This window comes from Bacteroides sp. f07 (assembly GCF_042854785.1).
Taxonomy (GTDB): Bacteria; Bacteroidota; Bacteroidia; order Bacteroidales; family Bacteroidaceae; genus Bacteroides.
This window is the reverse complement of the sequence record NZ_BAABXI010000002.1, coordinates 1-57,671: the sequence shown is the minus strand read 5'-3', so window position 1 is coordinate 57,671 and position 57,671 is coordinate 1. Positions and strand designations below refer to the sequence as shown.

Annotated in this window: 42 protein-coding genes; 27 read left to right on the top strand and 15 right to left on the bottom strand. The window is 43.9% G+C overall.

The annotated features are described in order from the left end of the window. Positions 1-16: 16 nt before the first annotated feature. The 5 genes from ACGHVY_RS15380 to ACGHVY_RS15360 form a co-directional block, all read right to left on the bottom strand. Positions 17-1,540: a RagB/SusD family nutrient uptake outer membrane protein gene (locus ACGHVY_RS15380; protein WP_308747172.1), complete on the bottom strand. Its 1,524-nt coding sequence runs from the start codon at positions 1,538-1,540 to the stop codon at positions 17-19. Positions 1,541-1,552: 12 nt separating this feature from the next. Further along, positions 1,553-4,909, bottom strand: a complete 3,357-nt coding sequence (locus tag ACGHVY_RS15375; protein WP_390599726.1) for a SusC/RagA family TonB-linked outer membrane protein — start codon at positions 4,907-4,909, stop codon at positions 1,553-1,555. 59 nt (positions 4,910-4,968) lie between these two features. Continuing rightward, a complete protein-coding gene (locus tag ACGHVY_RS15370) occupies positions 4,969-6,174 on the bottom strand; it encodes a FecR family protein (protein ID WP_390599724.1) in 1,206 nt (401 codons plus the stop codon). Between the two features lie 247 nt (positions 6,175-6,421). Continuing rightward, positions 6,422-6,991, bottom strand: coding sequence for an RNA polymerase sigma-70 factor (locus ACGHVY_RS15365; RefSeq protein WP_390599723.1), 570 nt, complete (start codon positions 6,989-6,991; stop codon positions 6,422-6,424). A 287-nt stretch (positions 6,992-7,278) separates the two neighbouring features. Further along, positions 7,279-7,782, bottom strand: coding sequence for a hypothetical protein (locus ACGHVY_RS15360; RefSeq protein WP_390599722.1), 504 nt, complete (start codon positions 7,780-7,782; stop codon positions 7,279-7,281). A 793-nt stretch (positions 7,783-8,575) separates the two neighbouring features. Between ACGHVY_RS15360 and ACGHVY_RS15355 the strand changes: the two genes are divergently transcribed. The 12 genes from ACGHVY_RS15355 to ACGHVY_RS15300 all read left to right on the top strand — a co-directional run bounded on the left by ACGHVY_RS15355 (position 8,576) and on the right by ACGHVY_RS15300 (position 24,836). Beyond that, a complete protein-coding gene (locus tag ACGHVY_RS15355) occupies positions 8,576-9,151 on the top strand; it encodes an RNA polymerase sigma factor (protein ID WP_022138046.1) in 576 nt (191 codons plus the stop codon). 80 nt (positions 9,152-9,231) lie between these two features. Further along, positions 9,232-10,335, top strand: coding sequence for a FecR family protein (locus tag ACGHVY_RS15350; RefSeq protein ID WP_390599720.1), 1,104 nt, complete (start codon positions 9,232-9,234; stop codon positions 10,333-10,335). A gap of 156 nt (positions 10,336-10,491) precedes the next feature. Next, positions 10,492-13,941, top strand: coding sequence for a SusC/RagA family TonB-linked outer membrane protein (locus ACGHVY_RS15345; protein ID WP_390599719.1), 3,450 nt, complete (start codon positions 10,492-10,494; stop codon positions 13,939-13,941). A gap of 11 nt (positions 13,942-13,952) precedes the next feature. After that, entirely contained in the window at positions 13,953-15,515 is a 1,563-nt protein-coding gene (locus tag ACGHVY_RS15340) for a RagB/SusD family nutrient uptake outer membrane protein (protein ID WP_390599718.1), read from the top strand. A 42-nt stretch (positions 15,516-15,557) separates the two neighbouring features. Then, entirely contained in the window at positions 15,558-16,634 is a 1,077-nt protein-coding gene (locus ACGHVY_RS15335) for an AhpC/TSA family protein (RefSeq protein WP_308747238.1), read from the top strand. A 753-nt stretch (positions 16,635-17,387) separates the two neighbouring features. Further along, the gene (gene mnmG, locus ACGHVY_RS15330; protein ID WP_390599717.1) at positions 17,388-19,274 is read left to right on the top strand and encodes a tRNA uridine-5-carboxymethylaminomethyl(34) synthesis enzyme MnmG; all 1,887 of its coding nucleotides are present in this window, start codon (positions 17,388-17,390) and stop codon (positions 19,272-19,274) included. 50 nt (positions 19,275-19,324) lie between these two features. Continuing rightward, positions 19,325-19,855, top strand: a complete 531-nt coding sequence (locus tag ACGHVY_RS15325; protein WP_242357730.1) for an adenine phosphoribosyltransferase — start codon at positions 19,325-19,327, stop codon at positions 19,853-19,855. Positions 19,856-19,931: 76 nt separating this feature from the next. After that, positions 19,932-21,776, top strand: a complete 1,845-nt coding sequence (uvrC, locus tag ACGHVY_RS15320) for an excinuclease ABC subunit UvrC (protein ID WP_308747044.1) — start codon at positions 19,932-19,934, stop codon at positions 21,774-21,776. Positions 21,777-22,013: 237 nt separating this feature from the next. Then, positions 22,014-22,466, top strand: a complete 453-nt coding sequence (gene dtd / locus ACGHVY_RS15315; protein WP_308747045.1) for a D-aminoacyl-tRNA deacylase — start codon at positions 22,014-22,016, stop codon at positions 22,464-22,466. A gap of 55 nt (positions 22,467-22,521) precedes the next feature. Continuing rightward, a complete protein-coding gene (locus ACGHVY_RS15310; RefSeq protein WP_308747046.1) occupies positions 22,522-22,860 on the top strand; it encodes a nucleotide pyrophosphohydrolase in 339 nt (112 codons plus the stop codon). After that, positions 22,847-23,749, top strand: a complete 903-nt coding sequence (deoC, locus tag ACGHVY_RS15305) for a deoxyribose-phosphate aldolase (protein ID WP_308747047.1) — start codon at positions 22,847-22,849, stop codon at positions 23,747-23,749. Before ACGHVY_RS15310 ends, deoC begins: the two co-directional genes overlap by 14 nt. A gap of 406 nt (positions 23,750-24,155) precedes the next feature. After that, complete coding sequence (locus tag ACGHVY_RS15300; RefSeq protein ID WP_390600942.1) at positions 24,156-24,836, top strand: DUF1266 domain-containing protein; 681 nt, start codon at positions 24,156-24,158, stop codon at positions 24,834-24,836. Here ACGHVY_RS15300 and ACGHVY_RS15295 read toward each other — a convergent pair whose 3' ends face one another. Beyond that, positions 24,837-25,811 (bottom strand): polyprenyl synthetase family protein, encoded by a 975-nt coding sequence (locus ACGHVY_RS15295; protein ID WP_390599715.1) that lies wholly within the window; start codon positions 25,809-25,811, stop codon positions 24,837-24,839. It abuts the gene before it with no gap. Between the two features lie 87 nt (positions 25,812-25,898). On the opposite strand from ACGHVY_RS15295, the gene polA reads away from it, so the two are divergent. Together polA and ACGHVY_RS15285 are read left to right on the top strand one after the other, a co-directional pair. Then, positions 25,899-28,748 (top strand): DNA polymerase I, encoded by a 2,850-nt coding sequence (gene polA, locus ACGHVY_RS15290; protein WP_390599713.1) that lies wholly within the window; start codon positions 25,899-25,901, stop codon positions 28,746-28,748. Between the two features lie 334 nt (positions 28,749-29,082). Beyond that, entirely contained in the window at positions 29,083-29,478 is a 396-nt protein-coding gene (locus ACGHVY_RS15285; RefSeq protein ID WP_308747050.1) for a DUF3836 domain-containing protein, read from the top strand. Positions 29,479-29,575: 97 nt separating this feature from the next. Here the strand turns inward: ACGHVY_RS15285 and ACGHVY_RS15280 are convergent, their stop codons facing one another. Then, positions 29,576-30,355: a LytR/AlgR family response regulator transcription factor gene (locus ACGHVY_RS15280; RefSeq protein ID WP_390599711.1), complete on the bottom strand. Its 780-nt coding sequence runs from the start codon at positions 30,353-30,355 to the stop codon at positions 29,576-29,578. Further along, positions 30,352-32,385 (bottom strand): histidine kinase, encoded by a 2,034-nt coding sequence (locus ACGHVY_RS15275; protein ID WP_390599709.1) that lies wholly within the window; start codon positions 32,383-32,385, stop codon positions 30,352-30,354. Before ACGHVY_RS15275 ends, ACGHVY_RS15280 begins: the two co-directional genes overlap by 4 nt. Before the next feature lie 120 nt (positions 32,386-32,505). Between ACGHVY_RS15275 and ACGHVY_RS15270 the strand changes: the two genes are divergently transcribed. The 13 genes from ACGHVY_RS15270 (at position 32,506) to ACGHVY_RS15210 (ending at position 48,518) form a co-directional block, all read left to right on the top strand. Then, positions 32,506-33,411, top strand: coding sequence for a serine O-acetyltransferase (locus tag ACGHVY_RS15270; RefSeq protein WP_390599707.1), 906 nt, complete (start codon positions 32,506-32,508; stop codon positions 33,409-33,411). 16 nt (positions 33,412-33,427) lie between these two features. Next, positions 33,428-34,867 (top strand): THUMP domain-containing protein, encoded by a 1,440-nt coding sequence (locus tag ACGHVY_RS15265; RefSeq protein ID WP_390599706.1) that lies wholly within the window; start codon positions 33,428-33,430, stop codon positions 34,865-34,867. Between the two features lie 150 nt (positions 34,868-35,017). After that, positions 35,018-35,581 carry an ORF6N domain-containing protein gene (locus ACGHVY_RS15260; RefSeq protein WP_390599705.1) on the top strand — a complete coding sequence of 188 codons (564 nt, stop codon included), beginning with the start codon at positions 35,018-35,020 and terminating at the stop codon, positions 35,579-35,581. Positions 35,582-35,595: 14 nt separating this feature from the next. Next, complete coding sequence (locus ACGHVY_RS15255) at positions 35,596-37,794, top strand: DPP IV N-terminal domain-containing protein (RefSeq protein ID WP_143256626.1); 2,199 nt, start codon at positions 35,596-35,598, stop codon at positions 37,792-37,794. 66 nt (positions 37,795-37,860) lie between these two features. Continuing rightward, a complete protein-coding gene (purD, locus tag ACGHVY_RS15250) occupies positions 37,861-39,135 on the top strand; it encodes a phosphoribosylamine--glycine ligase (protein WP_390599704.1) in 1,275 nt (424 codons plus the stop codon). A 110-nt stretch (positions 39,136-39,245) separates the two neighbouring features. Continuing rightward, positions 39,246-40,256, top strand: a complete 1,011-nt coding sequence (locus tag ACGHVY_RS15245; protein ID WP_390599703.1) for a hypothetical protein — start codon at positions 39,246-39,248, stop codon at positions 40,254-40,256. Then, positions 40,241-40,720, top strand: a complete 480-nt coding sequence (locus ACGHVY_RS15240) for a YqaA family protein (protein ID WP_308745321.1) — start codon at positions 40,241-40,243, stop codon at positions 40,718-40,720. The genes ACGHVY_RS15245 and ACGHVY_RS15240 overlap by 16 nt, the downstream gene beginning before the upstream one ends. Positions 40,721-40,787: 67 nt before the next feature. Beyond that, positions 40,788-41,543: a tRNA (5-methylaminomethyl-2-thiouridine)(34)-methyltransferase MnmD gene (gene mnmD / locus ACGHVY_RS15235; RefSeq protein ID WP_390599702.1), complete on the top strand. Its 756-nt coding sequence runs from the start codon at positions 40,788-40,790 to the stop codon at positions 41,541-41,543. 46 nt (positions 41,544-41,589) lie between these two features. After that, on the top strand, positions 41,590-42,519 hold the full coding sequence (locus ACGHVY_RS15230) for a metal ABC transporter solute-binding protein, Zn/Mn family (protein WP_308745323.1): 930 nt from the start codon (positions 41,590-41,592) through the stop codon (positions 42,517-42,519). A gap of 31 nt (positions 42,520-42,550) precedes the next feature. Next, positions 42,551-43,312 (top strand): metal ABC transporter ATP-binding protein, encoded by a 762-nt coding sequence (locus ACGHVY_RS15225; protein ID WP_390599701.1) that lies wholly within the window; start codon positions 42,551-42,553, stop codon positions 43,310-43,312. 160 nt (positions 43,313-43,472) lie between these two features. Further along, the gene (locus ACGHVY_RS15220) at positions 43,473-46,889 is read left to right on the top strand and encodes a protein O-mannosyl-transferase family (protein WP_390599700.1); all 3,417 of its coding nucleotides are present in this window, start codon (positions 43,473-43,475) and stop codon (positions 46,887-46,889) included. Between the two features lie 26 nt (positions 46,890-46,915). Then, positions 46,916-47,530: a polysaccharide deacetylase family protein gene (locus tag ACGHVY_RS15215; RefSeq protein WP_390599699.1), complete on the top strand. Its 615-nt coding sequence runs from the start codon at positions 46,916-46,918 to the stop codon at positions 47,528-47,530. A gap of 523 nt (positions 47,531-48,053) precedes the next feature. Beyond that, entirely contained in the window at positions 48,054-48,518 is a 465-nt protein-coding gene (locus ACGHVY_RS15210; protein ID WP_308745329.1) for a lipocalin family protein, read from the top strand. A 63-nt stretch (positions 48,519-48,581) separates the two neighbouring features. On the opposite strand, the gene ACGHVY_RS15205 is transcribed toward ACGHVY_RS15210, so the two are convergent. The 7 genes from ACGHVY_RS15205 to ACGHVY_RS15175 form a co-directional block, all read right to left on the bottom strand. Further along, positions 48,582-49,328 carry a DUF4143 domain-containing protein gene (locus tag ACGHVY_RS15205; protein WP_390600939.1) on the bottom strand — a complete coding sequence of 249 codons (747 nt, stop codon included), beginning with the start codon at positions 49,326-49,328 and terminating at the stop codon, positions 48,582-48,584. 12 nt (positions 49,329-49,340) lie between these two features. Continuing rightward, positions 49,341-49,502, bottom strand: coding sequence for a hypothetical protein (locus ACGHVY_RS15200; protein ID WP_308745330.1), 162 nt, complete (start codon positions 49,500-49,502; stop codon positions 49,341-49,343). 258 nt (positions 49,503-49,760) lie between these two features. After that, a complete protein-coding gene (locus ACGHVY_RS15195; RefSeq protein WP_390599698.1) occupies positions 49,761-50,810 on the bottom strand; it encodes a BACON domain-containing protein in 1,050 nt (349 codons plus the stop codon). Positions 50,811-50,832: 22 nt separating this feature from the next. Next, entirely contained in the window at positions 50,833-52,089 is a 1,257-nt protein-coding gene (locus ACGHVY_RS15190; protein ID WP_308745332.1) for a DUF4302 domain-containing protein, read from the bottom strand. 26 nt (positions 52,090-52,115) lie between these two features. Continuing rightward, the gene (locus ACGHVY_RS15185; protein WP_308745333.1) at positions 52,116-52,997 is read right to left on the bottom strand and encodes a putative zinc-binding metallopeptidase; all 882 of its coding nucleotides are present in this window, start codon (positions 52,995-52,997) and stop codon (positions 52,116-52,118) included. Positions 52,998-53,026: 29 nt separating this feature from the next. Further along, complete coding sequence (locus tag ACGHVY_RS15180) at positions 53,027-54,532, bottom strand: RagB/SusD family nutrient uptake outer membrane protein (protein WP_390599697.1); 1,506 nt, start codon at positions 54,530-54,532, stop codon at positions 53,027-53,029. 19 nt (positions 54,533-54,551) lie between these two features. Further along, positions 54,552-57,671: SusC/RagA family TonB-linked outer membrane protein (locus ACGHVY_RS15175; protein ID WP_390599696.1), on the bottom strand; the 3,120-nt coding region annotated here is incomplete at its 5' end.

The window sequence follows — 57,671 nt, the reverse complement described above, 5'->3', positions numbered from 1 at the left end:
TTCAATCTTTCAAAATTTAAATATTGCTTTCCGAATCAGGCAATGGCATCACCAAATTTTCTTCAATCGCCGGATATTCTACGAACTGCTTTTTATCCGATCCTTCCAAGTTCCGCTTCAGGCGCTTGTATAAAAAGAAGGTCTGTCCTTCGCCAATAAATTCACGACGAGCATCATCAACAATCAAATTAATGAAATCCTGCTTTGTTCCCGATTTGCTAAGATCAGGAGAGCTAATACCTCTTCCTTGCTTCACAGTTTTAAGATATGTCTTGGCCAATTCCTTATCCGTATCATAAATAGCCTCTGCAGCTATATAATATACTTCAGACATACGGATCATAGGCACCATTGTACTATTCACTTTACCAAAACCAGAACCTTCATCTTGTTTTTTATACTTCAATGAACGATAAAAAGAAGAAGTATTCGGTCCTAACTGATACTTAAGACGCCAATCTTTGCCGCTCTCGTTACCGAAGAATTTCGTTACCACAGCATCACTCAAAGCCAAATACCTTTCATCATCCGGTTTCGTAGCATTATCACTTGCATGATTAATCTCCAAATCCCAATCAGTCTGATCTGTAGAGTATAATGCAAATATGATGTCTTCATACATCTTTATATTCCCATTCTCTATATTCATTGGTCCACTATAACTGCTTGTTACTGCCTTGTAATAGCCTTTGTCAGCATTAATATCTATTAATAACTTCGCTGCCTCATATGCCTTTTCCGGTTGTCCTGCATACAAGTAGACACGAGCCAACTCCGCAGTTACAGCATGATAATTAAGATGGAATCCTCTGTACCAAACAAAACGTTCCTCTCCGGAAGGAGACTTAGTAAAACGATTGCCTGAAGTAAACTCAGATGACTTATCTACATCCTTCAGAATCTTTTGTGCTTCTATCAAATCAGCGATGATGCGTTCCAAACAGTAACTGACTGTTTGCCGGTCGGCCAGATAAGATGGATATTTGTCCACATAAGGAATAAAAAGCCTGTCCCCCGGGTTCATAGCCAAAGACGGCGCATATATACGTAACAAATCAAAGTGCATATATGCCCGTAAAGCAATAGCTTCTCCTAAAATCATATTTTTCTCCTGCGTACGTTTGTAGAACAGCATTGTATCTTCCTCTGCCACTTGCTGTGCAAGGTTATTGCAATTGGCTATTATATTCCACGCAGCACTCCACATAGCATCTGTTGTAGGAGTCAGTTCAGAGTTCTTATACAAGAACTGAGATAATTTCTTCATAGCTTTACCACCACCGCTGTCGGGAGCCTTGTCCAAGTCATATACCTGTCCCCAGCCATCTATCAACCCCCAACTCAGATTACTACCGTATAAATCGAAAGTTGCCAACTTCCGGTATATACCGTTCAGAGCTGTACGATAACCGTTTCCTGTTTCAAACAAATATTCTTCCTTTATCTCATCTGCAGGTCTCACATCCAGCCAATCACTACAAGAGCTGAGCAAGATAGCTGCTAGACATGACGCAAATATTAGAGTATATATCTTTTTCATTTTTCTTCTTTTTTAGAACTGTGCTTTTAATGAGAATTCCACTTTCCAAGATCTCGGATAGCTCAATCCGCGTTCCTGTTTAATAGAGGACCAATTTATCAAGTCGCTCGTAGAAGCTTCCAGACGAAGCAGATTCATGCGGAGATGTTTTTTTATCCAGTCACGGTTAAAATCATAGCTGACATTCAATGAATTCAATCGAACCAATGCTTTATCCTGCACGAAACGTGATGTTGGCAAAGTAGTCATCCCCCGGTCTTTAATATCTTTAAACTGAGCTATGTCACCCGGTTTTTTCCATCTGTCCGTCAATACGCGTAAATCGACATTCTTGTTCACTAAGTCCGCATTCTCCACATTGTTGACCAATGTTTGATTGTATTCCTGTCCACCCCACTCATAAAGGAATGAAGCAAACAGAGTCCAATTCTTATACGACAGGTTCAACCCGAAAGCACCACTACATTTAGGTTCTGTATTTCCAACTACAACCTCCTGCGCAGCATTCCACTTATCAGCTATAGAGCCATCACGGTTCAAAAAGATCTCTTTACCCGTAGTAGGATCAATGCCCAATGAACGTACAGCCCAAATTGAAGTCAGAGAAGCTCCCTCCGCATACTGTGGCAGTGGTACCGAATACTCCGCACCATGAGACAGCCCTAATGTTTCCTGATAAAGTGCTTCATTTTTATAATAAGCGGCCACTCTCTCATTATATGCTTTCTGAGAATCGGAAATCTTCAGAATCTCATTCTTATTGTGTGCCATATTTCCCCATAACGCCACATTCCAATTCCTGTCACGATAAATATCCGCACGAAGTTTTAATTCTACACCTTTGTTGGCAACTTGTCCCATATTATCTTTGTAAGTAGAGAAACCAGAAGTTTGGGAAAGGGTGACATCATTCACCAAGTCGATTGTCTTATTATAGTAATACTCGAAATCAATGGTCAAACGGTCGTGCAATGTTTTTGTTTCAATACCGACACTCAGCTTATCCGTCTTTTCCCAAGTCAAATCTTTATTACCTAAGGCTTTCAATACAGCTCCATAACCTGTTATATACCATTCATCAAATAAAGTTTCATACATCGTCGTTGCAGCATAAGCCGGAAAATTGACCTTACCGGTACGCCCATACGAAGCGCGTAATTTCAACTTATTAATATATCCGTTGCTTTTGAAGAAATCATAATTATGTATATTAACGCCCACACCTCCAGAGAAGAAAGGAGCCCATTTCTGATTTGCCCCAAACTCTGACGAACCGTCGAAACGTACAGAAGCGTCTACCAAATAAATATCATTCCACGTATAATTGGCAGAAGCCAATACGCTGACTCTTCGTGTGGTATTCTCAGTACGGGTAGGTTTCTTATATACTTCCGCCGCATAATTGAGCGAGTGGAACTCACCCGACGGGAATCCACGATAATGTGCATTGGTACTTTCAGTGGTACCAGAAGCAGCTTCCCAACCTGCTGAAACATTCAAGTTGTGCTGCTTGTTAAAACTACGGGTATAGTATAAAAAAGCATTGGAATTCCAATCCAGACTTTCTCCATTCGTCGTATACAAATCACCGGCAAGATTATTATCTTTTGAACCTGTAACACTAGTTTTACTTGAAAGCGGATCAATAAATTTCTCTGATTTGGAATATTTCTTCGTTACACTGAATTGTCCTTTAACCGTCCAGTAATCATTCAGATACCAGTTAAAGCTCAGATTATCGATAACCTCATCATAAGAATTCCAATTATAATTACCCAAAGTCGCTTCATACAGCGGATTATTATTATCACGTCCACTAATTTTCGAATATGTGAGTTTCTCCCGGAGTGTTCCATCATCTTTATAAGGAGAGTCATAAGGCTGTAGTCCGGTAAAATCACTAAACGAACCATACGGAGACTCTTTCGATTTCGTATGTCCGAAAGACACATAGTTTCTTACTTGCAGATTCTTGATACGATAATCCAACGAGAAGCCTGCACTATATCGGTTACGCTCTGTGCCCTTCATCACGCCGTCTGCTATATTAAATGAACCGTCTACACCATAACGCAGATTGGGAGTTCCTCCCTCCAAGTAAACACTATGCTTATGATTGAAAGAGTTTTGAAGTGGAATAGACATCCAATCCGTATCTACTCCTTTTTGAATTAAAGCGTATTTCTTATAATAGTTATTCATTCCTACGGCAGTCGATGGAATGTTAGTTTGTCCTTTATCAAATAATCCTGCGAGACGCTCTATTTCCAGTTTCTCCGATGCGTTTGCCAAATTATAGTCTCTCAAATCGGGCATTTCCAGTGTTCCTGTAAAGTTATAAGAGACACGAACCTCTCCTGCTTTCGGAGCAACAGTAGTAATTACCACCACACCATTAGCAGCACGTGAACCGTACATAGCAGTAGCAGCAGCATCTTTCAAAACCGTCAAGCTCTCAATACGGGTAGGATCCAAATCATATACCTTCTCAATACTTACCTCAAAACCATCCATGATAAAGGTTGGTAGGTTAGGATTATTCTCCAAATTTGATTTTGAAAGCTGATCTTTATCAAGTTCTTTTACACCAAAGCCTGAACGTCCACGGATATACATTTCAGGTAAGGCATTCGGGTCAGAACCAAATTGTACGTTATCTACCAAACGGAAAGAGGGATCGAATGACTGGATCGCTCCGATTACATTTGTTTGCGATACCTTACGCAAATCATCACCCGAAATCTGTGTAGAGCTACCCGTAAAACTGGATTTACGTACATTGCTATATCCAGTCACAACCACATCTTCCAATGTTTTGACATCATCCACTAATGTAATTTCAACCGTTTTCCGGCGGGTAGCGTCTACTTGTACAGTTTGCTTTTTCATACCGATAAAAGAAACCTCCAATGCCACCTTATCACTTTTCACGTCCAAAGTGAATTCACCTTCAATATTGGTAGAAGTACCTGTACGGGTACCTTTAACAATAATACTGGCTCCGGGAATCGGCTCTCCATGTGAGTCTGTCACCATACCACGAACACGGTTTTCACGCTTTTGTTTGCGAATGACAACAATACCGTCTTTCATCACATAGTCAAACCCTTGAGGATTCAATACCAACTTAAGAGCTGCATCCCATCTCTCATTTTTCACATTAATCGACACAGGTGGAACGTCCTTGAACATTTGTGAATTATACAACATATTCACGCCTGTCTGTTTCTTCACTGCATCCAAGACAGTCTCGATAGAGACATTGTGCAGTTTCAAAGTTACCGTCTTGTCTTGTGACGGTAAAGCCCATGCACTAAACGTGCAGCACATTGCCACTAGAAAACATAGCAGCCATCGTTTTTCTCTCATAAATTAATGATTAAACTTTTGTGTACCTAATATTCTAATTATTCTAATATTCTATCCTTCTATTCCTGTTCATCCGCTTTGTCATATATCAATATACTCCTGCCACTGATTTTGTAAGTCAGATCCCCTGTCAATTCCAAAGCATCCAGGAAGGAATTTATTGTTCCGTGGCGTTTCAAGCTGCCACTATATGTAATGTCCCGCAGGTTCGGGGTTTCGTAATAAACCTGTATGTCGTACCAGCGTTCGAATGTCTTCATAATATCACCCAAGGGACGGTCATTAAAAATGTACATGCCATCTACCCAACCAACGTATTCTTCCAAATCCACCTCGCGTTTCGTTGAACTATTAGCAAATACAACAGCCTGTTCACCCGGAGAAAGAGTAATCGTTTCCGCATTTAATGTGGAGAATTTCACTTTCCCATGCACCAGAGTCGTATAGCAGACAGAGGCATCGGCATAAGCATTCACATTGAATTCAGTACCAAGTACGGTTATTTCTCCAAGATGAGTTTGTACCACAAACGGATGTTCCTCATCCGCCACAACATCAAAATAGGCTTCGCCTTCCAAACGTACAATTCTGCGTTTACCGGCAAAACGTACCGGATAAGTCAGTTTGGAACCGGCATTCAAATGAACCGTAGTTCCATCTGCGAGGATTACGGTGTTTTCACCCCCACGCGGTATAACCAGTTCATTTGATTTAGCTGGTTGCTCTTCGACATTTTTTTCCTCGTGTTGTGTTGCAACGGCAGGTTGGTAAGAAAGTACACCTTTCTTATATTTTACTTGAACACCGTCCACTATTACGCTCACTTCTTTCTTATTCACATCAATCACGCTGCCATCGGGCAAAGTCAGTTGTGCCTGTTGAGTTCCCGGTTGAATCAGAACTCTCCCCTCCTCTTCCTGTGAAATATAATTCGACATGTAGAAAGAAAGGGCGACAACTAAAGTAACGACAGCCGCAGCGGTGTACCACCAAATCCGGAGAGAACGACGCTTCTGAACTTTCGGCTCCATCCGCCCGATTTTCTGAAGAAAAGATTGATAAGCCTTCTTTGACGAATAATTCTGATACTCTCCAAAGGCGACTCTCAATGTCTCCCCGTTCTGAAGTTGCCCATATACTTTTCGTAAGTCCGGACATTCCACCAGCCGTTTTTCAAGGTCTTGTTGCTCCACTTCATCGGCTTCTCCCAAAAGAACCTTTCTCATCAAAGCGGCATCTTGATATACATTTTCGAACTTATTCATCTTATTGCGATTTTTTAATTAAACAATTGTTTAATTACTCTTTATTATAAATATACATAACTCATAGAAAGGGGTGACAAAAAGAATATATTTTTTTAAGATAAGAATATGAGCAATAGGATTTTAGAGAGAAATATATAGCATTATGCTATAATTTAAAAGAGAAAGTATGCGTTTTAACAAAGAAACCATTTCCTAATCAATTAATAAAAAGATAAAGAAGTATCAAATTGACTTTTTATTTATTTTAGAGAAATAAACAAAGAATTATGGAATTCATGGAATCTCCCAACCTTTCACGGAGAAATTTATAGCTGCGGGTCTTTTGAGTTTTAACGGTATTGATGCTTATATCCAGACGTTCCGCTATCTCTTCCCATGTATACCCCTCGATTCTCATTAAAATAATCCGGCGTTGTTCGGCAGGAAGCTCTTCAATATGGCAATACAGTTGGCGGATAATTTCTTCTTTTACCGTCAATGCATAAATCATATCTTCATCCTCTACACCTTCTTCTTCGGCTAAAGAACTCAATATGGTATCATGGATTTGATTATTGCGTATATATAATAAGGTGTTATTATAGCAGGCACGATAAAGATAATTGGTAAGTTCTTTAATATCGGAAAAGGTACGCTTGCCCTCCCATACAGAAATAAAGACTTCCTGCACCAAATCTTCCACCGCATCGGGGACTGGCAATATCTTGGAGACATAAACACATAAAGCAGCATAAAAACGATCGTAGAAATCGCCCCACATCTTTTCATCCTTCCGGTTTACTCCCGCTACTATGGTGTCAATTTTATCGTTCATACTGTCACATTACCTGCGAAAAAAGAAAACAGAATTCATAAAAATCACCGTAACTACTTACTTTTGCGATATTTACGAATGCAAATATATTGTTTTTTTCAGAAACGCAGACCTTGCCGGCTTACAAAATAGAAAATAAAAAAAGCTCTCTCACACACATAGAGTTTTTTCACTTTCCTCTTTCACCTATCACCGGGCATCTTGAAACAGTTTATTCATGGCACTTTCAGGTATGGTGATAGGTTGTCGGCAACCTATCACCTTATCTATCACCTATCACCGCCTTTTTATCGCTCTGATTTCTTGTTATTTCTCTTCAATCTTACCGGAAACCTCATTCTGACATGGCTACGAGCTGTTATTTTCCTGATTGTCATACACACCTTCTTCAACCAACATTTATGACAACAAGTTTGCTCCAATGCAAGTTCTGCCGCCAAATCCCGCATTTGGTCGTTCTGTTCCAGCCACATCCTACGCAATGCATCCCGCTGCGTTTTTGCGTCTCTATACATTTCTATTTCCTTGTCGCGTGCACTTAAGAGATAGGCATACGTTGCACAAGCCTCAGATTTGCTGATACAAAATTGCTCCAGCATCCCAACATATGCCAAAGTATCCCCTTGCTCTTTAACTTTCAAAAATGCACGAAGGCATTCATCGTTTACTACAACTGTATTATATTCCTTAAGATAAGCAGTTACCACTTTCATATCCGCCCAAAGTTGGATATACTCTTCATCAAGGTTGTGTCTCTTAGCCGCTTCTTTTATATTAATCCATTCCGACATAGTGTTCGTTTTTTATGTGTTATACAATTAAAAGAGTGAAAGCTCTTTTCTTAATATATTAGTACAACGGGCATCTGCACTTTCTATAATCCGGTGGGTGGGGACTAATTAGGGTATATACAAGGGCGCGAAACAAGCCGTCTGGACACAAGAAAGGCGCAGATGCTGTTGCACCATTATCCTTATCAGAGGCTAGCAACACCCTTGTACCAGATAATGAGAACAACAGACATCCACGCCAATCGTTTATATATAACACATCTCTTACGGATATGTTGATATACAGCCGTCCACGTGGAGTATCTGTTGTATCACCTCTCAGTACATAAAAGTTTGCTATTTTCTGATAAGAGAGACAATACGTTATTTACTCCATAAAGGAAATAAAAAACACTTTCCGCCAGTTTCATCACGCCGATGGGCTGAAAGTGCGTGACAAAGATAGATGTTTTTTTTGAACTATGTTGGAATACGGAAATAAATATAAGAAGTTTTGTATCAACAATGAGTCAGACAAGACGGATGCGGGCAAAGCAACCGTAACCTGTAGGACAACATTCCGTACCTTATAGGACAACAATCAGTTTCATACTTTGAAACAAACAGTTTCACACCGAGAAACAAAGTGTTTCACTAGGTGAAACAAACAGTTTCAAGGCATGAAACAAATAGTTTCAAATAGGGTTGAAACTATTTGTCCGTAAGGATATGCCAATATCTACCATTAATAATTATCAAAATGTTCCTAGAAAGCTTTTTTTTCGTTTCTTTGCAAAACCAAAAGCAGTAAGTAATGCACAGATTTCAAGAGAAACAAAAATATTACGACGAAAAAGACAAGCTCATATTGGAACTGTTTCGCACCAATCCTCAAAGTGCGTTCAAATTGATGTTTGATACGTATTATATGCCTCTTTGTCTTTACGCCGTGCAATTGACAGACTCTTTCAGCATGGCTGAAGACATCGTGCAGGACTTCTTTATCTCTTTTTGGGAGAAAAAAACATATCAGAATATTGCTGTCAAGTTACGCAGTTACCTGTTTTATGCCATACGAAACAACTCTTACTTATCATTAAGGAAGAACAACCTCGTCTCAATGGAAGAACTTTTTGATACGGAAATAGATATCACCGAATCTATCACCGACGAAGAAGAACTGAGAGAAAAAGAGAGGAAAATCATGGAAGAACTGGAAAAGCTGCCCAAACAGGAACTCTCTGCCGTGCAAGCGGTGATTCTCGAAAACAAAAAATACAAAGAAGCGGCAGAAGAACTGAATATATCCGTGAATACCCTGAAAACCCATCTGTCACGTGCATTAAAGCGCTTGCGCAAAGATAACAACCTAATACTTTTATGGCTATAAAATAATTAATTTTATATTTTTCGTTTCTTATGTCACCCATTTTGCAACTTTTATACTCCTTATTATAAAGGATTGATAAAATGAGCAAAGAAATGAAAAACCCTCGCACGCAGTTCAATAACTTGAATGAACACAAGAAGGCGGCAAAGACATGGTTTGAACATCATAGAATCAGACGTTGCCTTGACTTCATCGAACAGTATGACGCTGCACAAGCATGGAAACGCCTTCAGAAAAAGAAAAGCCGGAGACAAATACGTCGCGTGACATATACATCTGTTGCTGTCGCGGCATCTTTCCTGCTCATTTTCACACTGGCTTACACTTCCTTATCTCATAATTTCCCTCATAAGGAAACAGAACTTTCCGCCGCAACGGATTCTTTTCCGGAAATGGGCAGCAAAAAAGCCACTTTAACCCTGGATGACGGGAAAGAAATAGATTTAGGTACAAAAGAAGGAAATATAGAGAGTACGGAAGGCACAATTGCCGTCAGCAAGCCCAATGAGGCGCTTGTTTATCAAGACACGAAAAAGGAGACGCCCAAGACTCTCAAATACAATACGCTAACCGTTCCCCGTGGCGGCGAGTACCTGCTGGTTCTGGCAGACGGGACAAAGGTGTGGTTAAATTCTGAAAGTAGCCTGCGTTATCCGGTCAGTTTCGCGGACAAACGTGAAGTTACTTTGACAGGTGAAGCCTATTTTGAAGTTGCCAAAGACAATAAACGTCCTTTCATAGTCAGTGTTTCCGACAATAAAATAGAGGTACTGGGCACGAAGTTTAATGTCTCAGCATATCCGGAAAATAAAATCTATACGACGCTGGCAGAAGGTAAAGTAAAGATATATAACCAGGAAGCTTCGGTCACTCTACTCCCGAACCAGCAAGCGGCAATGCACGGGACGGGGGATATCGAGGTAGAAAATGTGGATGCAAGCCTCTTCACATCGTGGTCGCAAGGAATGTATGAGTTCCGCAAGACAGAGCTTGGAGACATCGCCGCGCAACTTTCACGCTGGTACAACGTGGATATCCGCTTCAATAATGAAAAACTGAAGCACAAACGCTTTGCCGGAGTTATATTCCGCAACAACGAACTAAGTTTCGCCATCGAAGTAATCGAGAAAGTGTCGAACGTGAAATTTATCAGAGAAAACAATCAAATATATATAACAGAATAGCGGAAAGGGTGGAGCCTTCCCGCTATAAATAAACAATCAAAATCCTGTAAGACAGGAAATTTCACATCATTTAATCAAAACAAAGTTATGGGAAAAAAAGTTTTAAACGAAATTTTTCTTCGTAAGAATTTAATGATTAGATGTTTTATAACTTTTATGCTCTTCTCTTTAACAGTTGGCACACAAGCGTTTGCCCAGGCCGACAAGAAGATTAGCATAAATGTTCAAAACACTCTGGTCAGGGTAGTGTTGGATCAATTGCAAAGAGAGACGAATCTGCATTTTGTGTACGAAGAAACGACCATTCATCCGGGACAGACAGTGACATTGAGTTATCAAAACACCTCTTTGCCCAAAGTTCTTCAGGATTTCTGCAAACAGACTTCGTTGCGTTACGAGATTAAAAGGAATCTGATTCTTCTTTATCCGGAAAAAGAAGTGACAGGCAGTGACAAGAAATATGCTCCTGTAAATATTTCGGGGACTGTCGTAGACGAAAACGGGGACGGGCTGGTAGGCGTAAGCGTCTTTGTCCCCAAAAGCAACAACGGCACCATCACGGATGCCAACGGGCACTTTTCAATCAAAGCCGCACCGGGCGAAGTACTAACTTTTACTTTTGTAGGCATGGCAGACCAAATGGTAAAGGTTACTCCCGCCACCAAAGCTATAAGTGTGAAATTATTGCCTGCCACTTCTGCATTGAGCGAAGTGATAGTGACCGGTTATCAAACCTTATCCAAGGAAAGGGTGACAGGGGCATTCGGGCTTATTTCTTCAAGCAAACTGGAAACCAAACTGCAACCCGACTTGAAATCTTTACTGGAAGGACAGGCTGCCGGTATCGTGATAGACAAGAAAGGAAACATTGAAATCCGGGGCGTTTCTACTTTCAATGCCGAGAAAACCCCGCTGCTTGTAGTCGACGGCTATCCAATCGAAGGTAAACTGGAAGACTTGAACCCTGATAACATCCAGAATATCACAGTGCTCAAGGATGGTGTAGCCGCCTCTATCTACGGTTCGCGGGCAGCCAACGGGGTTATCGTCATCACAACGAAGCGCGGTCAGAAAGGAAAGGCGGTAGTCTCTTACAAAGGTTCGTTCAACGTGACGCTGAAACCTGATTTAAGCAAATTGAACAGGGCATCTTCATCGGATTATATTGATGCCGAGATTGACTTGTTCAATCAGTCACCGGACAGTTATGACCCACTGGATGAGGGTAATATGAGCAGAGTCAGTTATCTGTTGATGCAGGCACACAATAACAAGATAACACAGGATGAAGCGATGGCGGAAATAAACCAGCTCCGCCAGGTAAATGGCTTGAAACAGATTGAGAAGTATATGTTCCGCAACCAGTTGAGCCATCAGCACAATGTTTCCATTTCCGGTGGCGAAGACAACTATATGTACAACGTAGCAGCCAATTATAATTACAAAAGAGGCAGCTTCATCAATACGAATGAGGACAGGCTGATTCTGGATTTCAACAACCAATGGAAACCTTATAAGTTCTTAATCATAGATTTGGGGGCAAATATCTTATACAACCGTACCAACGAACCGAATACGACCTATTCGGCCCTGACCGGATATAGCAGCGGCTCCGATTTGCAGCCTTATACCGCCATTGTAGATGAAAACGGAAAGCCGTGTAATGTATGGGGACTCAGCCAATATAAAGTAAAAACTTACCAGAATACGCCCGGCATGAAAGACTGGACGTATAATCCGATTGAGGATGTTTATAAGGACGCAATAAGCACTACGAACTTCAGCACAAGAATCAGCGGCAAACTGCGCCTGGATATTATGAAAGGACTGAATATCGAAGTCGGCGGAGTGTGGCAAAGGGGCAATTACCAATACAAACAACTGCGCCAGGCGGATTCTTACGCTGTACGCATCGCCTATAACGACGCGACATCCAAGACAAATACCGTAAACCATTATTTGCCCGACGGTGCTGTTATCAACGAAAAAAGAAATGTAAGCGAGGATTGGACAATACGTACCCAAATCAATTACAACCGTTCATTCCTGAACGACAAACACCGCGTCACAATCCTTGCCGGTAACGAAGTGCGCCGTTCTACGTATGATTACAACACTATGGCAACCCGTGCGGGATATAATGAAGTAGCCGGCTCGTTTATCCCGATGAATTTAAAAGATTTTGTCGGCAATGTAAACTATGCGGATATGTTGTTCGGCTCTCCATGGAGTCCCCCGTTATATGATACATTCACAAACGGGGAGTACACCTATCGCGACAACCGTTTCGTGTCCTGGTATGGTAACGGCTCTTATGAGTACAACAACAAGTTTATCGTAAGCGGGAGTGTACGTATGGATTTAACCAACTTCTTCGGCACAGACCCTAAATATCGCCATAAACCGCTTTGGTCTGTAGGTGGAACATATAAGCTTGCCAATGAAGATTTTTTCGATGTACCGTGGATTAACAGGCTGAATATCCGTGCGTCTTACGGTATAAACGGTAATATTGCCTTGGATGAAGGCCCGTTCCTGATTCTGGAAGCGGGAGATTACAATCAGACGACCGGCGGCGTATCCTACAAGGTGGCTTCCCCGCCCAACAACCAGTTAAGATGGGAAAAGACAAAAACTACTAACATCGGTCTGGACCTCTCTTTCCTGAACAGCCGCCTGAACTTTAGTTTTGATTATTATACCAAAAACAGTTCCGACCTGCTGGCGAAAGACGCGATAGACCCTACTACCGGTTTTGCTTCTCTGACAAAGAATGTAGGCAGGATTGTCAATAACGGTATAGAAATAACGGTAGATGCTGACGCTATTGTGACGCGTAATTTCAAATGGAATATCAATTACAATTTCGCATACAATCACAACAAAGTGAAAGAATATAACGTAACCCGTAGTTACGCAAGCAGTTACACGCCGAGCACAGGTTCTGTCACAGTTGCCGGATACCCCGCCAATTCTATCTGGGGATATAAATTCGCAGGTTTGAATGAAGAAGGTGCCACTATGATTTATAATTCAAAAGGAGACAAAATCTTGATTGGTGATGCCGAGATAGAAGATGTTTATTGCCAGGGAAGCTTACGCCCCAAGTTTGATATGTCCATGACTCAGAGTTTTAGTTATAAGAACTGGGATTTATCATTTATGTTAATCGCCAAATTAGGTCATAAATACCGCAAGGATGCCTTTAGCGGCTCTAACTATTCCAACCGCCATGTAGGCGAAAGATGGCAAAAGCCGGGAGACGAAAAGACGGCGATTTATCCGGTACTGAAAAGCTGGAATATGGATTTATTCGATTTTCCGTACTTGGATATATTAGTTGGGAACGCCAGTTATATGAAATTGCGGGATATCACGCTGGCTTATACTTTTGACCGCTCGCTCATCAACAAGATTCATCTGAATAATGCAAGAGTCTATTTTCAGATGCGCAATTTATTCAGGATTACAGCCAAAGGAGTCGACATAGACCCTGAAATCGCAGAAGTCAATGAAACTGGATATTCCGGTCCCACTTACGACCAAGGATACACTTCATTGCCTTTACGTCCTGAGTTTTATATCGGTTTGTCATTCTCATTTTAATTGAATAAATCATGAAACTAAAATACTTATTTTTACTCTCAATCGCTTGTTCGTCTTGCAGTGATTTCCTGGATGTGAAGCCCATTGGAAAATTAATACCGACAGAGATAGAGGAATTTGAAAATCTTTTAAACAATGAAAGTACCATCAAGTACCACTTCATGAATAATAACAATACCTCTTTTTACTCTATGCTGGCAGATAATTTATCCATAAGCGAGAACTTGGATAAATATAAATACATAAGCTCTTATGTCAATAAAGATGTATATGCAGCCTATACGTTTAACGTACCTTACGAAAGCCCTATCAAGCCGCAATACACATGGGAATGGGGAATATACCGGGCAGCCGGATTGTTTAACAACGTCATCGAAGGCATTGAAGGCCTGGACGGAGCTGCCGAAACGGAAAACGGCAAAGCCGTAATCGCACAAGCCAAAGCCGGGCGCGCCTGGTCTTACATGGTCGGCGGATTGGGCTATGGCCCGATGTATAACCCTAATGGGGACAACAGCACAAAAACAATTCCTTACCGCACTTCGGGCGACCCTACTGTGCCTAATCCCGACCTAGCTACAACAGCAGAGTTGATGCAGTTTGTGAAGAAAGATTTGGACGATGCGCTGGATGCTCCCGAAAATGTAGTGAATCCCTGCAGAGCCAATAAAGCGGCTGTGCATGCTTTGCGGGCAGAATATTTCATGTATATGAGGGACTGGACCAATATGCTGAAAGAAGCGTCGGAAGCGTGGAGCCGTTCTGTCGCGCTGAAAGGAAGTGTTGATAATATGATTTATGACTTCAACCAATGTTACTATGACGACGACCCCAATGCCGATCCGGCAGAAGGAACGGATAAAGAGCTGTCACTCGACTTACGCGGACAGGACTTGTTGTTCAACCAAAGCATACACCGGGAAAACCTGTTTTACAGGACAGCACCTGCCGGTTGCGCCACCACGAACGGTCAATCCACTTATTACCCGTCGGATGACTTCCTTGCTCTGTTCGATCCAAATACCGACAGGCGATACCAACTATTTGCCTTGAGAATATTAGGATATTCAACGACTGTAGGCGGCATTAAATATGAGGACGGCATAAAAAGGACGTATTGTCGCAGCTCCAAAATGCTGACCAATCAGGGCATCACATATCCTCAACTTCTATTAATGAAGGCAGAGGCGGAAGCCCGCACTTCCGACAAGACAAATGCGTTGAAAGACCTGAACTTGTTGCGCAAGTATCGTTATTCCGGCGATAACACCGATTTGCCAAATGGCAGTTCTTTAAATGAAGATGAATTACTGTATGAAATACTAAAAGAACGCCGCCGGGAATTGCCTATTTCATCTTATCAGCGTACCTTTGACATCAAGCGTTTTGTATATGACACAGGGAAACCCTGGTGTCAGACAACAATCACGCATAAGATAGGAAGCAAGACCTATTCGGCTCCGGTAAATAACGAATATTACACGCTGCCGAAATCAAACTCTATCATTGAAAAGAATCCGCAATGGGGATTGGAAGTAGATAACCGTCCATATGACCCGCTCGGAAAGAAATAAACGGATAGCTTGAACATACAATAAAACTTTAATATTCGAATTATGAACAGAATTAGTATCACGGCATGTGCATTATGCATGTCACTCGCTGCATCTGCGCAAGTAAACTATACCATAAAAGGTACTGCTACCGGCATGGATGGCCAGACAGTCTATCTCAATGACGCAGAGAACAGCCAGACCAACGCAATGGATAGTGTAATTATCAGCAATAATGCTTTTACATTCAAAGGAACGCAGCCTAAAGTCTGTTTTGCCACCGTATCAGCGGGCAGAGCCAGGACAACTTTGGTTCTTGAGGACGGAACTATCAACGTCTCACTTGATAGTCCGGGAAAAGCGACAGGAACGCCTACAAATGATATTCTCGAAGCTTGCAATGAGAGGATTAATGCGTTCAACAGCGAATATAAGGCATTGAGACAACAGGCTTCTGAATTGAAAGAAGAGGATAAAGCAAAAATGCTTGAATTGGAAAAGAAATGGGAAGACGTAAGCAAGAGACAAACGGCGGTAATAAAAGAATGTATCAACCAAAACCTGAATAATATCGCCGGGGCACAGTTACTCCGTCGGTTTGAAAGCAGCCTGTCAAGCGAAGAAGTTGCAAAAATTCTTGCCGTTGCCTCCCCGGTTATGAAGGAAAACGGATTTACCCAGGCTGTCATCAAGCATCAGATTGCTATGAAACGGGCTGAAGTAGGACAGAAATTTACGGATTTCAAATCGAAAGATATAAATGATAAAGAGGTTGCATTATCCGACTATATTGGAAAAGGGAAATATGTATTGATAGATTTTTGGGCATCATGGTGTGGTCCTTGCCGTGGGGAAATTCCACATCTAAAAGCTGCTTATGAGAAATTTGCATCCAAAGGATTTGAAATCATCGGTGTCTCTCTGGACGACAAGAAAGAAGCATGGTTGAAGGGAATTAAGAGCTTGGGTATCACATGGCCGCAAATATCCGATTTAAAGGGATGGAAGAGTGAAGGCGCTACGGTTTACGGCATAAGAGCCATCCCTACTACCCTGTTGGTAGACCCTAACGGAATGATTATAGGAAAAAACCTCAGAGGCGAGCAAGTTGAAAAGAAGTTGAACGAAATCTTGAAATAAAATAAAAAGAGCATTTGTTCGTTACTACATGAAAGGGTCCCGGAAGTTCTTCTCCGGGGCTTTTTCTTTTCTCAGCCCCCCCCTACTAAAACAAGGAACACCAGATATCCCCCAGCAAGGCACAAAAAAAGAGCGAATCATTCCGCTCCACCTTTAAAGAATCCCCCTTAATGGGATTCTTCTTTTTTTCATCTTTCATTTACTCGTTACCTGAAAACTACTTTCTACTAATACCTAATCAAAACAATCTTTTTCCTAAAAACTAATCTTTAAATCTAATACCTTAATTTTATAAACTAATACCTTTTATTATTACCTTTTTCTAATACCTAAAAATCTTAGTAGTTTCACAACTACACTGCAAAGGTAAAGCTGTTTTGGAAAACGACAAGAACCATTATACAAAAAATTAAATTTCGACTTGTTTTTTTGACTTATGTCAAGAGATAAGGCAAAATTAACACTTCGTGCTCTAGTTTCATCTTGTTTCCGACAGTTTTAGAACTGGCAAAAAGTAAGCATAAGCCAAGATTACTATGCAGGAAATAAACTTTTTGAAAGGGAATGAGTATATACAGGAACAGAACAGTCCTCGTTCTCTGAACAATCTGTATTTTTCCAAGCCGAAATCACGACGATTTTTTCGACGAAGCCGGACAGTTCCCCGAATTTTCGGAAGCAAAAAGAGCATGAGGATATATTTCTCACAACTTTTCCGTAACTTTGCAGCGTTTGATAATAAATAAGATAGGAATGGATTTTAAGTACGACGTAATTGTAATTGGTGCCGGACATGCCGGTTGCGAAGCGGCAGCCGCTGCTGCAAATTTAGGTTCCAAGACTTGTCTCATTACGATGGATATGAACAAGATTGGACAGATGAGCTGCAACCCTGCCGTGGGTGGAATCGCCAAAGGACAAATTGTACGTGAAATAGATGCGCTGGGCGGACAGATGGGATTGGTGACAGACGAAACAGCTATCCAGTTCCGAATACTGAACCGTTCGAAAGGCCCCGCCATGTGGAGTCCCCGTGCCCAATGCGACCGTGCCAAGTTTATCTGGTCGTGGCGGGAAAGACTGGAGAATACCCCCAACCTTCATATCTGGCAAGATACCGTATGCGAACTTCTTGTTGAAGACGGTACAGTGACCGGACTGGTTACCGCATGGGGTGTCACCTTCAAGGCAAAATGCATAGTACTCACTGCAGGAACTTTCCTCAACGGACTGATGCACGTAGGACGCCACCAGTTGCCGGGCGGAAGAATGGCAGAACCGGCCTCCTATAAATTAACCGAATCCATCGCCCGCCACGGTATCACTTACGGAAGGATGAAAACCGGAACCCCGGTACGAATCGACGCGCGCAGCGTTCATTTCGACCAAATGGAAACACAAGACGGAGAATGTGACTTTCACAAATTCTCTTTCATGAATACAAGTGTACGTCACTTGAAGCAACTGCAATGCTGGACCTGCTATACCAATGAAGAGGTGCACCGGATTCTACGTGACGGACTGCCGGATTCTCCCCTATTCAACGGACAGATTCAGAGCATCGGCCCGCGTTATTGTCCGAGCATCGAAACGAAGATTGTGACTTTCCCCGACAAGACCCAACACCAACTGTTCCTCGAACCGGAAGGCGAAACAACACAGGAGTTATATCTCAACGGATTCTCTTCCTCACTTCCGATGGACATACAAATTGCCGCTTTAAAGAAAATTCCGGCTTTCAAGGATTTGGTTATCTATCGTCCGGGGTATGCGATTGAATATGACTATTTCGACCCGACACAACTAAAGCATACGTTGGAATCGAAGATTATCGAAAACCTTTTCTTTGCCGGACAAGTAAACGGTACTACCGGATACGAAGAAGCAGGCGGACAAGGATTGATAGCGGGAATCAATGCGCACATCAACTGCCACGGAGGCGAAGCCTTCACACTGGCACGCGACGAAGCATATATCGGCGTATTAATCGATGATTTGGTAACCAAAGGTGTCGACGAGCCTTACCGTATGTTTACTTCACGCGCAGAATACCGTATCTTGCTCCGTATGGACGATGCTGATATGCGCCTGACCGAACGAGCTTATAAACTCGGATTGGCTAAGGAAGACCGTTATCAATTAATGAAGAGCAAGAAGGAAGCGGTGGAACAAATTGTATCTTTCGCGCACAGCTATTCGATGAAACCGGCATTAATTAATGATGCTCTCGAAAAAATAGGAACAACTCCCCTACGCCAGGGATGCAAACTGATAGAAATTCTGAATCGCCCGCAAGTGACGATTGAAAACATCACCGGATATGTTCCGGCATTTCAACGCGAACTGGAAAAGGCTACCAGTTCTAATCAAGACCGGAAAGAAGAGATTCTCGAAGCTGCCGAAATCCTAATCAAATATCAAGGATATATTGACAGGGAGCGAATGATAGCAGAGAAACTGTCAAGACTGGAAAGCATCAAAATCAAAGGCAAATTCGATTACGCTTCCATTCAGTCCTTATCAACCGAAGCCCGGCAGAAACTAATAAAGATAGACCCGGAAACGATTGCACAGGCGAGCAGAATCCCGGGAGTATCGCCAAGCGACATCAACGTATTACTGGTACTTTCCGGACGGTAGCCGGCAACGTTTCACGTGAAACAAAGCATTTAAAGAAACGATATAAATCAATGATTATGAGCAAAGAAACGCTAATTAAAAGCATCCGGGAAATACCAGATTTCCCTATTCCCGGAATCCTATTCTATGATGTTACCACTTTATTCAAAGATCCATGGTGCCTGCAGGAATTATCGAACGTCATGTACGAAATGTACAAAGATAAAGGCATCACCAAAGTGGTAGGTATAGAATCAAGAGGTTTCATCATGGGACCGATTCTGGCTACCCGGTTGAATGCTGGTTTCATCCCTATCCGCAAGCCCGGCAAACTTCCTGCCGAAACGCTTGAAGAAAGCTATGACAAGGAATACGGAAAAGACACCGTACAAATTCATAAAGACGCATTGGATGAAAATGACGTAGTCTTGTTGCACGACGACCTGCTGGCAACAGGCGGAACCATGAAAGCGGCCTGCGAACTGGTAAGGAAACTGAAACCAAAGAAAGTATATGTGAACTTCATCATCGAGCTGAAAGACCTGAATGGAAAATCTGTATTCGGAGATGATGTAGAAGTAGAATCTGTATTGTCTTTATAAAGGATTTGATTATATTTGCAGGGCGTAGTTGAACTACGCCCTTTTTTATTTTAGCGATCTCTCAGCCCTAACGATTATGAATGCAGAAACGGAAAGCAGAACCAATGAATATTTGAAAGGAATCGTAGCCAACCTTCCTGAGAAGCCAGGCATCTATCAGTACCTGAATACGGAAGGGACGATTATATACGTTGGAAAGGCGAAAAATCTAAAAAAAAGAGTCTACTCCTATTTCAGCAAGGAACACGAGCCGGGAAAGACACGGGTACTTGTCAGCAAGATTGCCGATATCCGTTATATCGTAGTCAATACGGAAGAAGACGCGTTGCTGCTGGAGAATAATCTGATAAAGAAGTATAAGCCGCGCTACAACGTCTTATTAAAGGACGATAAGACGTATCCATCTATCTGCGTACAGAACGAGTATTTTCCCCGGATTTTCAGAACCAGGAAGATTATCAGAAACGGTTCTTCTTATTATGGACCATACAGTCATATCCCGTCTATGTACGCGGTATTGGATTTGATAAAGCATCTGTATCCTTTACGCACTTGCAATCTGAACCTGAGTCCGGAGAATATACGGGCGGGAAAGTTCAACGTATGTCTGGAATATCATATCAAGAACTGCGCAGGCCCCTGTATCGGGTTGCAATCACACGAAGATTATCTCAAAAACATCGATGAAATCAAAGAAATCCTGAAAGGAAACACACAAGAGGTCAGCCGGATGCTATTAGAGAAAATGCAGGTATTGGCGGGCGAGATGAGGTTTGAAGAAGCGCAGAAGGTAAAAGAGAAGTATCTGTTGGTAGAGAATTATCGTTCGAAGTCCGAGGTAGTAAGCTCTGTGCTGCATAATATCGACGTATTTTCTATCGAAGAGGACGAGGCTAATTCAGCTTTCATCAATTATCTGCATATTACGAATGGAGCCATCAATCAGGCATTCACTTTCGAATACAAGAAAAAGCTGAATGAATCGAAAGAGGAGCTTTTGACATTGGGTATTATTGAAATGCGAGAGCGCTACAAAAGCCTGTCGAAGGAGATTATCGTTCCTTTCGAGCTTGATTTGGAATTGAATAATATCGTTTTCACCGTTCCTCAGCGGGGAGATAAGAAGAAGTTATTAGACCTTTCTATCTTAAACGTGAAGCAATACAAGGCTGACCGTCTGAAGCAGGCGGAAAAGCTGAATCCCGAACAGAGGAGCATGCGTCTGATGAAGGAGATACAGCAGGAACTGCACTTGGACAAACCGCCTTTGCAGATTGAATGTTTCGATAACTCGAACATACAGGGGGCTGATGCGGTAGCGGCATGCGTTGTATTCAAAAAGGCGAAACCATCGAAGAAAGATTACCGGAAATACAACATAAAGACGGTTGTGGGGCCGGATGATTACGCTTCGATGAAAGAGGTTGTCAGAAGGCGTTATCAACGCGCTATTGAAGAAAGCTCTCCGCTACCCGACCTTATTATTACCGATGGTGGAAAAGGGCAAATGGAAGTCGTCAGAGAGGTTATTGAAGATGAATTGAACCTTAACATTCCTATTGCAGGATTAGCGAAAGACAATCGCCACCGCACATCAGAGCTGCTTTTCGGGTTTCCGCCACAGACAATCGGCATCAAGCAACATAGTCCGTTGTTCCGTTTGCTGACGCAGATTCAGGATGAGGTACACCGTTTTGCCATCAGTTTCCATCGTGATAAACGCAGCAAACGGCAGGTAGCGTCTGCGCTGGATAGCATCAAGGGAATCGGAGAAAAGACGAAAACCGCCCTTTTGAAAGAGTTTAAGAGCGTAAAACGGATAAAAGAGGCATCTTTAGAAGAGATTAGCGCCATCGTTGGAGAGGCGAAAGCCAAAACCGTAAAAGCGGGATTGAACGATGAACAAGCCGAAAATAAATAACGCCAATTCGATATAAATCCAACAACTCCATCTTCCTCTTTCTGGAAGGTGGGGAAGCCTGCGGACTACTCTTTCATCGAATAGATGTTAAACAAGAAATTGATAGAATAGAATCAGTTATATTTCTACCATTGAAGCTTTCGGCACAGTTCCATAATATTTTTCCTTCAATACATCGTTTTCTCTTCCGAATTTCGTAAATTTGCCTTTCGTAATTACGAAATAAGATAAATAGCAATGCGAATAGTTATACAACGGGTAAGCCGTGCGTCAGTAACCATTGAAGGAAACTGCAAATCAGCTATCGGAAAAGGAATGTTGATATTGGTCGGCATCGAGGAAGCCGACGGACAGGAAGATATCGACTGGCTCTGCAAAAAGATAGTAAACCTGCGTATTTTCGACGATGAAAACGGAGTTATGAATAAGTCTATCTTAGAAGATGGAGGCGAGATTCTCGTCATCAGCCAGTTCACCCTGCACGCTTCTACAAAAAAAGGAAACCGCCCTTCTTATATCAAGGCAGCCAGACCGGAAGTTTCCATCCCACTCTACGAGCGATTTTGCAAAGACCTGAACAGTGCATTGGGAAAAGAAATAGGCACGGGAATCTTCGGGGCAGACATGAAAGTCGAACTTTTGAACGATGGTCCTGTTACTATATGCATAGATACTAAAAACAAAGAATAGACGTTCAAATGCGGGCGTTCACTAATCATTAATCACTAACCCTAATCACTAAAAGATGACTTTGGAAGAAGCTCAAAAACAAGTAGACCAATGGGTCAAGACATACGGTGTCCGCTACTTCAGCGAATTGACAAATATGGCGGTTTTGACGGAAGAAGTGGGCGAACTGGCACGTGTGATGGCACGCAAATATGGCGACCAGTCCTTCAAGGAGGGAGAGAAAGACAACCTCGACGAAGAGATAGCAGATGTGCTATGGGTGCTTCTCTGCATCGCCAACCAGACAGGCGTAGACCTCACCACTGCCCTGCAAAAGAGCATGGAAAAGAAAACGAAACGAGATAATCAAAGACATATCAATAACCCAAAACTGAAAGAGCATGGAAGAGAATAACTCACAGTCCAACAAGTATGATGCCGCGTTGGCAAAGTATAATACCAATCTGAGCGATGCTGATATTCAGGCCCGCGTAGCCGAATTAATCGAGAAAAAAGTGCCGGAAAACAATACGGAAGAAGTTAAGAAATTCCTGTTCAACTGCATTGACCTGACGACTTTGAACAGTACGGACAGTGATGAAAGCGTGATGCACTTTACGGAAAAAGTCAATAAGTTCGACGATGAATACCCCGATTTGAAGAACGTTGCGGCCATCTGCGTTTATCCCAATTTTGCCGCTATCGTGAAGAATACGTTGGAAGTGGACGGCGTCAATATCGCTTGCGTATCAGGCGGATTCCCCTCTTCACAAACCTTTGTTGAAGTAAAGGTAGCAGAGACAGCATTGGCTATTGCAGACGGGGCGGACGAAATAGACATCGTCATCTCCATAGGCAAATTCCTGAGCGGCGACTACGAAGGCATGTGCGAAGAAATACAGGAATTGAAGGAAGTATGCAAGGAACACCATCTCAAAGTAATCCTCGAGACAGGTGCCCTAAAGAGTGCTTCCAACATCAAAAAGGCCTCTATCCTATCCATGTATTCGGGTGCTGATTTTATCAAGACCTCTACAGGAAAGCAGCAGCCTGCCGCTACTCCCGAAGCCGCTTATGTGATGTGCGAAGCCATCAAGGAATATTATCAGAAAACAGGAAACAAGGTAGGTTTCAAGCCGGCAGGCGGAATCAATACAGTCAATGACGCAGTTATTTATTACACCATTGTCAAAGAAGTGCTGGGTGAAGCATGGCTGAACAACCAACTGTTCCGCCTGGGAACCAGCCGCCTCGCCAACCTGTTGCTTTCGGACATCGAAGGCGAAGAAATCAAGTTCTTCTAGGAACTAAGGGCTACATTAGCAATCAAATATGCCTCACCGCGCTGGCTCCCGTCCTTACGGAAGCCGACGCGGTATTTTTTTCTATAAAAAAAATCTAAAGATAGTTATCCGGCAATCAAGAAAATTCCTTATCTTTGTAAATGACTTAGCGAAGAAAGTATAGCTAATTAGTTATATTAGAGAACGTTTCATTTATTACCATCTTCCTGGAATTCGGCAAAATTCAAAGTTATGAGCGGTAATAAGCAAACGGGTCTCACGCACCTTCATGTATATACTTTTGTTATATATCGAACGGAGCGTGGGACTGTTGCTTGTATTATCATAACGGCTTGCCGAAGCCTCAGGAAAATACATGGCAACAGTTCTCACGCTTTTCGTGAATTTTAATGGTATAGCACGAAGGATGGAGACACACATAAAAACCTTACGATCCAACCCTAACCCCTTGAATCTCTTCCTTGGAAGTAAGAGAAAAAAGGGGCTGCGTATCGGTTATATGGAAGCTGCACTGAATGGGTTTTATCTCAACTCCATAGATACCGGTGTGCATCCGCAAAAACTATCCAGCTTCTTGTCTGAAGATTATCATTGTGCCGATACCGAATCTGTCACCGGATTATTTCAGTTTCTCATCAACGAAGGCGACAGGATTTCCTACCAAATCATGCTCCCCTATCTGCTCTCCACAAGCAACATCTGCGAATTTGAGGCAATCATCCGGGAACGCTTTTTCGGAGTGGAACGCTTTATCCAACAAGGAAAGAATCTATACAATTTCGTGAAGTATACAGAGGAAAGAAGAGACCCAATCATATGGATAAATGATTTGGAAAGAGGAATTGCCGGATGGGATATGGGACTGCTGGTAGGATTAGTCCGTGCCGCTTTGGGTAGCGGGTACATTGCGAAAGAAGAAGCCTGGAAGTACATTGAACAAGCGAATGAATTATGCGCTAACGACCTCCTCACAGCGGAAGAGATAGACAAGAGTTACTTACTTGGAAGAGCGATGAAATCAGGGAAAATAGAAGATTGGGATAGGGTGTTGTCTTGTTATTCGCTTCTCGACAAATACCGGAAGTAATTATTTTTCGCGGTCTACCACATAATCCAGATAAGCACGAAGTGCCACGCAAACATCCGAGTCCGGCAGAGAAGCCAACAAGTCGAAAGCCTTCTGTTTATACGCATTCATCGTCTGTATAGCATATTCGATACCGCCATTTTCTTTGACATATTCAATCAAACGGGCTATTTCACCGGGAGTAGCCGTGCCTTCCTTCACTTTGAAAGCAATCTCTCGCACAGCGCTGTCCTTCGTTTTATTCAGCACATACAAGGCGGGCAGAGTCAGCTTTCCTTCAAGCATGTCATTACCTGTCGGCTTACCTATCTCCTTGCTATCAAAGTAGTCGAAAATATCGTCTTTTATCTGAAAGCAGATACCGATATATTCACCCAACAAACGGGCTGATTCCGCTTCTTCCTCTCCCACTCCCACCGAGAAAGCGGCAGCTTTCGTACAGGCAGCGAAAAGGGCGGCGGTTTTCTTACGGATTACATCGAAATAAACTGATTCGGAAAAACTATGATTGCTTACATTGGAAAGTTGGAGCAACTCACCGTCGGCAAGATCCTGCCCCAATGAAGACACCAGTTGGATGATAGGATGGCTGTGTGTCTGCTCGGCGTGAACCAGGCTCGTAGCCAGCAGATAGTCGCCCGTCAGCACAGCTACCTTATTATTAAAGATAGCATTCACCGAAAGTTGTCCGCGACGTTCGGTACTCTCGTCCACAACATCGTCGTGTACCAGGCTGGCCGTGTGAAGCAATTCCAAGGAAACTGCCGCATGAAGCGTGGAAGGGCGGACAACACCGTAAAGGCGCGCTACCAACAAGACAAGAATAGGACGCATCATCTTACCATTCCTCTGCCGTATATGGGATACGACACTGTCGAGCAATGCATTCGAACTGGAAAGAGAACTATCAAAAAGATTCTTGAAGTCCCCCAGTTCCGCTTCAATCGGAGTTCTGATGAGTGAGATACTGTCCATTTATATACAATTTGAGTACAAAAGTAATAATAAAACGCTTAATACGGTATTTTTTTGTACTTTTACCATGAAAAATTAATTAAATCTATGGATTCAGATAATAAATTATTTCTTTTAGACGCTTATGCACTGATATACCGGGCGTATTACGCCTTTATCAAGAACCCAAGAATCAACTCCAAAGGATTCAATACTTCCGCCATCCTAGGATTTGTCAATACCCTCGAGGAAGTGCTGAAAAAAGAGAATCCGACGCATATAGGAGTGGCTTTCGACCCTTCGGGTCCCACCTTCCGCCACGAAGCTTTCGAACAGTATAAAGCACAACGCGAAGAGACTCCCGAAGCAATCCGGCTTTCCGTACCTATTATAAAGGACATTATAAAGGCATACCGTATTCCTATCCTCGAAGTGGCAGGCTACGAAGCCGACGACGTGATAGGAACCCTTGCCACCGAAGCCGGCAGACAGGGTATCACCACGTATATGATGACACCGGACAAGGACTACGGACAGTTGGTGAGCGACAAGGTATTCATGTACCGTCCCAAGCATACGGGTGGTTTTGAAGTAATGGGCATCGAAGAGGTAAAAGCCAAGTTTGATATCCAGTCGCCCGCGCAAGTGATTGACATGCTCGGCCTGATGGGTGATGCTTCGGACAATATCCCCGGCTGCCCCGGTGTAGGAGAAAAGACGGCACAGAAATTGATTGCCGAATTTGGCAGCATCGAAAATCTGTTGGAGCATACCGACCAACTGAAAGGGGCGCTGAAAACGAAAGTGGAAACGAACCGTGAAATGATTATCTTCTCGAAGTTTCTGGCAACTATCAAAATCGACGTACCTATCCAACTAGAGATGGATGCACTCGTCCGCGAAGAGGCAGACGAAAACTCACTCCGCAGTATTTTTGAAGAATTGGAGTTCAGGACTCTCATTGACCGCGTACTCAAAAAAGAGTCCGCCGGAAATGGAGTGACGATGACAAGCGGAAGTAAGACGACAACCGGGAAAGGCACTCCCGCCCCTCTCCCACTTTTTCCCGAAGAAGGGGGAGCTGTACAAGGCGATTTATTTGCAAATTTCACGGCCAGTGAGCCGGGCGAAGCCAAAAAATCAAATCTAGAGACGTTAGATTCGCTCAAATGCAACTACCAACTCATTGATACAGAAGAGAAAAGACGAGAAATTATTCAAAAGTTACTTACATCAAAAATTCTCTCGCTAGACACGGAGACCACCGGAACGGAGCCGATGGACGCAGAACTGGTCGGAATGAGTTTTTCCATTGCTGAAAATGAAGCATTTTATGTGCCGGTTCCCGCCGAACGAGAGGAAGCGTTAAAAATCGTCAATGAGTTCCGCCCGGTATTCGAAAATGAAAACTCGCTGAAAGTCGGACAGAATATCAAATACGACATGATCGTTCTTAAAAATTATGGAGCTGAAGTGAAAGGCCCGCTTTTCGATACAATGATTGCCCACTATGTTCTTCAACCGGAACTTCGTCACGGGATGGATTATCTTGCAGAAATTTATCTGCACTACCAAACAATCCATATCGACGAACTGATTGGACCGAAAGGAAAGAATCAGAAGAATATGCGCGACCTCGACCCGAAAGATGTATATCGTTATGCTTGCGAAGATGCAGACGTAACGCTGAAGTTGAAGAACGTGTTAGAAAAAGAACTGAAAGAGAATGACGCCGAACGGCTGTTCTATGATATAGAGATGCCGCTTGTTCCGGTACTGGTCAATATAGAACGGAACGGAGTGCTGCTGGATACGGAAGCGCTGAAACAATCGTCCGCCCATTTCACCGCACAGATGGAACGCATTGAAAAGGAGATTTATGAGCTGGCAGGCGAAACCTTCAATATCGCCTCGCCCAAGCAAGTCGGCGAAGTCCTGTTTGACAAACTGAAGATTGTAGAGAAAGCGAAAAAGACCAAGACGGGGCAGTATGTCACTTCGGAAGAAGTGCTCGAAAGTCTTCGCCACAAGCATCCGGTGGTAGAGAAGATTCTGGAACACCGCGGATTGAAGAAGTTACTGGGAACGTATATCGACGCCCTTCCCCTGCTTATCAACCCACGCACAGGACGGGTACATACCTCTTTCAATCAGACAGTCACTGCCACGGGACGCCTCAGTTCGAGCAATCCGAACTTGCAGAATATTCCTATCCGCGACGAGAACGGGAAAGAAATCCGCAAAGCATTCATTCCCGACGAAGGCTGCCTTTTCTTCTCTGCGGACTACTCGCAGATTGAATTACGTATCATGGCACATCTCAGCGAGGACAAGAACATGATTGACGCTTTCCTCAGCAATCACGATATTCATGCCGCCACGGCTGCGAAAATCTACAAGATAGACTTGAATGATGTTGATTCCGACATGCGCCGCAAGGCAAAAACCGCTAATTTCGGCATTATATATGGTATATCCGTATTCGGTCTTGCCGAACGGATGAACGTAGACCGGAAAGAAGCCAAAGAACTTATCGACGGATACTTCGAGACTTATCCGGGAGTGAAGGCCTATATGGATAAAAGTATCCGGATAGCCCAGGAAAAAGGCTATGTAGAAACGATTTTCCACCGGAAACGCTTCCTGCCGGACATTAATTCACGAAATGCCGTTGTACGCGGATATGCGGAACGGAATGCGATCAATGCGCCTATCCAGGGAAGCGCTGCGGATATTATCAAAGTAGCCATGGCACGCATTTACCAACGGTTCCAGGCGGAAGGCATACAGGCGAAGATGATTCTGCAAGTACATGATGAATTGAACTTCAGCGTTCCCATCAATGAGAAAGAACGCGTGGAAGAAATCGTTATCGAGGAAATGGAGAAAGCATACCGTATGCACGTCCCCTTGAGAGCAGATTGCGGATGGGGCAAAAACTGGCTCGAAGCACATTAAAGGCAAGTAATGCACACACTACCCACATAGTGCATACCCACAAGACAGGAGCCGGAATAACTAATAACATTATTTAACCCGGTATCCATAAAGCTAGAAAAAGGAACACTTCCCCTACGAAGTGATTCGTTCTATATCCGGCAGATTGACTGCCGGATATTTTTTTGTCACCAATCTTGGCAAAAAGCAAACGACACCGCCTACCCCTTATTGACATTTTGACAATATTTCATCTTTAAAATTGCACAAATACCAAATTAATATGTAAGTTTGCAGCGTAAAACTGATACAGTTATAGAAATATGAAAGTATAACTCAAAAAACTTAAATAGCCATGAAAGCAAAAGTATCTTTAAAAATGTTCGTTTTATCAGCAGTTCTTCTTGTTGTGTCGCTTGCTACTTCTGCACGTAGCTACGATGGTCAGTTGGTTTACAACCCGGTAGAAGAAAATGGTGTAACAGTAGGACAAACCGTTTACAAAATGGACGGAAACACTCTTGCCAACTACATGAAATACAATTATAAGTACGATGACAACAAACGTATGATCGAAAGTGAAGCCCTGAAATGGAACAGCAGTAAGGAAGAATGGCAAAAGGACTTGCGCATCAACTACATTTATGAGGGCAAGACCGTCACTACCAACTATTATAAATGGAACGCCAAGAAACAAGCCTACGTACTGGTTCCCGAAATGACCGTTACGATGGATAATACAAATATGTAACATAACTCTCTCTCATTCTAATATTCTAACAACAAGAGACGCCGCTCCTGATGAAGAAGTGGCGTCTTTCATTTACAATATCCAGCCGGGGCCGGTATCACAACACATAAAAGCGTTCTTGAAGCTCTTTTAGAAAATTCCTGGAAATTATCAGATCATTCTTATCCTGAAAAGGCGGATAAAGCAGGCAACATTTACCATCAATCATAGCCAGAAAATTCACATTTACAATAGCAGACTGACTAATCTGCACGAAAGCTTGTGAATAACTTATAATATCTTCTGCCCTTGTATTCCGTTTCAGGTTCAGGCGCGTTTGGTTAAACAACACCACCTGCCATTGGCGTTTATCTTTCAGATATTCAAAGAAACCGATTTCTTCGAGCCGAAGCAATTTGAATCCTGTCACCGTGCTAATCATAAACATACCATGCTGTGGCATCAAGGCACTGATGGAAGACGCAAAAGAAGGCGGGGGAAGCAAAGTGGAAGTTGAGATAACCTTCCGGTAACGGTCTATAATCACTTTCAAATCGTCCCTTTCGAAAGGTTTCAACAAGAAATCGAAAGCCGACTCACGCAAGGCCTGCAACAGATACTTATCATAAGAAGTATAGAACACGACTTTCATATCCCACAGCACATCATCCCTTATATCACTCAGCAAGTTAAGCCCTAGTATATCAGGAAGTTCCACATCCAGAAACAATAAATCCGGATGCAACTCCATAATCATCTTTTTACCTTTCACACCGTTGCCTGCTACCCCCTTTACCTCAAATTCACGATAGGGCTCCAATTCCCGACGCAAAGCATCAACCGCCGTACGTTCATCGTCAACGATGACCACTTTATACTTTTCTTCCGTCTCCATCATAAATCATAAGAAAAACGGAACGGGATATACACCGATACTTGCGTACCGGCCTTTCCATCATTCCTGTTGGTTATATCAAAACGTATCTTATCATTCTTGTTTTTTGCATTCAGCAGTTGGATAGTCTGATAAAGGACTTTCAGCCCCGTACCGGTTCCATGTGTCGCAGAAGGCACTTGCGAGAGATACCCCCGCCCGTTATCCGTAACCATAATACAGATTCCGTTCTCCTGACAGGAAACATATACAACAAGCTCCTTCGCTCCATCCTTTCCCGCCAACCCGTGCTTAATGGCATTCTCCACAGGAATCTGTACAATCATAGAAGGAACCATGATACGGGTTGCGTCCAATCCGTCCCCAATTGTGACTGTTGAGGTGAAACCTTCCCCGAGACGCCCTTTCTCCAAGTCAATGTAAGAACGTACAAAGTCCAGTTCGTCCTGTAGGGGCACGCTCAGTTTTTCCGTCAGCTCAAGGCTTCGGCGGAGATATCCCACCAGTCCCATCAGATTATTTCTCACTTCTTCCGAACCATTGAACTGGTTAATCTCACGCCCCAACACATTGAAAATAAAATGAGGAGAAATCCGGCTACGCAGGTTCTCCATCCGGATGCGGTTTATCTGCCGAAAAAAACGTTCACGAAGAAATTCCCGTTTCTTACGCATATACCAGATAATGACCAGCGTACCTGCCACAAGCAGCACGCAGACAAGCACCCAAATATAAACATTCAACTTCAAGACCCTTACCTCAGCGGCCTGTTGCTGAATCTGTATCTCCTTACGCAATACAATCGTATCCTGCTGATAACGCATATCCAGTTCGGCGACACGCATTTGTACCCGTTCGCTACGGATGGAATCATCCAAACGGCGATCACATTTCAGATATTCATAGGCGTGGCGGTAATCACCGGTACGTTCAAAATAATGCTGGAGATACCGGTTGCGTATGGTCAGCATATTGGCATCAAGATGCCCCACGGGATTCGTACGGGCAATCATCTTCTGCGCCTGTGCCATATTCCCTTTCTTCAGGGCAAGCTCGATCATTTGGGTTTCGATGTAGTAGACAGCAGAATTATGCTGTATTTTTTGAAAGAAACGATAACTCTCGTCCAGGCATATTTGTGCGGAATCGAGGTTATCAGTCAATACATACAATTCTCCCAGGTTCACTTTGATAAAGTTCTGTTCGAATACCATTTGCGAATGGGCAGATACCAGTTCATTCGCCCTGCGCATGTATTTCAAAGCTTCCTGATAGTCTTTCCTGTAATAATAATAGTTACCGCGGTTATTAAGAAACGTCCATTTCTCCCCTACATTCATGTCATCGAAGAACTGTTCTGCCAGTTCATAATAGTGATTCGACAAGTCGAAGTCACGTAAGTCCATATAGGTTTGTCCCAGTCCATAGTAGACAGGGAACTTCGTATGTTCGGACAAATTCAACGAATCACAGAGAAACAAAGCACGGCGATAATATGAAGCGGTATGCGCCAAGTCGCCACGATGCAGATAAGCATCGGCTATGTTGATGCAAATATCCGGAAGACGCTGCAATTTCTCCCCTTCCAGACAGTACTTATACGCCTGCTTATAGTTCATCATGGCAGAATCAGGGCGGTTCAACTGCATCCACACATTCCCTTCCATATTATAAATTTCGGCCAACACACTATTCCACCGCGGACATCTGACAGCTTTAGGCGAAAATGCCTTCACCCGGCGATGATAATAAAAGACGGAGTCAAAATCGGAAGAAACGAAGAATGTTTTTCCGTACAAGGCGAGAAGGCGGTAATAGTATTGGGAATCCTGTACCTGCGCCAGTGCGTCACGTACCTGTGAGCGGGAATAAAGTACATTGGAGAACAGAGAATCCTGCACGCGGGTTTCCAGAGAATCGACAAAAGTCAGTTCACACAAAGACTTGCTATGATGTTTGTCAGCATATCCGCAACCCAATAACACCAACAGCCCTAACAACCCGAATAGTCTCATAGTAGCCCTTTGATTCATCTGCCCTTATTCATGTCATGTTTTGAATGTGACAAAAATACATTATTTATCCTGAATCCCAACGAATTTTATTATTTTTTTAATACCTTTGTGCCCATATAAATATGAGCAACTGACCTAATGAGTCCACTGAACTTCACCCACATTTTGACACAGGCAGTCGATGAGCTATCGGAAAGCGAATCTTATAAAGGACTGTTTCATCAGCACAAAGATGGCGAACCACTGCCCTCTGCTAAAGTCTTATATGAAATTATTGAGCTTTCACGCTCTATTCTCTTCCCCGGATATTACGGAAATTCTACGATCAACAGCCGGACAATCAATTATCACATTGGTGTAAATATTGAAAAGTTATTCGGTTTGCTCTCCGAGCAAATCCTCGCCGGATTGTGTTTCAGCGTCAGCATAGAAGGGAAATGTAACGTCTGCCCGGATTCCAAACGGGAAGAAGCCGCACGCCTTGCCGCCAAGTTTATCAGCAAGCTGCCTGCCATGAGAAGAATACTGGCAACTGACGTGGAAGCCGCCTACAACGGTGACCCCGCTGCCGAAAGTTATGGCGAGGTAATCTTCTGTTATCCGGCCATCAAGGCCATCAGCAATTACCGTATTGCGCATGAACTGCTGGAGCTGGGTGTTCCTCTGATTCCCCGTATTATCACGGAAATGGCACACAGTGAAACAGGGATTGACATTCATCCGGCAGCGAAAATCGGCAGCCACTTCACCATCGACCACGGTACCGGCGTTGTTATCGGTGCCACAAGTATCATCGGCAATAACGTCAAACTATATCAGGGAGTCACCCTGGGAGCCAAGAGCTTCCCGTTGGATGCCGACGGAAAACCGATCAAAGGTATCCCCCGCCACCCGATTCTGGAGGACAATGTGATTGTCTATTCCAACGCCACTATTTTGGGAAGAATCACCATCGGGCGTGACGCAACCGTAGGCGGTAATATCTGGGTAACGGAGAATGTTCCTGCAGGAGCAAGAATCGTACAAACTAAAGCAAAAAAATAAAATCAAATAACTATATATGAGCGAACAATTCGAGATGATTGCCAAGACCTTCCAAGGACTGGAAGAGATACTTGCAGAAGAACTTACAGCATTAGGAGCCAACGACATTCAAATAGGACGCCGTATGGTTTCATTCACCGGAGATAAACGTATGATGTATAAGGCAAATTTTTGCCTTCGCACCGCCATCCGTATCCTGAAACCAATTAAAAACTTTACAGCCAAAGATGCCGATGAGGTTTATAATCAAATACAGGCTATTCCATGGGAAGAATATCTCGATGTGAACAAGACGTTCGCTATCGATGCAGTAGTATTCAGCGATGAGTTCCGCCATTCGAAATTCGTTTCGTATAAGGTGAAAGATGCGATTGTGGATTATTTCCGTGATAAAACAGGGAAACGTCCGTCGGTACGTATCAACAATCCGGATGTACTTCTGAATATTCATATTGCACAGACTACCTGTACGTTATCTTTGGACTCGTCCGGAGAATCACTTCACCGTCGCGGTTATCGCCAGGAGGCAGTAGAAGCCCCGTTAAATGAGGTATTGGCTGCCGGCATGATTCTAATGACCGGATGGCGCGGAGAATGTGACCTGATCGACCCGATGTGTGGTTCGGGCACTATCCCTATCGAAGCGGCACTGATTGCCAAGAATATCGCTCCGGGAGTATTCCGTAAGGGGTTTGCTTTTGAGAAATGGGTAGATTTCGATGCGGATATGTTCGATGAGATTTACAATGATGACAGTCAGGAGCGTGAATTTGCTCATAAGATTTACGGATACGATAACAATCCGAAAGCTAATGAGATTGCGACTCACAATATAAAAGCTGCCGGTGTATCGAAAGACATCGTGTTGAAGCTGCAACCGTTCCAGCAGTTTGAGCAACCGCAAGAGAAGTCGATTATCATCACTAACCCGCCTTATGGTGAACGTATTTCCACTAATGATTTGCTTGGACTTTATCAGATGATCGGTGAACGTCTGAAACATGCGTTTGTAGGAAACGAGGCATGGGTGCTTTCTTATCGGGAAGAGTGTTTCGACCAAATTGGTCTGAAAGCAAGCCAGAAGGTTCCTTTATTTAATGGACCGTTGGAGTGTGAGTTCCGCAAATATGAGATTTTTGACGGAAAATACAAAGAGTTCAAGAGCCAGGAAGAGGGAGAAGAGAAGAAAGAGGCTGAAGGAGAACAGGCTCCAAGATTCAGAGAAAGAAAAGAATTTAAGCCACGCCGCGAAGGTGAGTTCAAACCGCGTCGGGATGGTGAATCCAAATCTCGCAGAGAGGGAGAATACAAGCCGCGCAGAGAAGGTGGTGAGTTCAAAGGTGGTGACAGAGATAGAAAGCCACGGGGAGAATTCCGCGGAGGAAGAGATTCAAGAGGGCCAAGAGAATTTAGGGGGAACCGGGAGCCGAGGATTCCGAAGAAGGAAGAGGAATAAACAAGCATCAATATTCAATTATACATTGACGCCAAATTGCCTATTAACTAACTGATAGACAATATGAGGTCACAAAATGTGACCTTAAGTTCAAACAACAATAATGTTAAGTAATAGGCGTAGATAGTAAGCCACCAATTAGACTAAGAAATGAATGAATTAGTTGTTATAGAAAATAAGATATATGAAATCAGAGGACAAAAGGTTATGCTTGACTTTGATTTGGCAGAAATGTACGAGATTGAAACAAAGAACCTGAAACGAACAGTAAAAAGAAATATGAACCGCTTTCCCGAAGATTTCATGTTTCAGCTTACGAAAGAAGAGGCTAACTTATTGATAAACAATATAAGGTGCCAAAATGGCACCTTAGAAATAAGTTGGTTTAGATATCAGCCCTATGCCTTTACTGAACAAGGAGTCGCAATGTTATCAGGTCTTTTAAATAGTGAAAAAGCCATCGAAGTCAACATCAACATCATGCGAGCCTTTGTCCACATGCGCCAGTACCTGCTCTCCCATGCTCCGAAACAGGAATTGGAAGAATTGAGGAAAAGGATTGAATACTTGGAAGAGGACATATCCTCCGACAGAGACAGCTACGAAAAGCAATTTGACGAATTATTCTCTGCTTTTGCCAAGTTGAGTGCTGCCATTCAAATCAAGCAGACTCCCTTGGACAGAGTAAAAATAGAAGGATTTAAAAACAAATAATAAAGAAAAGAGCAATGAGTAAAATTGGAAAAAGAGCCATGCTTTTATTGTTGGCACTACCAATCGGATTCAATGTTATGGCACAAGAAACCAAAAAGCCGACACTGGAAGAATTGATTCCGGGTGGCGAGAGTTACCGCTACGCAGACAACCTGTACGGACTGCAATGGTGGGGTGACGAATGTATCAAGCCGGGCGTAGATACCCTTTATTCTATCCAACCCAAAACGGGAAAAGAAACAATGGTTATCACTCGTGAACAGATCAACAAAGTGCTTGAAGAGAACAAGGCAGGAAAGTTATCACACTTGTATTCCGTCCGTTTTCCATGGGCAGACAAAACACAGATGCTATTCACGATAGGAGGAAAGTTCATTGTATATGACTTCAAGAACAATCAAGTTGTCAGCACTCTCAAGCCAAAAGACGGAGCGGCTAATGAAGACTATTGCGCAGCCAGTGGAAACGTGGCTTACACGATAGGCAACAATCTGTATGTGAACGAAAAAGCGGTAACTAATGAACCCGAAGGTATCGTTTGTGGGCAAACGGTGCACCGCAATGAATTCGGTATCAACAAAGGCACTTTCTGGAGCCCGAAAGGCAACCTGCTCGCTTTCTACCGTATGGACGAGAGCATGGTGACACAATATCCGCTTGTAGACATCACTGCACGCGTAGGTGAAGTGAACAATGTACGTTATCCGATGGCAGGAATGACGAGCCATCAGGTAAAAGTAGGCATTTACAACCCTGCTACGGGCAAAAGCATTTATCTGAACGCAGGTGATCCCACAGACCGTTATTTTACCAATATCAGCTGGGCACCGGATGAAAAAAGCCTCTACCTGATTGAAATAAACCGTGATCAGAATCACGCCAAACTTTGCCAGTATAACGCAGAGACAGGAGAGCCGATGGGCGTTCTCTACGAAGAAATGCATCCTAAATACGTGGAACCACAGAACGCAATCGTGTTTTTACCGTGGGATTCTACCAAGTTCATCTATCAAAGCCAGCGTGACGGCTACAACCATCTTTATCTCTTCGATGCCGATGCAGCCAACATGAAAGGTGAAACTTATAGCAGCGCCAACGGTGGTACTTATTTCCAGGCCGGCAAAGCCAAACAATTAACCAAAGGCAACTGGCTAGTCAGCGACGTCCTGGGATTCAACACAAAGCGTAAAGAAATCATCTTCACAGCCGTAGAAGGCTTGAAAAGCGGACATTTCGCTGTAAACGTGAGCAATGGAAAGATAAGCCAACCATTCGAGAACTGCAAGGAGAGCGAACATAGCGGTATGCTTAGCGCTTCCGGCACTTATCTTATCGACCGTTATTCAACAAAAGACCAGCCTCGCGTCATCAACTTGGTAGACACCAGGAACTTCAAAGAAACAGTCAACCTCCTGACAGCTGAAAGCCCTTACAAAGGCTACCAGATGCCAAGCATCGAAACCGGAACAATCAAAGCGGCAGACGGCACGACCGACCTGCATTACCGCCTGATGAAGCCGGCCAACTTTGACCCGAGCAAGAAATATCCCGTCATCATATACGTCTACGGAGGTCCTCACGCACAATGCGTCACCGGAGGATGGCAGAACGGCGCACGTGGATGGGACACATACATGGCAGGCAAAGGCTATATCATGTTCACCATCGACAATCGTGGCAGCAGCAACCGTGGACTGGCATTTGAAAATGCCACTTTCCGCCGCCTCGGCATCGAAGAAGGTAAGGACCAGGTAAAAGGCGTTGAATTCCTGAAATCCCTCCCCTACGTAGACAGTGAGCGCATCGGCGTACACGGATGGAGCTTCGGAGGTCACATGACTACCGCCCTGATGCTTCGTTACCCGGAAATATTCAAAGTAGGCGTTGCCGGAGGTCCGGTAATCGACTGGGGGTATTATGAAGTGATGTACGGCGAACGCTATATGGATACACCGGAAAGCAATCCGGAAGGCTACAAAGAATGTAATCTGAAAAACCTTGCCGGCCAACTGAAAGGCCACCTGCTGATTATTCACGACGACCATGACGACACCTGCGTGCCACAACACACTCTGTCGTTCATGAAAGCCTGTGTAGATGCCCGCACTTATCCTGATCTGTTTATCTACCCGTGCCACAAGCACAACGTAGCAGGACGTGACCGTGTACATCTGCATGAGAAAATTACCCGGTACTTTGAGCAGAACTTATAAAACTAACAAAACCCATCGTATCCATACAAATCATAGATAACAGTATAAATTTATAACAATACAAAGATGAAGATATTATTACTAGGCTCGGGCGGCCGCGAACATGCACTGGCATGGAAAATTGCCCAAAGTCCGAAAGTTGAAAAACTATACATTGCTCCGGGGAATGCCGGAACAACTGCCGTAGGCGAGAATGTCAACATCAAAGCAACCGATTTTGAAGCAATCAGTGCTTTTGCACTGAAAGAGAACATCCAAATGGTAGTGGTAGGCCCCGAAGATCCGTTGGTGAAAGGAATCTACGACTACTTCCAAAACCGTCCGGAGCTAAAGCATATTGCCGTGATCGGTCCTTCGGCTCAAGGAGCACAACTGGAAGGCAGCAAGGAGTTTGCCAAAGGCTTCATGATGCGTCACAACATCCCGACAGCCCGCTACAAAAGCATCACTTCCGAAAACATCGAAGAAGGTCTTGCCTTCCTCGAAACGTTGGAAGCTCCCTACGTATTGAAAGCTGATGGCCTTTGTGCCGGAAAAGGAGTTCTCATCCTTCCTACGCTCGATGAAGCCAAGAAAGAACTGAAAGAAATGCTCGGCGGCATGTTCGGTTCCGCATCGGCAACCGTTGTGATTGAAGAGTTCTTGAGCGGCATCGAATGCTCTGTATTCGTACTGACAGACGGAGAAAACTATAAAGTCCTCCCCGTAGCCAAAGACTACAAACGTATCGGCGAAGGCGACAAAGGCCTCAACACAGGCGGTATGGGTAGCGTGACTCCGGTTCCGTTTGCTGACGAAGTGTTTATGGAGAAAGTACGCACACGCATCATCGAACCGACCATCCATGGTCTGAAAGAAGAAAAGATCACCTACAAAGGTTTCATTTTCCTTGGCCTTATCAAGGTGAAAGGTGAACCGATGGTTATCGAATACAACGTCCGCATGGGCGACCCGGAAACAGAAAGCGTGATGCTCCGCATCCAAAGCGACCTTGTCGAACTGCTTGAAGGCACAGCCGCAGGCAACCTGAACGAGAAAACACTTGTGATGGACCCGCGTTCGGCCGGTTGCGTCATTCTTGTCAGCGGCGGTTATCCCGAAGCCTACGAGAAAGGATTCCCCATCAAGGGACTGGAACAGGCTGCCGCTACGGACAGCATCATCTTCCATGCCGGAACAGCCCTGAAAGACGGTGAGGTAGTCACAAACGGCGGACGTGTCATTGCCGTCTGCTCTTACGGCGCAACGAAAGAAGAAGCGCTGGCACAGAGTTACAAAGTGGCGGACATGATTGATTTCGACAAGAAATACTTCCGTCGTGACATCGGATTCGATTTGTAAGAAGCAAAATAATTAAGCACGGATTACACGGATTTCACGGTTGTTTTATGGCAACCATTGTTCCAACCGGTGTAATCCGTGTAATCCGTGCCTAAATTTAGTATAATTTCATGAGAAATAAAAAGCTGCAAAACCAAGTAACGGCAGGACGGCTCACCCTACCTGTTGTTGTCCTTATCTGCACCCTCTGCTGGGTGTCGACCTACTTTTTATTTCCCGACCTCATAACCGCTGCCACACAAGAAAGTTTCTCCTCGTTCTGGCAATCTGCCCGTGACTTCCTGTTCGCAGACTGGACAGAGCGAATCGTCAGCTTTTTTGTGTACGCCATCATCGGTTATTTCCTGATAGAGCTCAACAACCAGTTCGGCATTATCCGCATGAGGGCCTCCATGCAGACAGCCATTTACTTTCTGCTGGTCACCGCCTGTCCGGAGATGCACCTGTTATATGCAGGTGACATTGCTGCCTTGGCTTTCCTCATTTCCATTTATTTCTTATTCAAAAGCTATCAGCAATCACACTCGGCAGGTTATCTGTTCTATTCCTTCCTCTTTATCGGGGCGGGAAGCATCCTTTTCCCCCAGCTCACCGTTTTATCGGTGCTTTGGCTGCTCGAAGCCTACCGGTTTCAGGCACTTACGCCACGCAGTTTCTGCGGCGCGCTGGTAGGATGGACACTCCCCTACTGGATGCTGTTCGGACACGCCTTCTTCTACAATGAAATGGAACTGTTCTACCGTCCTTTCATCGAACTGACAACCTTTGGCGAAGTCTTTAACTTACAGACTCTTCAGCCCTGGGAACTGGCGGTACTCGGTTATCTGTTCGTACTGTTCATTGTCAGCGCCGTTCATTGTATCGCTGCCGGTTTTGAGGACAAGATACGTACACGCGCCTATCTGCAATTCCTGATAGACCTCACCATCTTCCTCTTCCTGCTGATAGCCATCCAGCCGAACTATTGCAGCGATTTGCTGCCGCTGCTTATGATAAGTTGCAGCATCCTGATCGGGCACTTTTTCGTACTGACCAACAGTAAAAGCTCCAATGTGTTTTTCATTGTCTCACTGGTCAGTCTCATCCTCTTATTTGCATTTAATATATGGACGCTTTTATAGATTCGATAGTACAACTCCTCATAGAGTGGGGACTTCCGGGATTATTCATCTCGGCATTGCTGGCAGGAAGCATCGTGCCTTTCAGTTCCGAACTGGTGCTGGTGGCATTGGTGAAACTCGGCCTTCCCCCCGTCGCCTGCCTGCTGTCCGCCACCTTAGGCAACACGGCAGGTGGAATGACCTGTTATTATATGGGGCGTCTGGGCAAAATAAGCTGGATTGAAAAATATTTCAAAGTAAAGAAAGAAAAAGTCGACAAAATGGTGAACTTCCTGCAAGGAAAGGGAGCATTGATGGCATTCTTCGCCTTTCTTCCCGCCATTGGAGAAGTAATCGCCATCGCACTGGGCTTTATGCGAAGCAATACATGGCTTACCGTAGGCTCCATGTTTGTCGGCAAGTTAGTACGCTATATCCTTCTTCTGTATGTGCTCGAAAGCGCCTGGGATGCAGTAGCAGGATAAAGTTTTTTTCAAGTAATAGGTATAAAGTATTAGATATCAAATATTATCAGGTATCAGAGATTGCGTAATGGAAAGAATTATTGAGAAAACCGAAGACGGGAGTGCCACCCTGTTTGTACCGGAATTGAATGAACATTATCATTCAACGAAGGGAGCACGCACGGAATCCCAACATATCTTCATTGATATGGGGCTGAAAGCATCTGCCGCCACTTCTCCACGTGTCCTTGAGATAGGCTTCGGAACAGGACTAAACGCCTGGCTCACACTCGAAGAAGCAGAAAGAAGCGGACGGAACGTACACTATACAGGACTGGAACTGTATCCTTTGGAATGGCAGATGATAGAGCAACTGAACTACGTCACAAACGATGAACAAGTAACGGTGAACGGCGGACAGCAAACAGCTATCGAACTGTTTAAACAGTTCCACACGTCTCCCTGGGAAGAAGAAATACACTTAACCCCGCACTTCACTCTACGGAAAGTACAGGCGGACTTTAATAAACTGAGGATAGAGAATGGAGAGTTGAAAGAGAACATTACCAATGACAGCGCAGCCATTTCTCAATTCTCAATTCTCAACTCTCAATTTAACCTCGTCTACTTCGACGCTTTCGCCCCGGAAAAGCAGCCGGAAATGTGGTCGCAAGAACTATTCAACTGCCTTTATGTTTTATTAGCTAAAGACGGTATCCTCACCACCTACTGCGCCAAAGGCATTGTACGACGAATGTTGCAGACAGCCGGATTCATCGTAGAACGTCTTCCGGGGCCTCCGGGTGGTAAACGGGAGATTTTACGCGCCCGTAAACAAGAGTAAAAACAAGAATAAGATAAAAAGAAACCCTCGAAATAAAAGAAAAACCATGAGAAAGCAACTAAAAGATATAAGAACGCTCCTTTTCCTCGGTTCCTGCCTGCTATTGGCAGCCTGCACAGGACGTGCGTCCAAAAATAATAACGGGGATGAAGAAAAGCCGGTGATTACCGTCACACTCGAACCCCAACGTTATTTCACCGAAGCCATCGCAGGAGACAAGTTCAAGGTAGTCAGCATGGTGCCCAAAGGTTCCAGCCCGGAGACATACGACCCTGTCCCCCAGCAGCTTGTTTCCCTGGGAGATAGTAAAGCATATTTCCGTATCGGATACATCGGCTTCGAACAGACCTGGATGGAACGTTTGATGAACAACACACCCCACATTCAAGTATTTGACACTTCTAAAGGCATCGACCTTATTCTGAATAATGGCAACCATGACCACAACCACGGACATGGCACTCACGACGGTCATATCCACGCCGTAGAGCCGCATGTATGGAATTCTACCGCCAATGCATTAATCATCGCCGGAAACACCTACAAAGCCCTCAGCCAACTGGATAAAGCCAATGACGCTTACTATATGGCGCGTTACGACTCTCTCTGCCAACGTATCCAGCATACCGACAGTCTGATTCGCCAACAGCTCTCCGCACCGGAAGCTGCCAAGTCCTTTATGATTTATCACCCCGCCCTCTCCTACTTCGCCCGCGACTACGGATTGCATCAGATTTCTATCGAAGAAGGCGGAAAAGAGCCTTCTCCCGCCCATCTGAAAAAGCTGATAGACCTCTGTAAAGCGGAAGATGTGCGTGTAATCTTCGTCCAACCCGAATTTGACAAACGCAATGCGGAAACCATCGCGCAGCAGACCGGAACGAAGGTTGTTCCCATCAATCCGCTCAGCTACGACTGGGAAGAAGAGATGCTGGATGTAGCCAAAGCCCTCGCTCCTGCCGGAACCCCCAAATAAACGATTAGAAAATACTATCAGAGAAAGCCCAATGACAAAGCCAATTATCGAAATAAAGAATCTTTCTGCCGGATACGACGGCCGTAACGTTCTCCATGACATTAACCTTACTGTCTACGAACGGGATTTTCTGGGTATTATCGGCCCGAACGGCGGTGGAAAGACAACGCTTATAAAATGTATCCTGGGACTGCTAAAGCCCACCGGCGGGGAGATTGTATTCAATTGCAAGCCTTCACTGGGCTATCTGCCCCAATACAGCACCATCGACCGGAAGTTTCCCATCTCGGTAGAAGAAGTTATCCTCTCCGGACTGAGCATACAGAAGTCACTGGCATCCCGATTCACACCCGAACAGAGGGAGAAAGGCGGACAAGTCATCGCCCGCATGGGACTCGAAGGGCTCGAACACCGTGCCATCGGACAATTAAGCGGCGGACAGTTGCAACGTGCCCTCTTAGGACGCGCCATTATCTCCGACCCCTCAGTGCTTATTCTGGATGAGCCCAGCACATATATCGACAAGCGTTTTGAAGCACGTCTCTATGAGTTACTGGCTGAAATCAATAAAGAGTGTGCCATTATCCTCGTCAGCCACGATATCGGCACCGTGCTGCAACAAGTGAAATCTATCGCCTGTGTCAACGAAACACTGGATTACCATCCGGACACCGGTGTCACTACGGAATGGTTGGAAAGGAACTTCAACTGCCCAATCGAACTGCTCGGACACGGGACATTGCCGCACCGCATCTTGGGAGAGCATCACCATCATAAAGGATGCAATACCTGACAACCTTATCGGTTAATACCTGCCGGAAGATTTAGATTTATTATCACCCAAAGCGTCTCCTTATACTTAATAAATCTTACTTTCTTCTCCTATATACAAGTAAATCACTATCTTTGCGCCCGTATAACGCGTTTTTAACGAATAAACTACCATAGTGCTAATGAAACAGTACAGAACCGTAAACAACCTCATGGGTTGGCTTACATTCATCATTGCGGCAACAGTCTATTGCCTCACGATAGAACCAACCGCAAGTTTCTGGGATTGCCCTGAGTTTATAACTACCGGCTACAAACTGGAAGTCGGTCACCCGCCCGGCGCACCTTTTTTCATGCTGATGGCGAACTTGTTTACCCAATTTGCTTCCGATGTGACCACCGTAGCGAAAATGGTAAACTATATGAGTGCCCTGATGAGCGGCGCCTGTATCCTGTTCCTCTTCTGGAGCATCACCCACCTGGTTCGCAAACTGATTATCACCGATGAAAATAACATCACCAAAGGACAGCTTATCACCATTATGGGCAGCGGACTGGTCGGTGCACTGGTCTACACGTTCAGTGACACATTCTGGTTCTCGGCTGTAGAAGGTGAAGTATATGCCTTCTCCTCCCTGTTCACCGCAGTCGTTTTCTGGCTGATTCTGAAGTGGGAAGACGTAGCCGACCAACCTCATAGCGACCGCTGGATCATCCTCATTGCCTACCTTACCGGATTGAGTATCGGTGTGCACTTGCTGAACTTGCTTTGTCTGCCCGCCATCGTGCTGGTTTACTATTATAAGAAAACTCCGAACGCCACTGCGAAAGGCTCGCTACTGGCACTCGTCGGTTCCGGCGTATTGGTAGCCGCCGTTCTCTACGGCATCGTGCCGGGCATTGTGAAGGTAGGCGGCTGGTTCGAGCTGCTGTTTGTCAACGGACTCGGCATGTCATTCAACTCCGGCGTAGTAGTTTATATCTTCCTCCTTGCAGCCGCCCTTATCTGGGGTGTGTACGAAAGCTACACCGAGAAGAACAAGATGCGCATGGCTATCTCCTTTATCGTGACAATCGCCCTGCTCGGTATCCCGTTCTACGGTCACGGAGCAAGCAGCATCGTTATCGGTATTCTGGTTATTGCCGCATTGGGACTTTATCTTGCTCCGGGCGTACAGACCAAGATTAAAGAGAAATGGCGCATTTCCGCCCGCACCATGAATACGACCCTGCTGTGTACCATGATGATTGTCATCGGATATTCTTCTTACGCACTAATCGTCATCCGTTCCACCGCCAACACTCCGATGGATCAGAACTCACCGGAAGATATATTCACGCTGGGCGAATACCTCGGTCGTGAACAATATGGAACCCGTCCGCTTTTCTACGGCCCCGCCTTCTCCTCGAAAGTGGCGCTCGACGTAAAAGACGGTTATTGCATCCCGCGCCAATCGGAAACGGGAAGCAAGTACGTCCGCAAGGAAAAGACTTCGCCGGACGAAAAAGACTCTTATATCGAACTCCCCGGACGTATCGAATACGAATACGCACAGAATATGCTTTTCCCGCGTATGTACAGCTCGTCACACGCCCCGCTCTACAAGCAATGGGTGGACATCAAAGGCTATAACGTACCTTACGACCAGTGCGGGGAAATGGTGATGGTAAATATGCCTACCCAATGGGAGAATATCAAGTTCTTCTTCTCCTACCAGTTGAATTTCATGTATTGGCGTTACTTCATGTGGAACTTTGCCGGACGGCAGAACGACATACAAAGCACTGGGGAGATAGAACATGGCAACTGGATTACCGGTATTCCGTTCATCGACAACCTGCTGGTAGGTAATCAGGAACTGCTTCCACAGGATCTCAAGAATAACAAGGGACACAATGTGTTCTATTGTCTGCCGTTGATTCTCGGTCTGATAGGGCTCTTCTGGCAGGCTTATCACAGCCAGCGGGGTATCCAGCAATTCTGGGTGGTATTCTTCCTGTTCTTCATGACGGGTATCGCCATCGTGCTCTACCTCAACCAGACACCTGCACAGCCGCGTGAGCGAGACTACGCGTATGCCGGCTCGTTCTATGCCTTTGCCATCTGGGTAGGTATGGGAGTGGCAGGCATCATCCGCATGCTGCGTGAATACTGCAAAATGCAGGAACTTCCGGCAGCCGCCCTGGCATCTGTCCTCTGTCTGCTTGTCCCCATCCAAATGGCGGGACAAACCTGGGACGACCACGACCGCAGCGGACGTTTCGTAGCCCGTGACTTCGGTCAGAACTACCTGATGACTTTGCAGGAAGAGGGCAACCCGATTATCTACACCAACGGTGACAACGATACCTTCCCCTTGTGGTACAACCAGGAAACGGAAGGTTTCCGTACGGATGCCCGCACCTGTAACCTGAGCTACCTGCAAACCGACTGGTATATCGACCAGATGAAGCGTCCGGCTTACGACTCTCCGTCGCTGCCTATCACCTGGGACCGTGTACAGTACGTGGAAGGACAGAATGAATATATCTCTATCCGTCCGGAAATGAAAACCCTTATCGACAGCTACTTCAAGCAGGCAAATGAACTGGCTGCACAGGGAGACACGACCATACTGTCGCTCGTCCACTCCATCTTCGGCGAGAACCCTTATGAACTGAAGGAAATCATCAACCGCTGGATGCTTGGCAAGAACGACCAGTTGAAGGAGCTTCTCAAGAAGTCCGGCAAGGATATACAATTACCGCTTATCCCTACGGACAGCATCGTAATGAAGATAGACAAGGAAGCCGTACGCCACTCCGGCATGAAGATACCGGAAGCATTGGGTGACTCCATTCCCGAATACATGACTATCACCCTGAGAGACGCCAACGGCAACCCGAAACGCGCCCTCTACAAGAGTGAGTTGATGATGCTCGAAATGCTTGCCAACGCTAACTGGGAACGTCCTATCTATATGGCAATCACCGTAGGCAGCGAGAACCATCTCGGCATGGGCAACCACTTCACGCAGGAAGGTCTTGCCTACCGCTTCACTCCGTTCGATACGGACAAGCTCGACAGCAAGATAGACAGCGAAAAGATGTACGACAACCTGATGAACAAGTTCAAGTTCGGCGGCATCGACAAACCGGGTATCTACATTGACGAGAACGTGATGCGTATGTGCTACACGCACCGTCGTATCTTCACACAGCTTGTAGGGCAGCTCATCAAGGAAGGCAAAAAGGACAAGGCGCTTGCCGCACTGGACTATGCCGAAAAGATGATTCCGGCCTACAACGTACCGTACGACTGGGCAAACGGCGCCTTCCAGATGGCAGAGTCTTACTACCAACTGGGAGAAAACGAGAAAGCCAACAAGATTATCGACGAGCTTGCCAACAAGTCGCTCGAATACATGCTTTGGTATCTCAGTCTGAGTGACAACCAGCTTTCCATCGCCGGCGAGAATTTCGTATATAACGCCAGCCTGCTTGACGCTGAAATCCGCCTGATGGAGAAATATAAATCAGAAGAACTCGCAAAACACTACTCCGAACAGCTCGACCAATTATATAACGAGTATGTGACGAGAATGAAAGGGAGTAAGTAGTGACTAACCACTAACCGCTACACAAAATGTTTATAGAACAACCACCCTGGCTTTTACGGGCGTTGTATCCACAGGCTATTTTCCGGATGGACCCGAACGAACGGGCAGTCTATCTGACTTTTGACGACGGTCCTATCCCCGAAGTAACTCCTTGGGTACTGGATGTACTGGAAAAGCATGCTATCAAGGCCACCTTCTTCATGGTAGGCGACAATATACGGAAACATCCGGACGAATACCGGATGGTGGTAGAGCGCGGACACCGTATCGGCAACCATACTTTCAACCACATCCGCGGATTCGAATATTCCAACCCGGATTATCTGGCAAATGCCAAAAAGGTGGACGAAATTATTCACTCGAATCTCTTCCGCCCACCACACGGACATATGGGATTCCGGCAGTATTATACGCTGCGCAATCATTACCGCATCATCATGTGGGATCTTGTCACCCGTGACTACAGTAAACGGATGCGTCCGGAACAGGTGCTGAACAACGTAAAGCGGTATGTACGCAACGGTTCTATCATCACTTTCCACGACTCATTGAAGTCCTGGAACAACGGGAACCTGCAATATGCACTTCCCCGTTCCATCGAGTTCCTGAAAGCGGAAGGGTATGAGTTTAAAGTATTGTAGCCTATAAGAATAAAGACTTACCCGAAGAAGAGATTTCGAGAAAATATAAAAGCCGAAGCCTTATGCTCCGGCTTTTCTTCATTTAAAACCACTTTCCGGCTCAAAATCGGCAGTTTTCTTTATAGTCTATCATTTGGGTATTGCAAGACAGATTTGCCCGATAAAGGGCAAAAAACAACTTAAACAGTATATTCCAGAAAGTTTATTGCTCATTATTACCATCGTCAAACTTATTTTTATAATTTTACAACGGACTCTCCCGCAGAAAGCCTTCGGGTGTTGGTGGAGAGATCTGTTTATATTGAGAAGACGGTTATTCTGTAAAGAACAAGAATCTATCTATCAGCATAGGATATAACTTCTAGCAAACATGTCCAGACGCATCATTCTGGTATCTGTGAATCAGTAGAAGAATAAAATCAAACCTTTTCAATATCATTCATGCGGTGTCTATGTTTTCAGATTTTATAGAATAAACATAGATACCGCTTCTCTGGATGATGATTAAAATAATATTAATGATATGAAAACAATCTGGAAACTAGCTACTTGTGTAGCTATCGCATTGACATCATTGTCTTTTTACTCCTGTGGAGATGACGACGAAGACTCCATAGGCTCAGTAGACGAGTTGACAGGTATGTGGGAAGTCATCGAACATACCGGATATGAAATAGAAGACGGAGTACGTGAAGATGACAATTCATCATACAACGTCGGCAAACGATACGAACTCAAATCCGACATGACTTTCAACATCTACTCCAAAGGAGCAAGTACTCCCGGTGAAACAGGTAAATGGGAATTGAAAAATGGTGCCGTCCACCTCATCTTTTATTATCCTAATGATGGGGGATACGATTATGAAGACCCCGATATCATGAAAATCCTAGAGATTTCTTCCGCCACACTTGTATGGGAATACCACTGGAAAGAGCCTGGATGGGAATTATACGAAAAAGACTCTCTAAAAAAAATCACTCAATAAGCAATTCACTATAATCCCCATAATTTATATCAGTCAGAGGGTACCACAGTCAATATGGTGCCCTCAACCCAGCATCCATTTCCAAGCTGGCAACACACGAATCAGCATATCCTGTTCTTTCCACTCGGCCTCTGTCTCCATTGTGACAATAACGAGTTCCTGACAATTTGTCGCCCGGGCAGCTTCCAATAACCCGTCTATTTCCCTCTTGCGGGTTTCCTCATCACCCATCTGATAACTTACTTGTATCAATCGCGTCACTTTATCAAATTCTGTAACCACAAAATCACACTCCTTTTTGCCTTTATAATAATGCAACTCTTCCTGAATCCGTAACGTTCTTCTCAAATAAAGGAAAACAGCATTTTCCAACAATTTTCCATTATCCTCACTCTGTGGATTCAAAAGTACGGAACGCAAACCATTATCAATGCAATAATACTTCTTATCTCCTGTATTCTCTTTTACAAGCGACGGTTCATATTTAGTTAAAGAGAAAAAAAGGTAAATAGACTCAGTCTGTACAATCACATCATACAACGTATTCTTTCCAATGCTGACTCCCTGCGACTTCAATTCATTATAAATATGCCTGCATTCCTGTTCATAAACCCTCCGTACAAAAGGCTGCCAATCATCTGCCATTTGTACTTCATCAAAGAACATATATACTTCTTTCAAGGGAATCGCAGGATAAAGTTCCCGATAGGCCTGGAGAATCTCATCCAAATTATCTGCATTCAGTTGCAAACGTTCATCATCAAAGTTGAGGAACAGTACCTGTTCCTTCGTTACAATCCGTTCACGAATAAGCTGGTTTATTTACAATAAAAAGAGAGAAGACTTACCACACCGTCTCACGCCGGGCACGGTTATAATCTTCCCGCTATCGACAGGTAAAAAGAGTTCACGAGGATAAACCTCCACCGGCAATGATGCTTGAAATCCAACAATCAGTTGTTTTAGCAATTCTTTCTTTCCCATAAAGACAATAATTAGAAAAACTTTCTTTCTTACAAAGAAATAGACAATTAATCTGTAAGAAAAAGAAGTATAAACCATTGATGACTTACCATATTCGATATACACAAATAAGAATAGCCGTCTTATCACAAGACAGCCATTCTACTTAATTAATGTAAGCCAAATCTCCTTTAAGGGGACTTATGATTCAGCTTGTTTGAAGCGCGCTCGCTTACACATATTCAAAACATATTATTCCATACAAATTACTTTATATACCTATTCGTCCTCAACCTTTAGCCAAACCAAATCGGTAACAGCAGCAATTCCATTTCCGGTTGTCGTTCCACCGTTTTCTAATAAATCAGTAAACAATCCATAATAAAAGCCGTCTACTTTCTGCCCGCTCCACGTACCATTGTCCTCAAATACGAGAAACATCTGCCCATTAGAGTACACAGCGTCTAAGGGAGCAACATATTCAATAGATGTATTCCAAGAGAGCCGTCCTGCTTTATCATAAGAACATAAATAAACGCAAGGGAAAGATGCGTTGGAAGAAACTCCCAAATATTGACCGAAGTAGATAACAAACTGTCCGTTCCTGCATTTTGCATAATATGGAGCATCGTATGCGCTTCCGGTAGGAGTTATCTTGTAGAGAAAATCTGTTTCTGTCTCCTCAATCAGACAAGTTCCATAGCCACCGCTTCCGCCATTAATATAGCAAGCATATTTACCTGCCATATTAACCTGTGTAAACGTAACAGGGAATTCATGTGTGCCTGATTTCACCTTTACCGTATTCACTCGATACTTACCACCTTCCGTCAAAGGAAGAGCTTTAACGGTCACTTGTTCATCCTCTGCCGAATAAGTACAAGTAATCCATGTTTCATCAACCTCTTCAAAACTGACATTCCAATTGGACTTCACACTGAAAGTCAACTCACCACCATTTGCGGTAAAGTCAGTACTCTTCATATCCGTATCAAAAATATCACCCAACTGATAAACCGGCACTCGTGCCTCTTCCTCCCCCGCACGGATAACAACCATTGCCGAACGACTTCCAATCAGCAGATTAGGGGATATTGTCATATCAACGACGTTCTCTTTCACTGACAGTTGGCACCATTCCTCAGAAGCACTGGCACTGATTGCTAAAGAAGACTCAACACGTATGCTGCCTGTACCACCCTTACAATCAAAAGACACATCGGAAGAGACAACTCTCAACAATTGCACTCCGGCATTACCATCGTCATCCGAACACCCTACAAACAAGATGCAAAGCATCAATGTCATTATAGCATATATATTTTTCATAATCCTTGTGCTTTTAAATTATTCATTTCTTTATGAAGACTATATTTTGGAATCTGGTATCACCTCCATACCCTCTATATTCTCCGGAAGCACTCCACAAGATGATTGCGCGAGCAATATAGGTACCCCACACACCGTTATCAACAAACTCATAGACATTATCCGTATCTTCCTTCAACTGACCGATCATTCCAAGACCTGCTCCCCAACTCAAATTACCGTTTCCTATAACCTCCCACATGGCAACGTTGCATTGTCCTGTACTATAAGTAAGAATCTCCATACAATCTTTTTCCACATTATAGAATATAACCAGCGGGAACGGCAACCCTTCTACTTCATATGTTTTTTCAGATGCCGAATATTTCAGAGATTTCAAGTTAACGGGCACTTCTCTTGGCGTATTACCATAATTGTATTTCATGGTATACTCTCCCAAGAACCGCTCGTATTTGGTATAAGCCGGATCGGGCACAGAAACAAACGGACCATCATCCGACACATATGTCTGTCCGGTTTCCGACCACTGCAAAGAGCTGACTTCCTTCCCTCCTACCATCACCGACTGATAGAACCGGATCCCATTGGCAGTATACATAAAACCTGTCGTAGTCAATGATTCTCCGCCTATTTGAATATTCATCCGGCGATCAGCAGGAATTGATATAGATACATCTTGCCCGTTCAGTTTGCCGGTATATCCCAATATTCCCACAATGGATGCTATCTTCGCTTCGGTAGCCATTACAGAAGCTAGATAATCCTCACTCGGTTCTGTGAGACGGGTCATCTTCATGATATTCTTTGTTTTTTTCCCTTTCAGGACGATTTCGTTTTCCGAACGTGACTGAATGATAAACTCATAATCACCCTCATACCCTTTACCCAAACCTGCACCGGCTGAATTATCAGGGTCAGCAAAGAAGTGCAAGATTGGGTTGTAAGTATCAAAATTCAATGTGGGTCCCATGTCCGATTTCAGGGAATAAAGACTGGACATCGTAACGGCTGGATCACCAGTTATTTCAGAAGCTGCCGTCACGTGAGTCTCATCAAACTTGACGGTCATGGCGTAGCCGCCATAACTTTGTTTAGCAGAAGGATAATAGTCGAGTTTCCACCCTAGTTCGGAACTGGCAAGAAGCTCCCTGCAAGCCTTGACTTCTTCATTCATTCGTTGCTGTGCCGAGCTGTCAAAAAGGTCGTCCACTTCATTGGTGCAAGATTGCAATAATCCTGCGATGATTAAACACGTTATATATATAATATTTCTTCTCATAATGATTCGTATTTGTTATATGTAAACTAATCGGGAAGTTCTGTCAAATCCATCGTTTGCAGTTCTGTACATCTCCTGTCAATAGTAGAACGAAGATTATCCATATCAATGCCATAATTATCTTTCATATACTTCTTCATGATGGTAATCTTCTGCTGAATAATGCTCCAACCTTCATTACCGGCTCCTGCTTTCAATTGAGTCCATTGCTCCGGAGTCCATGTCAAGTAACAAGCCGTCACTTCGGCAATGTCTTCTCCCGGCTCACTGCTTCCATAAGCAGTGACGAAGCCGAATGGCGCATAATCAGCCATATTATGGCGATTATTCCAACCGGAAGGTGAATAATGTCCTTCACTTAGGCTATTATATTCCGTCGGATAATTCTTCGTCTGATGAAGAATATGGGCAAACTCATGGTGCATGGTCTTGAAGTACATCTCGTTCATATCAGGAATATCAGTGGGATCGAGCCAGTTGCCACCTACGAGCGTAACTTTCAGTCCGCCTTCGGCATATCCCAAAGTAATAGTCCCATTGGGATTCCACTGCCTTGAACCGATGAGATGAATCACCTTCGGAGCATACATACGTGTGAAACTAATGCCTCCGATTTCATCATATGCCTCAAACCAGACATGTTTTACTATCCGCGCCATCTGAATAGCCAAATCATAATCTATCGGCACCAGATTATTACTCAAAGAAGACTCTATATCTTCCATCCTGTATTTAAAGTCAAGATTATAAGGATACAGGTAATTTTTCTCTATCCAGATATCAAGTGCATTCTTTTCAGTCTCCAGACCATCATCGAAGATACTGGTACTATTCAAGTCGTCTTCCTGACAAGAAACAAACAGACCGGTAAAGAACAGCCATAAGAAAAACAGATATGTATATTTCATAATAGTTATATTTTACTTTGTTAATGAATTTATCTCGGATTAGGAGTCATATTGCCCGGAGCAGCCAGAACCTGAGAAGGAATCTGAATGGCTTTGCGATAATCACCTGATTCCAGAACAATGGGCGAACTACCATAAATAATATGCTTGATAGCTATGCCATACCGTTTTATATCTAACCAACGTACTCCTTCATGGATACCTTCCACTCTACGAGCATGCAATACAGCATACAACATATTCGTTTGCTTCTCATCATAAGCAACACCAGTATTCAACGGTTTGGCATTCGTTTCAGCACTGCTTGCCTTATAAAAATCGGCAATCTCGTCAGCAGTACACCCCGATACGCCTTTCTTCTTATACCAATACGACAAATCAGTAGCCGCAGCATCGTATTCCTTCTTCAAGATATAAGCCTCAGCACGGCACAACAGCGTTTCGTCCGTGGTAAATGCAGGTACAACCACATGAGGCTGACCTGTCTGAGCCACTTGGTTAGTCACTTCAAAGATCTCCTGCATCTTAGGTACCAAATAAGACACATAATCATAATGGAATACTGTATTATATACTTTGAGTTGTGTGTTGCCTGGGAAATTTGACCAAACCAGTTGCGAACGCATGATGGCGTTCGTTATCCCATATCTTTTATTATGGACACGGCCGAAAAAAGAACGGTTGGTTATCAATAGCAGATTAGCAGGTTCATCTTTATTAATATAGCCGTATGTCCACTCCTTACCGGTAGTAAACTTATCATAACCATTCAAATCTCTCAACACGGAGGTAGGGTCAGTACCAATAGCCTGTGTAGCAAGACGAATCACTTTATCATAATCTTTGCCATAAAACAAATTGAAACGGGCGGCAAACGCATAGGCAGCTTTCGCATTAAAATGGTAAACCGGAACATCAAACCTCGCGGCTTCTATCAATGGCAAAGCTTCTTCAATATCCGCGTTTATCTTCTCATATACCTCTTTCAACGTCCCCCTGTCATATACAACTCCCACTTCTTTCTCAGGAGAAGTTATATAAGGAATGCCCAGTTCAGTAGCGGCTGTTTGTTCATTGTATGCCATACAAAAGGTGTTAGCCAACTGAAAATGCCCGTATGCACGACACAACAGAGCCTCGCCTTTATAAGCACGGCATGATTCGGGATCTCCTAATTCATCAATAGATTCCAATACTTGATTGGCAGCGGCAATAGCTTTATAATTTGCATCCCAAACCTCCTGTGGCGAATCCCAGTCAGATTCTATGGCATCCTTCCAATAATAAGATTCTTCAACCAGATTATTAGTGTTACTATATCCATCTCCATTATCCTCATAGTTATCGGACATAAACTCAAACATGAGTGTCGGATGAAGAGTGGAATATGCAGACAGCAGCAAATCCCTCACTTTATCAGAAGTATCCACATCAGTCCGCTGATCCGGCATTGTATCAAGAAAACTGTCACAAGAAGATAGACTCCCCAGCGCTATTGTAAGCAGAAATGATAATAATATATTTTTTGTTCGCATAATTATTCACTGTTTTTTATTAGAAACTTGCTCTTACCGTAAATGTAAACTGCTTAGGCACAGGCGCAGCCACACCGCCCGAATTAAAGAACTCCGGATCTTGTCCGTTCAACTTGGAATCTGAATAAATCAAAAACAAGTTAGTACCTTGTACTTTCAGCGAAAGAGCCTTGACCAACTTCTGATTGCCCAGCATTGACTGCGGAAAATCATAGGATAAAGAAATCTCCTTCATGCGGACAAATCCACCATCGGCAATGCGTGCATCCGAATAATTATAAGCATTGTATCCCACCTTCAAGTTGCTATATTTATTATTATCACGTGCATTCGGTATCACTGGAACATTCGTCACATTCTCATCACCCGGTATCATCCAGCGATTCTTGAAATCTTTCGGAGTAGCATCCAAGTCATCATATTTATTAGAGAATTGTGGTTCCAGACGAACTTTATTTCCCGCCGAGTAAGTAATGAAAACATTTAGCTTAAAATTCTTGAAAGCAAACACATTTCCAAAACTACCGGTTATCGTAGGGTCTCTGGGACCTTCGTATTTCAGGAAATCCACATCTTCCACCTGTTGGAAGTTAATATCGCCATAATTTGTCTTATTAATCAACTTGCCATTCCACATATAAGTGGGATATCCGTCGGCATCCAGTCCGGCAAACGGGATAGAGAAGATACTTCCCCAATCATAGCCTTCACGCTGACCATAACCGGTGACAAGGTTAAACACATTTGTCTGCGATTTCAAGTCTGTAATCTCGGTTTTACTATAACCGAAAATAAAATCCGTTGTCCATTGGAAATCTTTCGTCACGATATTACGTGTGGAAAGTGAAAACTCGAAACCATGAGATTTCATAGAGGCAAGGTTGGCGTTACGACGGGTCTCCCCTCCTACTCCTTGTGTTAACACAGCACCTATCAGGTCATAATTGTCACGTTTGTACCATGCCAGTTCTGCATTGATACGATTATCCAGAAAGCCTAAATCAACTCCGACATTCAATTCATGTTTCTTTTCATAAGTCAGCCCACCGTTCTCCAGCTCAACGATTTTCAGTCCCGATTCACCGACAGATGCGCTTGGCCGCCACGGGGTGAAACTATTAATGTTGACATACGAGTTGGTTACATCCGTAGGACCTGCATCAGCCGTAAGGCTGTAAGACGCCTTGAGTGTGAAATGCGAAAATGCCGGTTGTAGCTTTTTGAAGAATCTTTCCTCATGGGCATTCCATGCTCCTCCTACGTTCCACGTGGGCAACCAACGCGCTGAACGGGCTTTCCCCAAACGGTTGGAGCCGTCATAACGGAATGTTCCGGTTATGCTATAACGTCCTTGATAAGAATAAGTACCATTGGCAAAATAACCAACAGTCCTGCTTTTTGTATTCTTCAGGTTATAATAGTTTGAATTTCCCTCACGCATCTTTTTAAACGCATGGTAGTCAAAATAAGGGATTTCACCGTTCTCATATTGCATTCCCCAACCTTGGAAATCATTATTGGAACGATCCTGCGCTTTCGCCTCCAAACCGGCAAAAAGACTCAGGATATGGTCATCATTAAAAACCTTGTTCCAAGTAGCGGATGCACGAAAATCATAACTGAACATACGATAATCAGTCTTGTTATAAAAACCTCCCTTTGGCAATACACTGAAAGGAAGAGAGTTCAAAACATCTGGGTCTGTATACAGCCAATTATTAGCATCACGCATCGTAGCATCATCCATAGCCCGATAGGCCATCGCCTGGTTTGAACTTTCACGTATCTTATGCTCCTGTGACGAAGAATTGTATTTAACAGCCCCCAAAGCACTCAACTCCAAGCCCATCACAGGTTTCCAGCGCAACTCTCCCTGAAACTTCATATCAACTACGTTCAAGTTGATGCTATTCGTCTGCAACTCATTAAATATATTAAAATCAGCATAATTGCGTGTGTAATATTCGTCAGGATCCAATGTTCTTGAAGTATTCAGCGCATAGGAATAAGGGTTGATATCAAATCCGCGGGACACTTCACCGGATACAGCGTCACGGGTCTGCCCAATAGTTCCGGGAGCTTTCTGCTTACGATAAGACGCGTTTCCGATTACTGTCAAAGCAAGATCCTTATTGATATTGTAAGTTGAATTCAGGTTCGCAGTAAAGCGTTGAACATTGGTACCTTTCATCCAACCCGGATCTGTCATGGCACTTACGGATATATAGGAGTTTGATTTCTCCGTACCGGTTGACAAGCTGACAGAATGGTTCATCATGATGGAATTGCTGAACAACAAATCAAACCAGTCAGTATTACGATATTCAGCCTGACGCAGATAAGCATTTCTAGCCAATGGAGTATTCATCAGGCCAAACTGCCCGGTAGCAGGATCATAAGTATTGATTAAATGATACATCTTACCATATACCCCGCTATTGGCAGCACGATAAGTACTCGACAGGTTCAACCAACCCTTATCCTGCAATTCTTTATAAATACCCATCTGATCTTGAGAATTCATGATATTGAAAGTACTGTAAGAAGGTTTCAGACGAGTAGTAAACTCACCTGTATAATTGAGCGAACTCTTCCCTGCCTGACCTTTTTTGGTTGTTACGACGATAACCCCCGCCATAGCTCGCGCGCCATAGATAGAAGTGGCAGAACCGTCTTTTAATATCTGGAAACTTTCAATATCGTCCGAATTTAAACCTGCAATAGCGGAACTTATCAACGTGGTGGCATCACCTGAAGAAAGATCATTGGCACCGATTTCTACCACATCGTCCATAATAACACCATCCACCACCCATAAAGGTTTTGAATTACCATATATGGAAGTAGCACCACGCACACGGATTTTAGGAGCTGTACCAAACGTTCCTGATACATTCTGTACAGAAACACCTGCCGAACGCCCTTCCAAACCTCGACTTATATCAGCCATACCGTCCAGTTTCACATTGGCTGCTTTCAGTTGATCCGCCGCACCGGTAAAAAGACGTTTATCGACTTTTGTCATACCCGTTACAACCACTTCCTGCAAAACTTCCGAATCTGATTTTAAAACAATCTTCATTATACCCGATTTGATGGGTACTTCTTCGGTTTTCATACCGATGTAGCTAATTTTCAA

Excerpts from the sequence above, each read along its gene's own strand:
- ACGHVY_RS15300 (WP_390600942.1), top strand. The coding sequence starts at position 24,156 with ATGGAGACACACATAAAAACCTTACGATCCAACCCTAACCCCTTGAAT.
- ACGHVY_RS15360 (WP_390599722.1), bottom strand. The coding sequence starts at position 7,782 with ATGTCGGAATGGATTAATATAAAAGAAGCGGCTAAGAGACACAACCTT.
- mnmD (WP_390599702.1), top strand. The coding sequence starts at position 40,788 with ATGGAAAGAATTATTGAGAAAACCGAAGACGGGAGTGCCACCCTGTTT.
- ACGHVY_RS15220 (WP_390599700.1), top strand. The coding sequence starts at position 43,473 with ATGAAACAGTACAGAACCGTAAACAACCTCATGGGTTGGCTTACATTC.
- ACGHVY_RS15280 (WP_390599711.1), bottom strand. The coding sequence starts at position 30,355 with ATGATGGAGACGGAAGAAAAGTATAAAGTGGTCATCGTTGACGATGAA.
- ACGHVY_RS15380 (WP_308747172.1), bottom strand. The coding sequence starts at position 1,540 with ATGAAAAAGATATATACTCTAATATTTGCGTCATGTCTAGCAGCTATC.
- ACGHVY_RS15340 (WP_390599718.1), top strand. The coding sequence starts at position 13,953 with ATGAAACTAAAATACTTATTTTTACTCTCAATCGCTTGTTCGTCTTGC.
- ACGHVY_RS15270 (WP_390599707.1), top strand. The coding sequence starts at position 32,506 with ATGAGTCCACTGAACTTCACCCACATTTTGACACAGGCAGTCGATGAG.
- ACGHVY_RS15190 (WP_308745332.1), bottom strand. The coding sequence starts at position 52,089 with ATGAGAAGAAATATTATATATATAACGTGTTTAATCATCGCAGGATTA.
- ACGHVY_RS15200 (WP_308745330.1), bottom strand. The coding sequence starts at position 49,502 with ATGGGAAAGAAAGAATTGCTAAAACAACTGATTGTTGGATTTCAAGCA.
- ACGHVY_RS15260 (WP_390599705.1), top strand. The coding sequence starts at position 35,018 with ATGAATGAATTAGTTGTTATAGAAAATAAGATATATGAAATCAGAGGA.
- ACGHVY_RS15275 (WP_390599709.1), bottom strand. The coding sequence starts at position 32,385 with ATGAATCAAAGGGCTACTATGAGACTATTCGGGTTGTTAGGGCTGTTG.
- ACGHVY_RS15255 (WP_143256626.1), top strand. The coding sequence starts at position 35,596 with ATGAGTAAAATTGGAAAAAGAGCCATGCTTTTATTGTTGGCACTACCA.
- polA (WP_390599713.1), top strand. The coding sequence starts at position 25,899 with ATGGATTCAGATAATAAATTATTTCTTTTAGACGCTTATGCACTGATA.
- ACGHVY_RS15285 (WP_308747050.1), top strand. The coding sequence starts at position 29,083 with ATGAAAGCAAAAGTATCTTTAAAAATGTTCGTTTTATCAGCAGTTCTT.
- ACGHVY_RS15365 (WP_390599723.1), bottom strand. The coding sequence starts at position 6,991 with ATGAACGATAAAATTGACACCATAGTAGCGGGAGTAAACCGGAAGGAT.
- ACGHVY_RS15195 (WP_390599698.1), bottom strand. The coding sequence starts at position 50,810 with ATGAAAAATATATATGCTATAATGACATTGATGCTTTGCATCTTGTTT.
- ACGHVY_RS15180 (WP_390599697.1), bottom strand. The coding sequence starts at position 54,532 with ATGCGAACAAAAAATATATTATTATCATTTCTGCTTACAATAGCGCTG.
- ACGHVY_RS15265 (WP_390599706.1), top strand. The coding sequence starts at position 33,428 with ATGAGCGAACAATTCGAGATGATTGCCAAGACCTTCCAAGGACTGGAA.
- ACGHVY_RS15295 (WP_390599715.1), bottom strand. The coding sequence starts at position 25,811 with ATGGACAGTATCTCACTCATCAGAACTCCGATTGAAGCGGAACTGGGG.
- purD (WP_390599704.1), top strand. The coding sequence starts at position 37,861 with ATGAAGATATTATTACTAGGCTCGGGCGGCCGCGAACATGCACTGGCA.
- ACGHVY_RS15210 (WP_308745329.1), top strand. The coding sequence starts at position 48,054 with ATGAAAACAATCTGGAAACTAGCTACTTGTGTAGCTATCGCATTGACA.
- ACGHVY_RS15230 (WP_308745323.1), top strand. The coding sequence starts at position 41,590 with ATGAGAAAGCAACTAAAAGATATAAGAACGCTCCTTTTCCTCGGTTCC.
- ACGHVY_RS15350 (WP_390599720.1), top strand. The coding sequence starts at position 9,232 with ATGAGCAAAGAAATGAAAAACCCTCGCACGCAGTTCAATAACTTGAAT.
- dtd (WP_308747045.1), top strand. The coding sequence starts at position 22,014 with ATGCGAATAGTTATACAACGGGTAAGCCGTGCGTCAGTAACCATTGAA.
- ACGHVY_RS15245 (WP_390599703.1), top strand. The coding sequence starts at position 39,246 with ATGAGAAATAAAAAGCTGCAAAACCAAGTAACGGCAGGACGGCTCACC.
- uvrC (WP_308747044.1), top strand. The coding sequence starts at position 19,932 with ATGAATGCAGAAACGGAAAGCAGAACCAATGAATATTTGAAAGGAATC.
- ACGHVY_RS15345 (WP_390599719.1), top strand. The coding sequence starts at position 10,492 with ATGCTCTTCTCTTTAACAGTTGGCACACAAGCGTTTGCCCAGGCCGAC.
- ACGHVY_RS15225 (WP_390599701.1), top strand. The coding sequence starts at position 42,551 with ATGACAAAGCCAATTATCGAAATAAAGAATCTTTCTGCCGGATACGAC.
- ACGHVY_RS15370 (WP_390599724.1), bottom strand. The coding sequence starts at position 6,174 with ATGAATAAGTTCGAAAATGTATATCAAGATGCCGCTTTGATGAGAAAG.
- mnmG (WP_390599717.1), top strand. The coding sequence starts at position 17,388 with ATGGATTTTAAGTACGACGTAATTGTAATTGGTGCCGGACATGCCGGT.
- deoC (WP_308747047.1), top strand. The coding sequence starts at position 22,847 with ATGGAAGAGAATAACTCACAGTCCAACAAGTATGATGCCGCGTTGGCA.
- ACGHVY_RS15325 (WP_242357730.1), top strand. The coding sequence starts at position 19,325 with ATGATTATGAGCAAAGAAACGCTAATTAAAAGCATCCGGGAAATACCA.
- ACGHVY_RS15375 (WP_390599726.1), bottom strand. The coding sequence starts at position 4,909 with ATGAGAGAAAAACGATGGCTGCTATGTTTTCTAGTGGCAATGTGCTGC.
- ACGHVY_RS15310 (WP_308747046.1), top strand. The coding sequence starts at position 22,522 with ATGACTTTGGAAGAAGCTCAAAAACAAGTAGACCAATGGGTCAAGACA.
- ACGHVY_RS15185 (WP_308745333.1), bottom strand. The coding sequence starts at position 52,997 with ATGAAATATACATATCTGTTTTTCTTATGGCTGTTCTTTACCGGTCTG.
- ACGHVY_RS15215 (WP_390599699.1), top strand. The coding sequence starts at position 46,916 with ATGTTTATAGAACAACCACCCTGGCTTTTACGGGCGTTGTATCCACAG.
- ACGHVY_RS15355 (WP_022138046.1), top strand. The coding sequence starts at position 8,576 with ATGCACAGATTTCAAGAGAAACAAAAATATTACGACGAAAAAGACAAG.
- ACGHVY_RS15335 (WP_308747238.1), top strand. The coding sequence starts at position 15,558 with ATGAACAGAATTAGTATCACGGCATGTGCATTATGCATGTCACTCGCT.
- ACGHVY_RS15240 (WP_308745321.1), top strand. The coding sequence starts at position 40,241 with ATGGACGCTTTTATAGATTCGATAGTACAACTCCTCATAGAGTGGGGA.